Origin of the sequence: Cupriavidus phytohabitans, assembly GCF_017815025.1 — a bacterium.
In the GTDB taxonomy this organism is placed as follows: Bacteria; Pseudomonadota; Gammaproteobacteria; order Burkholderiales; family Burkholderiaceae; genus Cupriavidus.
Window position 1 is genome coordinate 1 of record NZ_JAGIQB010000037.1, and the last position, 56976, is coordinate 56976.

Consider the following 56976-nt stretch of genomic DNA (forward strand, 5'->3'; position numbering starts at 1 on the left):
CGCTCACTCTCAGAAAACTGACTGACCAGATCCGAAGATCCAGTCACGTTTTGCTGTGCGAGCACTGTATAACTTGTGAAGCAACACTGTCCGAAGACAGCGGCGTCCGCTACCCAGCGCCCACACTTATCGGTTGTTTGTTTGTTAAAGAACTTCGCTCACCGGCTTTGCCGTTCAGCGCGCTGCGTTGTCTGCAGCAGAGAAACGAAATTATGCAGAGCTTTCTTCGTTTCGTCAACCGTTTCAGCAATCTTTTTTTGCTGCAGTCAGCGCGCCAACTTCGCCGCGCCAACCCTCCCGGTCGACCCCGCAACCCTTGCTGCGTCTGCCTTTGCAGCGCCGCGTTGTGTTGCGAGGGGGCGAATATTAAGGGAGTGTGACAGGGTTGGCAAGCACTTTTTCGGAAAACCCTGAAAACGCTGAAAAAGTGCCGCCGCCACTGCTTTCAATGGTTTGTAGGGCCCTGTATAGAATGACTGCTCCGGCCCGCCGGGCCGCTTACTTATCAGATAGGGACGATCGATGACTATCCAAGCGACCTGGCAGCCTAGCCAGGGCAACACCATCTGCCACCTGAGCAATGGCACCGCCAAATGGCAGGCCGACCTGGATGCCTCGGCGGGCGGCGATACCAGCTACCCCAGCCCTCACGACTTGCTCGATTCCGCGCTGGCCGCTTGCACGACCTTGACGCTGCAGCTCTATGCCAGGCGCAAAGGCTACGCCATCGCCAGTATCGGCGTGACGGTCGGCCATGAAGAGGCCAACGGCACCTATACGCTGAAGCGCGAGGTCAAGGTCAGTGGTGAGTTGACGCCCCAGATCCTGGACGACCTGCTGCGTGTCGCCAATCGTTGCCCGGTACACAAGACGTTGTCCGGACAGATTGCTATCGACACGTCAATCGCCTGAGAACCGATGGGCTCCTGTTGCCGCCGCAAATGATAATTGTTACCATTTGTATTCTCGGGCTCAGACACGACCTGAGTCAGCAAATGGGTTACCGGACACGCTTCGTGTCCGGTTTTTTTTCCGCTCGCGCCTCGATCACTGACCCGCAGCCACGCATTGCCGTGTCATCGTCCTGACGCCAGCCCCAGGCTACCGTGCGGATAACGGCCGCCAGGCCTCACCCGGTCGGGGGGTGCGGCGGCCAATGTGTTGGCTGTCCAACGAAGGTTGCGTCGTATTCAGGCTAATCCGGCACCGCGTGCTTTGTCTGCGATTCAGCGCCGGCTTACCATGATCGAAAAGCAGAACAAGAAGAAAAACGCATCCAGAAGCGTCGTGAGCGGGGGAGTCCTTGACCAACTTTATTGAAGCGTATTGCTCTCAGGTACGGCTTGCGGGCGCCACCGGCGTCATTGCCAGACCGGTCCTGGTCGCGCAAGACGGTACGTATGCCATGCACTACGTACCGTGCGAATACCTGAACGCGCAGGCGCAGCTGGTGCTCGTCAGCACCACGCCGGGCCATGCCCATGTGCGGCTGGCAGCGTCCGTGACCGAGGAGCTGATGCGCAGCCACGCGCCGGGCCGCGTGATCCAGCGCGAGAACAAGCGGCGGGTGGAACTTGGCGGCAAGCTGGTTCGCCCGAACCTGATCCGCATGCTCGACCACTTCCGCGTACCCGAGCTGGTCGGCCTGCCGCATGCCGCGGCGCTGTGGAACGAAGGCTTCGAACGACTGCAGCCGCTGGCCTTGCTGCCGCATGCGACCACCCGGCGCGGGCTCGCCTTCGACGGCCCCTTCGAAGATTTGATGGCGGCACCCATGCTGCGCGAAGTCTTCGAAAGCCAGTTTCTCGACTCCGTCCGGCAGATCCGCACCGACGCTCTCTATATCGCGCTGGGCCGAACCGCCTGGGCGGGGCTCCGGCATGCCGTCAGCCGGCGGCTGATCGCGCGCAACCAGTTGCTGGGCATGATGCCGGTACCCGCGCGAGCCGGCAGCATGGTGCGCTATTTCCTGCGCGAACTATCCGTCAGCGACCTGTCGCCGAAGGATCCGGTGCGCCATCGCGTGGGATGGCTGGACGCCGCCCATGCCGAGCTGGAAGGCAACGTCCGCAAGATCAAGGCGGCGGCAGAACCGGATCCGCATGGCACCTACCTGATCGCGTAGCGATCGCTCGCCCGGCAGACTGTGATGCATACGCCCCACCAAAGTAGGGTCTTGCGAGGCCGTTTCGTGTCGATAACGTTTCCTGAGGAAACTGATCTCCTCGCATTCCCGATTGGCGGCCCCACGTGGGCCGCAATTTTTTGCGCGCTCCGTCAGCTGGCTAGGCCGGTGGCGGCGTCTGCGCGGCGCTATGCCACAGTGCGTCCGATACCTGCGCCATCAGCTCCGCATCATCCGCGACGGCATGTCCCTGCGCCACCAGCGCTTCGCGCACGCTGACCACCTTGCCGGGATCATAGCGGCGGCCACTGTCGATCGCCGCCTCGAACGCATTCGCGCGTGCGTTGATCTGGGCCGGATCGGCGCTCACCAGCAGCACCGCATGCGCCAGCACCAGATGGCGCTGGCCATCGCCGGACTGCATTGCCGCAGGTGCCCGCCGCCAGTACTGCGCGGTGCCGGCGATCTTGCGCGCCGCCTCCGGCGGCCCCCATGCCAGGTTGAAGCGGCCGTCGCAGAAGGAACCGGCCACCGCCTGCCAATGCGTCGGCACGCCAAGCGCCAGCAGCCCCCTGCCGATCACCTCGCACAGGTGCAGATAGACCGCATCGCTGAGCGCACCGGGCGGCTGGCCAACGCCATAGGCCAAGCTCAGGTTGAGGATGCCCGGGCCTTGCGGCACCAGTCCCCCGCCCGACATGCGCAGGAACACCGGGCAGCCTTGCCGAGCGAACTCGCTACGCGCGGCCTCGAAGCCGGCATGCCGCTGGTAGGTGCGCGGTACCACCAGCGACAGCGGCGCTTCCCACAGTTGCGCGACCTGTCTGGCCTCCGCGGCGAGTTCGAGCAGCGCCAGTTCATCCTGCAACGGATCCACATGCGGCTTGCCGGCAGGCGCGGGCTCGACGAACTCAAAAGGCATGGCACGGCAGCGGTCGGGGGGGCCGGTCGGGTAGCGATAGGCCGAGTCTAGCAAGGCTAGCCGTTGAGTGCATCGAAATAGGCCAGCGCCTTCGCCGCGTACATCGCACCCGGGCCGCCGCCCATCTCGATATTGAGCGCCAGCACTTCGGCCACTTGCTCGCGCGTGGCGCCGTGGCGCAGCGCCTGCGCCGTGTGGAACAGCACGCAGTCGTCGCAGCCCTTCTGCACGGCCAGCGCGACCGCGACCAGCTCCTTGACCGCGGCGGGCAGGCTGCCTTCCTGCGTGGCGGCCTTCATCAGGCCCTGGAATGCGCTCATAGCCGCGGGCTGGGCTTGCGCGAGCGCGGCGAACTGCTTGTTGATCTGGGCGAGGCGGGTCTTGAGGTCTGTGCTCATGAAAACTGTCGTCGTGATTCGGTGGATGGAAGACAAACGCGGGCAGCAGCGCATGCCGCCGCCCGCGCCGCGGCATCAGCCGCCGAGGTGCTGCCTGAGCAGCGCGTTGAAGTCGTTGGCCTTTTCCATCTGGCTCATGTGGCCGGCATCGGCAAAGACCTTGACCGTGGCATCGGGCGGCGCCGCCTCGGCATGCTCGGCCGGGATGATGCGGTCCTGTCCGCCCCACACCACCAGCACGCGCTTGCCGGTGCCGGCCAGCCGCTGGCCGGGCTGCTCCTTCTGCCTGCCGCCGGCGAACAGGTCCTGGCCCAGCGAGGTCAGCGCTTCGGTCACGCCATCCAGCCGCTTGTAGCGCAGCAAGTCGTCGAGCATCTGCCGGCTGACCAGCCCGGCATCCGCGAACAGCAACTCGATCACCGGCTTCAGGTCCCGCCGCGACTGCGCATTGACGAAGCCCTCGGTATAGCCGCTGTTGACCGCTTCGCCGAAGCCCACCGGCGACACCAGCGCCACCGACAGCACCCGCTGCGGCGCGTCCACGGCGAGTTGCGCCGCCACGCCGCCGCCCATCGAATGGCCGACCAGGTGCGCCGCGCCGATGCCGGTCTCGTCCATGAAGCGCGCTACAAAGCCGGCCATCTGCGCCAGCGTCGTGCCCGCGAGCCGCGGCGACGACTGTCCATGGCCGGGCAGGTCCAGTGCCACGACCGTGTACGTGTCGGCAAGGGGATCGAGGTTGAACAGCCAGTTGTCCAGGTCACCGCCAAAGCCGTGGATGAAGAGCACGGTCTCGGCGCCGTCGCCCTTGCGGGCGTAGCGGACGCGGACGCCGTCGACGTCGGCGAACTGGTACGCGGCGGCGGCGTCTTCCTCGTCGCCCTCGTCCGCGGGCGCTTCATAAGCCGATACATACGCGTCGATATCCGCATCGCTCACCTCCGCCGGGGCCAGCACGCCAAGCAGCGCTTTCACCGGCAGCACGTCGCCGGCCTGCGCCACCTTGCGGCGCAGCGTGCCGGCGTCCGGCGCCTCCACCGCATTGGCGATCTTGTCGGTTTCCACATCGAGGATCGGCATGCCCACGCTGATCTCGGCGCCTTCGTCGACGAGCCAGGCATTGACCGTGCCTTCCTTCATCGACAGGCCCCACTTGGGCATCACGATCGGGGTAATTGCTGCCGTTGCCATCAGTGCTTGCCTCCCTTCACGGTCTTGCGCGCGGCGGCAACGATCTGCGCCGCGCTGGGGATATACAGGTCTTCCAGCGTGGGCGAGAACGGCACCGGCGTATGCGGCGGGCACACCATCTCGATGGCGGCCTTGAGCGCGCCGAATGCCTGTTGCACGACCTGCGCGGAGATATCGGTGGCGATATTGCAGCGCGGGCTGGCTTCATCCACCACCACCAGGCGGCCGGTGTTCTCGACCGACTCCAGCACCGTGTCCATGTCCAGCGGCGACAGCGTGCGCAGGTCGATGACCTCGGCCTCGATGCCCTCCTTGGCAAGTGTGGCCGCCGCTTCCAGCGCGCGGTGCACCATCAGCCCGTAGGTGACGATCGACACGTCCTTGCCGTCGCGCACGATATTGGCCTCGCCGAACGGGATCGCATACGCGCCCTCCGGTACTTCGCCTTCCAGCCCGTACAGGTTCTTGTGCTCGCAGAAGATCACCGGGTCGTTGTCGCGGATCGCCTGGATCAGCAGGCCCTTGGTGTCGTATGGCGTCGATGGGCACACCACCTTGAGCCCGGGGATATGCGTGAACAGCGGCGTCAGCATCTGGCTGTGCTGCGCGGCGGCACGGAAACCCGCGCCGACCATGGCGCGGATCACCACAGGGGTTTCGGCCTTGCCGCCGAACATGTAGCGGAACTTGGCCGCCTGGTTGAAGATCTGGTCGAAGCACACGCCCATGAAGTCGATAAACATCAGTTCGGCGATCGGGCGCATGCCGCACGCCGCGGCGCCGATGGCCGCGCCCACATAGGCTGACTCCGACAGCGGCGTATCCAGCAGCCGGTCGCCATGCTTGGCATACAGGCCCTTGGTCACGCCCAGCACGCCGCCCCAGGCGTCCTTCTCGCCGTCCGCGCCCGCGCCGCCGACGATGTCTTCGCCCAGCATGATGACGCTGGGGTCGCGGGTCATTTCCTGGTCGATCGCCTCGTTGATCGCCAGCTTGATGCTCAGTTTGCGAGCCATGTTTGTCTCCTGATAAATCGGTTAGCCGTCTTGTTAGCGAGAGGCGGATCAGTAGCTGACGTAAACGTCGGTGAGCAGGTCTTCCGGCCCCGGCAGAGGCGCGGCCTTGGCTTCCTGCACGGCGTGCTCGATCAGCGCGGCGACTTCGCGGTCGATGGTGTCGAGTTCCTCGCGCGCGATCACGCCGGCCTGCGTCACGGTGCGGGCAAACAGCTTCAGGCAGTCCTTGTTGGCGCGGATGTCGTCGAGTTCGCCGGCGGCGCGATAGGTCTGCGCATCGCCCTCGAAATGGCCGTAGAAGCGAACCATCTTGCATTCGAGCAGCGACGGGCCGCCACCTTCGCGCGCGCGGCGGATGACTTCGCCGGCGGCCTCGTGCACGGCAAAGAAGTCGGTGCCGTCGACAGTCACGCCCGGGATGCCAAAGCCGGCGGCGCGGTCGACATAGCTGTCCACCGCCGTGCCATAGTCGCGCGAGGTCGACTCGGCATAGCCGTTGTTCTCGATCACGAAGATCACCGGCAGGTTCCACACCGCGGCCAGGTTCAGGCTTTCCAGGAAGGTGCCCTGGTTGGAAGCGCCGTCGCCGCAGAAGGTGATGCCGACCTCGCCCTTGCCGCGGAACTTGGCCGCCAGCGCTGCGCCGCAGACCAGCGGCGCGCCCGCGCCCAGGATGCCGTTGGCGCCCATCATGCCCTTGGACAGGTCGGCGATATGCATCGAGCCGCCCTTGCCGTTGCACGAGCCGCCCTTCTTGCCATAAATCTCCATCATCATCGCCACCGGGTCCACCCCCTTGGCAATGCAGTGGCCGTGGCCGCGGTGCGTGCTGGCGATGCGGTCGCCATCGTGCAGGTGGTGCAGGATGCCGACGCCCGCGGCCTCCTCGCCCGCATACAGGTGGACAAAGCCCGGGATGTCGCCACGCGCGAAGTCCACGTGCAGGCGCTCCTCGAAATCGCGGATGGTGCGCATTTTCCGGTACACCGTCAGCAGCGTCTCCTTGTCGAGCGGCAGCGCGGCGCGATGTTGCGCAGGATCTTGCGAAGCTCTGGCTGTCATGTCTGTCTCCTTCGTTCTATCAAGGTTTGCACTTCAGGAAAAGCAGGTAAGCAACGGGTTGCTGCTGCGCATCAGCCGATGCTGCGCGGCATAGCGCATGCAGCCCGCCACGTCGATGCTGCGAAAAGCGTGTTCATGCAGGGTCACGGTGACTTCGTCGTCGGGCCCGAAGGCCAGCTCGCGTTCGCCGTCGAGCGCGACGATGCCGCTGCGCTGGCGCACGCGGTGCGGGCGGCCGTGTTCGAGGCGCTCCCAGCCGGCCACCGGCACCGTGCACAGCAGTCCCGGCGCGATCGGTGCGCGCAGGTCGAATTCACCCTCGCCCGGCGCGGCCAGTTCGATCGCCAGGCCGCCGGGATCGCGCCGGCCCAGCGGTTCGAGCAGGCCGGCGATGGCGGACAGGCCGATGGCCTGCGGATCGGCAAACGACACATAGACCGCGGCAAGGGTGTCGGTCTTCCACAAGGCGCGCGCGCCGATGAAGTGCTCGTGCGAGATCACCGCATCCACCAGCGCAATGTCGCGGCGAAAGCCGCCGTCGCCATCGCGGATGACGATGTCGAGCCGCTTGTTGGAGGCCAGCGCTTGCTTGTCGGGAACGCGCCCGGTGGCATAGAGCCCGGTGGCGATGCCGGTGATGGTGGGCTCGCGCATCTCGGGGTAGGCATTGTTGGTGCCGGTCGACAGGCCGGCGATGGGAACGCCACCGCATTCGCGCACCACCGCGCGGTGGGTGCCGTCGCCGCCGAGCACGATGATCGCGGCCACGCCGGCGTCTGCCATGCAGCGCGCGGCGTGCAGCGTGTCATCGACACGCGCGGTCACGGGCATGTCGAGGTATTCGACGGCAGGCAGGCCGGAGTCGGGACCTTGCCGGCGCGCCAGGTGCCGCGACAGCATGACGCGCAGCCCTTCGCGGTCCGGCATCATCAACACGCGGCCCACGCCGCATGCCGCCAGCGCGGACAACAGGCGCAGCACGATATTGACGCGATCGGCCAGCTGCAGGCTGTTGGCGTTGGCGATCACGCGGCGGATATCGCGCGCGGAAATCGGGTTGGCGATGATGCCGACCAGTGGCGTGCCGGCGACGGCTGCGTGCCCCATTGCCTGTCTCCTGTTGTGGTTGTGGTGACAGGCAAATTGCAATGGCTGTGCCAGTGCGCGGTAGCCGCCGCGAGATCGGAAAACGACCCTCCGGCGGCGTTCGATTTAAGGGATAACCCGCACGATTTGCCATGCTCCGCGCGGCAAACAGCCCAGCGCGGCTATCACGGCGAGACAGGTGTCACAGTGCAGTTGTACAGACTGGACAACCGTATCGCGCAGCGGCGGCCGCGGGTGCGGCCGATTACTTCCGGGAATACCTCGATGTGCAATATTCAGTGGTTGGTGACGGCTTCCTGCGCCAGACTCTCCTCCTCAAACAACGACCTGCTTCGCCATCCCGCCGCGAAGCTAATGAGGAGACAGAATGGACACGCGCTGGATCGCAGTGCTGGTGGAGAAGTTCGGCCACAGCTTCAGCGGCTATGACCTGGAAAGCGGTGCGCGCCGCTTCAGCGTGCCGCTGCCGGACTACCCACATGAGTTCGTGGTCGACCGCGCACGGCTGCGCGGCTATGTCGGCCACTACGGGGTACAGACCTTTGCGCATGCCGGAAATGGCGGCGCCGCCGTGTGCTGCGTCGATATCGCCGGCGGAGAGCGTGAAGGCGACCTGGACTGCGCGCCTTATCACCGCATCCATGGGCTGCAGATTGACGCGCTAGGCCGCGTCTATGCCCTGAGCGAGCGCGACAACATGCTGCTGGTGTTCGAAGCCCCGTGGGAGAGCTGCACGCCTGCGCGCGCGGTGCCGTCCGGCGGCGTCAAAAGCCACCTGTTCGTACTGACGGGCGACGGGCAACGCGCCTACGTGACCAACCTGCTGTCACACACGGTAACGCTGGTCCACCCCTACGATGCGAGCCGGCCGCCGCGCGCAGCCCACGCCGGCCGGCGGCCTGAAGGCTGCTGCCTGAGTCCTGACGAATCCCTGCTCTACGTCTCCAGCCGCGACGACCATACCATCGCGCGGCTCGACGCCCACACGCTGGAAGTGCTCGGCACGGCCGCCACGGGCGAGGATCCCACCCGACTGTACTGGTCGCCTTGCGACCGCTTGTTCGCGCTCAACTATGGCGAGCGCAGCCTGCGCATCTTCGACCCGCACACGCTGGTCGAGCTGGCACGGGTCGATACCGGCGCCAAGCCGATCGCACTGGCATTCCATCCAGCCGACCCTGGCCGCGCCTGGCTTGCGCTCAACGACCACAGCGTCAGCGAACTGGACCTTCGCACGCTGGCGTTGCGCCATGCCTTTGCCACCGGCAAGGAGCCGGACGGCCTCGCCATCCTGGCGCTGCCGTCCCGCTAAGCGCGAGGTTCCACAGGCCCGTCGCCGCAACCGTCGGCCGGCACTCATACCATTTCGTCGCAGCACAGACCCAGACGCTAAAGCAGCCGCCGAAGCAGCCGCTGAAGGCGCCCATGAAGGAGACCTATGAACATCCCGCAGCAAGCGCGAGCCGACAACGCCGTCGCCCTTGATTCTCCTGCCGGCGCGACGCCCGGCACCGCCTCGGCCACCGCCCGGATTCCCGCGCAGCGCTGGTGGCGCATCATCCCGCCCATCCTGATGGTGTGCATCGTCTCATATATGGACCGGGTCAATATCGCCTTTGCCATGCCGGGTGGCATGAACGAGGCGCTTGGCATCGGTGCCGGCATGGCGGGCCTGGCCGGCGGCATCTTCTTCGCCGGCTACCTGTTGCTGCAGGTTCCGGGCGGCAAGCTGGCCGTACGCGGCAGCGGACGCAAGTTCATCGGCTGGTCGATGCTGGCGTGGGCCGTGATCTCCGTGCTGACCGGCCTCGTGCGCAACGAGACCGAGTTGCTGGTCCTGCGCTTCGCACTCGGCGTGGCCGAGGGCGGCATGCTGCCGGTGGTGCTGACGATCGTCGGCAACTGGTTTCCAGACCACGAGCGCGGCCGGGCCAATGCGCTGGTGATCCTGTTCGTGCCGATTGCCGGCATGATTACCGCGCCGCTCTCGGGACTCGTCATCGCCGCGCTGGACTGGCGCTGGCTGTTTATCATCGAAGGCGGCATCTCGGCGCTCTGCCTCGGCGTCTGGTTGGCATTGGCCTGCGACCGGCCTCAGGAGGCCCGCTGGATTTCCACGGCGGAGCGCGATTACGTCCTGACGCAACTGCGCGCCGAGCAGCAACGAGCGGCGCCAGCGGCCTCTGCGTCAACGAACCATGCGGCTACGCGCACAGTGATCTTGCGGCTGCTGTCGGATACCGTGATCCGTCGCCTGATCGGCCTGAATTTCCTTTACCAGGCTGGCATCTACGGCTATACGTTGTGGCTGCCAACCATCCTCAAGGACCTGACCCACGGCGGCATGGGCCAGGTCGGCTTGCTGGCGATGGTACCGTATGTGGGAACCATGGCCGGCATCCTCGTGGTGTCTGCCTGGTCGGACCGCAGCGGGAAACGCCGCGCTTTCGTGATGTGGCCCTTGCTGGGCTTTGCCGCCTGCCTGGCCGGATCGGTATGGTTCCATGCCAATACCTGGCTGGCCTACGGTCTGCTGGTCGGCTGCGGCGTGTTCCTGCAAGCCGCCGCGGGCGTGTTCTGGACCCTGCCCCCGCGCCTGCTGGCCGCAGACGATGCGGGCGTGGCGCGCGGCCTGATCAACGCACTTGGCAATCTTGGCGGGTTCTGCGGGCCGTATGCAGTTGGGCTGCTGATCCAGTATTTCGACGCCGGCGTGGGCGTCTACATGCTGGCTTGCGCGCTCGTGCTGGCTACCGTGCTGACCGCCACCCTGCCGGAGTCCTGCCGATGACGTGCAACGTCTTGCCTGCCGGCGAGCGACTGGCGATCGTCGATGCCCACCACCATCTGTGGCAGCTCGATTGCGGGCACTACCCGTGGCTGCAGGAGGGGTACCAGCCGGCAACATTCTTTCTGGGCGACTACCAGGCCTTGCGCCATGACTATCTGGCGGCTGAGTACCGGCGCGATACGGCTGGCGTATCGGTGCTGGCAACCGTCCACATCGAGGCCGAGCGGGACCGGGGTGAAGCCATCGCCGAGACGGCGTGGCTGCATGAGCCCCGCTGGCCCCGGGGCATGGCCGCCTCCGTGGTCGCTTACGCCCCGCTCGGCACCGCAAACTGCGCCGCGCTGCTTGCGCGCCAGGCGAGTTTTGCACGGGTGCGCGGCATCCGCTGCAAACCGCTGACGGCATCCGCTCCGGGCGAGTCGGTTGCGGGCAGGGCAGGATCGATGCAGGATCCCGGCTGGCTGGAAGACCTGGCGCGGCTGCCGCACCACGGACTGTCGTGGGACCTGCGCGTGCCGTTCTGGCATCTGCAAGAGGCGGCGCAGGTGGCCGCCGCCCTGCCCGAGCTGGCGATCGCACTGAATCATGCCGGCTTGCCGCTGGACCGGTCGGAAGCCGGGCTGGCTCACTGGCGGCGCGGCATGGAAGCGCTGGCCGCCTGCCCGAACGTGATGGTCAAGTTGTCCGAGTTCGGACTGCAGGGCGGCCGCTGGGATGCGGCTGAGAATCGCCGCATTGTGCGCGAGACGCTGGCCATCTTCGGACACGAGCGCGCCATGTTCGGCAGCAACCTGCCGGTTTCGTCGTTGAGCGCCGCGTTCGGCACGGTGCTGCGCATGGTGACCGACGCGCTGCCGGACCCCCTCGCCAGGCAACGGGTATTGGCCGGCAATGCTGTGCGCTTCTACCGTATTGGCGCCAGGCACATGTCCTCGGCACCAGCCCAAGACCGCGCAATGTGTTGATTCCGGTCGCAGTGTGGTCCGCCATGCGTGCTATAAAACCGGCGTCCACCGTACACTGCCATGCCCGAATCCCTGACCCAGCTCAGCAACGCCGCCACGCTGCGCAAGCGCCTGCAGATGCGCCATCTTCGCCTGGCGCTGGCACTCGCCGAACACGGCTCGCTGCGTGGCGCCGCCAGCGAGATGGCCCTGACCCAGCCTGCGGCGACCAAGGCACTGCACGAGCTGGAAGACACCGTCGGAACGCTGCTGTTCACGCGCCACGCCCGCGGCATCACGCCGACCGTGTTCGGCGAGGCCCTGATCCGCTATGCGCGCGTGGCGCTGTCCGATCTCGATGCCTTGCACGACGAGCTTGCCGCCATCGCCGCAGGCGAGATCGGCAAGGTGCGTATCGGCGCGATCCTGGCACCGGTGCCGGACCTGCTGGCCGGCGCCATCAACGGGCTCAAGGCACGCCACCCGCAGCTGCACATCGCACTCCAGGTGGATACCAGCGACGTGCTGGTGCAGGCCCTGCGGCAGGATGCACTGGACGTGGTGGTCGGCCGTATCCCGGCGGGCTCGCTTGCCGAGGACCTGGCGTTCGAGCCCCTGTGCGAGGAGATCCTGTCGATCGTGGCGCGCCCCGCGCATCCGCAGGCAGGCAAGCGCAGCGTACGGCTGGCGGGCCTGTCGGGCTATCCATGGATCATCCAGCCCGCCGCCAGCCCGATGCGCCAGATCATTGACCAGACCTTTCGCGATGCGCGCGTGCCCTTGCCGGAGGATGTCATCGAAACCTCTTCCATCATGGCGACGCTGCCGCTGCTGGCGGGCAGCGACCGCATCGCCGTGGTACCCAGCGCGATCGCCGGCTATTTCGCCGCGATGGGCGCGCTGGCAATCCTGCCGGTGGCAATGCGCGGCCGGCTGGTGCCCTACGGCATCGTGTCGCGCAAGCGCCGTACCGCCACGCCCGGCGTGCGCTTGCTGATCGATGCCCTGCGCGCGGCATGCGCGGCGGGCGTCTCGCCGCCGGCTGCCACCGCAGTCACCCCAGTCACCCCAGTCACCGCGACCCCCAGGACCGGGCGTCGGCGCGGCTAGCTGCCCGCGTCGCCGTCGCGCCGGTTCGGCGACTGGATGCCATAACGCTCCATGCGCCGGTACAGCGTCATGCGGCTGATGCCGATCTGGCGCGCGACCGCGCTCAGGTTCCAGCCGGAAGCGCGCAGGTACTGCATCAGCAGCATGCCTTCGGGTGGCAGCTGGTGCGGGTCGCATGCAGCGGCGTCGCTGTCGCCGGCAACCGGCGCAGCTTGCGGCGGTGCCGCGGGGATGGCTGTCGTCCCGAGGCCGTCAGGCAGGTCGTGCTCATCGACATAGCCGCCGGTGCAGACGGCGCGCGCGTATTCCAGCACGTTGCGCAGCTCGCGCAGGTTGCCCGGCCAGCGATGGCGATGCAGCCGCTCGCGGGCCGCCGGCGACAGCGTCACGGGCGCGGCCGCGCCTTCCTGCAGCAGCTTGGCCATCAGCCAGTCAAGGTCGTTGCGCGCGCGCAGTGGCGGCAGCTCGAAACGGGCGCCGTTCAAACGGTAGAAAAGGTCTTCGCGGAAGCGTCCTTCGGCGACCAGTTGCTCCAGGCCGTGGTGCGTCGCGGAAATGACGCGCAGCCGCACCGGCACGGGCCGCGCGGCGCCGACCGGCAGCACCTCGCCCTCGGCCAGCACGCGCAGCAGCCGCGACTGCAGCTCGCGCGGCATGTCGCCGATCTCGTCCAGGAACAGCGTGCCGCCGTCGGCTTCCTGGATCAGCCCGCGCTTGCCGCGCGGGCCGGCGCCGGAGAAGCTGTTGGGCAGGTGGCCGAATAACTCGCTCTCGATCAGCGTTTCGGGGATCGCCGCGCAGTTCACCGCGATGAACGGGCCGCCGCGGCGCGCGCTGGCCTGGTGCAGGGCCTTGGCGAAGAACTCCTTGCCGCTGCCGGTCTCGCCATGGATCAGGAGATTGATCGGTGAATCGACCAGGCGCGCGGCGCGCTGCAATTGCTGCTGCAGCGCGGCGTCGCCGCCGGTCAGCGCGGCCAGCGCAGGGGGCATGGCCACCGGCGCTTCCTTCGCCGGTGCCTGCCAGCGCAGCGCGGGCGGCATCACGCTCAGGTACAGCAGCCCGCCGCTGCGGTTCAGCGCCACCAGCCGCTGCTCGCTGGGCCGCGAGTAGACATAGTTGCCAAGGTCTTCCAGCCGGGCGCCGAACAGTGCCTCGAAGCGCTGGCCGAGCACGGTGGCGCCGGCCGCGCCACCCAGTTCGCCCTCCAGCATCAGCCTGGCGCGGTGGTTGTGGCCGACGATGCGGCCGGCCTCATCCAGCGCCAGCAGGTACTCGGGGTTGACGTCGACGAACTCGGGCGCCACGTTCAGCTTCAGGATCCAGTCGCGCCGGTGCGCGCGCAGGAAGTTGGCGTTCTCGATATGGGCGGCATAGATGCGCACCAGCTGCAACGCCAGTCCCTGGCTGTCCTTGGCGTGCGGCGAGGTCAGCGCGGAGATGTCGAGGATGGCGTGCAGGTTGCCGTGCGTGTCGAACAGCGGCGCGGCGGTGCAGGTCAGCGGGATATGGGTCGCATCGAAATGGTCGGCCTGGTGCACCGTCAACGCCTGGCCAGTGACCAGCGCCGTTCCCACCGCGCAGGTGCCAGCGCCACTCTCGCTCCATTCCGCGCCAAGGTAGAGGCCGGCGTGCCGCAACGCGGCGTCGGTGCGCGCATCGCCGATGTAATCAACCGTCACGCCCTGCGCATCGGTCAGCAGCACCACGTACCCCAGCGCCGCCACCTGGCCGTACAGGCTTTGCAGCCCGTGGCGCGCGATGCGCGCGAAATCGTCGATGCGTTCCTGGTGTTCGCGCAGCCGCGGCTGCGGCAGGATGCGCGCTTCCTGCATGCGCGAGGGATCGAGCCCGTACTGGTGCACGCAGCGCCGCCATGAGTTCTGGATGATGGCGTCGTGCGCGATCCGGTCCGCCAGCACGGCGGGCGGGGCTAGGTATGTGGTGGCCTGGACCACCGTCTCGATGTGCTCGCGTTGCCGCAGGTCCATCGCTGTCTCCTGGTCGTCGCTGCCGTCGGCCCCGGGAGCCTGCTGAGGGGGCGGTGGATCGGGCGGACTGTGCGGGTGCGTGCCTGGGCGGCCGCGCCTCTGTCTGGTGTCGGCCTTCTAATGTATCCGAGCGCATCGGCGCGATGCAATCCAGAATGCAGGCAGGAATCTCGAGACAGCGGCGAGCGCACGCCGCAAGTGCGGCGTGCGTCATACCGGATGGTTCAGAGCGCGGCGTTGGCCTTGAGGCTGCGCGCCACGCCGGCGGCGATCTCGAAGGAGCGCAGCCGCGCCTGGTGGTCGTAGATCTGGCCGGTCAGCATCAGCTCGTCCGGCTGCAGGTCGTCGACAAAGCGCTGCATGCCCGCGCGCACCGTCTCCGGATCGCCCACCACCGAACACGCCAGCGAGCGGCGGATATGGTCGGCCTCGCTCTCTGTCCACAGCGACTCGATGTCGTCCACCGGCGGGCGCAACTGCCCCGGCGTGCCGCGCACCAGTGCCAGGAACTGCTGCTGCAGCGAACTGAACAGGCGGCGCGCCTCGTCTGCGCTGTCTGCGGCAAAGACATTGAAGCCGAGCATCACGTACGGGCGATCCAGCGTTTCCGAGGGCCGGAAGGTGCGGCGGTAAAGGTCGAGCGCCTGGCGCATGAAGCCCGGCGCAAAGTGCGAGGCAAACGCGAACGGCAGGCCCATCGCCGCGGCCAGCTGCGCGCTGAACAGGCTCGAGCCCAGCAGCCAGATCGGCACCTTCAGGCCTGCACCGGGGACGGCGCGCAGGCGCTGGCCGGGGCGCACGTCATCGAAGTACGCCTGCAGCTCTTCCACGTCCTGCGGGAAGGTATCGGCGCTGTCGCTGGCCAGATGGCGGCGCAATGCGCGCGCGGTAGCCTGGTCGGTGCCTGGCGCGCGGCCCAGCCCCAGGTCGATGCGGCCCGGGTACAGCGAGGCCAGCGTGCCGAACTGCTCGGCAATCACCAGCGGCGAATGGTTGGGCAGCATCACGCCGCCGGAGCCCACGCGGATGGTCTGCGTGCCGTTGGCGACATAGCCGATCAGCACCGCGGTGGCGGCGCTGGCGATGCCGGGCATGTTGTGGTGCTCGGCCAGCCAGTAGCGGTGGTAGCCCAGCCGTTCGGCATGGCGCGCCAGGTCGAGCGAGTTGCGCATGGCCTGGCCGGCGTCGCTGCCCTGCGGGATAGGCGCCAGGTCGAGCACCGAATAAGCGATGCCGTTGCCGGCGGGGAGAGAGTCGCGGTTCATGTCGTGGTCTGGCGGGCGGCGTACGCCACACGTGCGCCGCCCGCTGCAATGCGGATGGTTCGCTATGTTAGTGAGCCCGCGCGGATCGTGCTGGCAACGGATTTGCGGCCCTGCAGGCGGCGTGGGTATCCGCAAACGCCGGCAAATGTCGGCCAACTTCGGCAAATGCGCGGCACCCGGGCGCAAGGATTGAGCCGCGCGCCGCTTGCCCTTACCATTCAGCCCGATGCGAAGGAACGATCGATGACTCTCAAGACACTGGACGGCGCGCTGGCCCTGCTGACCCACTTTACCGTGCGCCAGCCCACCTGGGGCGTGCGCGAGCTGGCCAAGCACAGCGGCGTGCATTACGCCGTGGTGCACCGCGTGCTGGCGACCTTTGCCGCCAACGGCTTCCTGGTGCAGGACGCGGCCACCGGCAAGTATTCGCTGGGGCTGCGGCTGTTCGAGCTGGGGCAGGTGGTGCGCAAGAGCTTCTCGCCGGACGAGATCGTGCGCCCGGTTCTGGAAAAGCTGGCCGCGCAAAGCGGCGAGACCGTGTTCCTGTCGTGGCTCGACGGCCATGAAGGCCTGTGCGTGGGGCTGGTGCAGAGCCAGCACCAGCTGCGTTTCTCGATCGAGCTGGGCGAGCGCTTTGCGCTGTACGCGGGCGCGCATGCCAAGGCGATGCTCGCCTTCCAGGACGATGCCTTCCGCGACGAAGTCTACCGCCAGGGCATGGCGCGCATGGGGCCGCACACCGCGCTGGACCGCGAGCGCATCGAGCAGCAGCTTGCCGAGGTGCGCGAACGCGGCTGGGCCCATACGCGCGAGGAAGCCGCGGCCAGCGTGGCCGGGCTGGCGCTGCCGCTGTGGTCGCGCGACCGCAGCGCGGTGGTGGGCTCGGTGGCCATTGCCGGGCCGCAGCAGCGCCTGGATGAGGCCGCCGTGCCGCGGCTGCTGGAGGCCTTGCGCGACGCCAGCGGCCGGTTGGAGGACGTGATCGGCTTTGTTCGCTAACCTTCGTGTGCTAACGGCGACGTTCAGGCCACCCGATCACGCCAGCAGCGCCCTGCCCACCTCGCCGCCCAGCACGCGCTGGCCGATCGCATGGCCCAGCGCCCGATAGCTTTCCCATTGCGCTTCATCGAAGAACTGGTCGCCGGTGCCTTCCTGCGGGAAGGCCGGGTGCGTGGCGCCATAGTGCCGCACGTCGGCCGGCGCCCATGACACCAGCCGCGGCTTGAGCAGCACGATGCGGCAGACCCGCGCGCGCGGCGCCGCGCAGGCCGGGTCGGTGCGGTACACGTTGAGCAGCACCGCGCATTTGTCGGCGGCAGGGCCGCCGGCCGCCACGCCCGGCAGGAAATCGTCCGGCACACCGAAGACCTGGCTCAGCACCGGGTGCGTGGTGGCGGCCTCCGTATCCACGACGATCTCCAGGCCGTGGTCGATGCGCGCGAGGCGGATCAGGTTGGCGAGGTCGCCAAAGCGATAGTCCCGGTCGCCGCCACAGTCACACAGCACGATCAACGCGACGTCCCGGCCCGGACGCAGCAGTTCGTAGACGCCGGTATTGTCGAAATGCCCGCCGTCCGACAGGTACTGCCAGCCGCGCCGCGTGCCATGGAAGCGGGCGCTCAGCTCGCACCCCAGATAGTATTGCGTGCGGAACATGCCGGCGGCCAGCCATGGATGCGTGGCGCGTTCGGGATGGCGCCACTGCTCGCCCTCGCGCCCGCCCTGGCGCGCGTACCTGGCCGGATACGACGGCCACCACGTGCCCAGCCGCAGGTTGGCCAGGCCCAGCAGCAGCGAGGTCCCGAGCGTGGTGGCACGGCCCAGCCCTGTCGACACCACCGCGCCAGAGATTGCGATCCAGTCCCCCACCGTGAGCGATTGCGCCAGCTTGCCCGATGAAGGCCATGACGCGTCCGGGCAGCACCGCCAGCCGTCGATGGTGAAGCGCACATAGGCATCCGGCGCAATGGTGGTCGCGGCGCCCGGCTGGGCCACACCGGCGCCGGGTGCCAGGCACAGCGGCTTGCCCTTGCGGTCACGCTGGACCAGTTGCTCGGCCGGATCGACGGTCAGGTTCAACGTCACGTTGATCAGGTGCAGCGGCGCCAGCACGCGCGGATCGTAGTAGGCGTTCAGGCTGAGCTGGTCGCCGGGCACCGGCTCTGCCACGCTGAAGCGCGCGCGCCGGCGGCGGTCCGCGACCGGATCGGGATCGGGCGCGGCAAAGCGCTCGCCGTTGGACGCGCCAAGATAGGCGCGCGTGAGGCGCGCCGCATAGAAGGGCTGCAGCGTCGAGAGGTTCAGGAAGCCGGTAAAGCGGCCGGCGACCAGCGCCAGCACCAGCGCCACTACTGTCAGCGTGGCCAGCGCCGGACCGGTGTAGGCCGTGCCATACACCAGCCAGTCGACCGGCTCGCGGCCATCCCAGCGCACCCACAGCACCAGCCACGACCACAACACGAACAGCAGCAGCGCCAGCACCGCCGCGGCCGCGCCGGCCAGCAGCGAGACCGGCAAGCGTGTCCACAGTGCGCGCCAGGCAGTCTCGGCACTGCCCTTGCGGCCTTCGTCGAACCAGCGCGCGCCATAGCGCACCAGCCAAACCAGCACGCCCAGCACGCTCGCGGGCAGCGCCGCGCCCCACGGATGGCCGGCGGCATGGGCATACAGATAGGTGGTTCGTGCGGCGGTATCGGCCAGGCCCAATGCCGCCAGCCACAGCGTCAGCGTGACCGCCGTGCGCAGCGCGCGCGTGGCCCGCACGCGATAGCCGGACACGGTGCGCGGCTCGCCCTGCAGCATCACCAGGCAACTCAGCACACCCAGCCACGTCAGCACGCCCATCGCGGCAAAGAGCTGCGCCGAGACCAGCTCCGCGCCAAGCCATTCCGACCAGCGCGCGGCGGCAAGCAACAGCAGCCCCAACAGCAGGGCCACCATCGGCGCGGGGCTGAAAAAACGCCCCGGTGCCTGCGAATCGCTGGCGCGCGGATAGACCAGCCAGTAGGCCAGGCCGGGCGGCACCGCGCCGATCACGGCGGTGGCGAGCGGCAGCCACAGCCAGGGGCTCCACCAGATCGCGCATTCGCCCTGGTTGAAGGCCTGCCGCGCATCGTGCAGCAAGTCCATCTCATAGCGTCCGAACCCGTACCACGCTCCCGCCGCGCCGTGCAGCAACAGCGCTAGCAGGGACAGCAATACCAGCAGCGCGCTGCCGATCACATAATGCACGGCCAGCCAGTTGCGCACCACCAGCGCGGCGGCATAAAGGCTGTCGCCCGCGCCGGTAGGCGACAGGTAGCGGCCGTTCTCGCGCAGCCACGCGACCGCGCCGCGGCCGGGATCGGCGGCATAGGAGACCGAGGTGTGGATGCGCCCGGGCGGCTCGCATTGCAGCGTGTGGTAGGCGTCGGCCGCGGCCTGGACCGGGCCGGCGCCGCGCCGCAGGCGCCCCGGCACGAACAGGCTGACAAAGAAGGCTCCAAGGTAACCGCCGCCGCTGACGGTGGACAGGTAGTCGAACTGGGCTAGCAGAGAGGCCAGCCCGGGCACGGCCTGCGCCGAGGCGGCAGTACTTGCTGCGGGCGTCGGAGGAGCCTCGGTGTCCCCGGTGGTGGCCAGGGTGGTGGCTGGCATGGCGGTGCCTGCCATCGCCTGCGTCACGCCCAGGCAGAACGTGGCGCTGCGGATGCCGCCGCCGGATAGCGCCAGCGCCCAGTTGCGCTGGCCCTCATGCGTGCGCGGCGCGATGCCGAGCTGGCCGCGGCGATGCGCGATGCGGGCCGCTTCGTCGCCGAAACCGTGGTCTTCCGCAGCCATGGGCGCCTCCCCAGTAGCAGTCGGTCTGCGCCAAGTATAGGCAACGGCGCATGGTCGATATTCGCCCGGGCGCTGGCTGGGACTGCGTGTTAACCCTGATTGTTGGCTGTTGGAGCGAGGCCTAGCATTTCTCTGTATCAGAGACGTTGTCTCTTATATAGAGACACAAAGCAGTCAGTCATGCTCAAGACCCTCGACGGCGCCCTTGCGCTGCTCACCCATTTCACCGCTCGCCAGCCCAGCTGGGGCGTGCGCGAACTGGCGCGCGAAAGCGGCGTGCACCACGCCGTCGTGCATCGCGCACTGGCCACGTTTGCCGCCAATGGCTTCCTGACGCAGGACAGCGTCGGCCGCTATGGGCTGGGGCTGCGCTGGTTCGAGCTGGGGCAAGTGATGCGCAAGTCGTTTTCGCCGGCAGAGGTGGTCCAGCCCGCGCTGGAGGCGCTGGCGCAGGAAAGCGGCGAAACGGTTTTCCTGTCCTGGCTGGACGGTCACGAAGGCCTGTGCACGGACATTGCCCAGAGCCAGCACCAGCTGCGCTTTTCGATCGAGGTGGGCCAGCGCTTCGCGCTGGACGCCGGCGCGCATGCCAAGGCGATCCTGGCCTTCCAGCCGGAAGCGTTCCGGCGGCAGGTCATCGGCGATGCGCCCGACTTGGCCGCGCAACTGGCCCAGGTCCGCGCCGACGGCTTTGCCTATACCTGCGAGGAATCCGCGGCCACGGTGGCCGGGCTGGCATTGCCGCTGCACCACCGTGACACGCGGGCGGTGGTGGGATCCCTCGCCATCGCCGGCCCGCTGCAGCGGCTGACGCGCGACGCCGTGCCCCGGCTGCTGGAAGCGCTGCGCGCGGCGCGCAAGACGATTGGCCCGGTGGCGGGCTTTATGCGATAGCGGCGCGCCTACGCAACGCGCGCGCACGACACACAAAACCAGACAACACTACGGGGAGCGGTAGAAGACATGACCATGCCAACACAACTGAACGCGCCGGTGGCGGCGCAGCCCGCGACACGGTCGCGCTTTATGGAGCCATTGCTGCTGCTGGTGTCGGTGGCGCTGTCGGTATTCGGCGCCATGATCGGCATGCAGCTGATCGTATCGCTGGGGATCTCGGCCAATACCTCGATCATCGGCGCGCTGATCGCGATCGTGTTCTCGCGCATCCCGCTGGAGATCACGCGGCGCTTCCGCGTGCTGGAGCGGCAGAACCTGGTGCAGACCGCGATCTCGTCCGCCACCTTCGGCGCCGCCAACTCGCTGATGATCCCGATCGGCGTGCCGTATGCGATGGGCATGCCCGAACTGGCCACGCCGATGCTGATCGGCGCGGTGATCGCCATGTTCGTCGACGGCGCAATGTTGTACTTCCTGTTCGGCAGCAAGATCTTCCCCGCCACCGGCACCTGGCCGGCGGGCATCGCCACCGCCGAGGCAATCTGGGCCGGCGACCGCGGCGGCCGCAAGGCGGCGTTCCTGGGCCTGGGCATTGCCGTTGGCGTCGGCGGCGCATGGCTGGGCGTGCCGATGTCGGCGTTCGGCGCGGCGTTCCTGGGCAACCTGGCGGCGCTGACCATGTTCGGCATCGGCCTACTGGTACGCGGCTATTCGGTGGCGGTGACCGGCATCGATATCGCCAAGGCTTACATTCCGCATGGCCTGATGATCGGCGCGGGCATCGTCGCGCTGTTCCAGGTGGCCACGGAAATCCGCCGTGCGCGCAACGCCCCGGCGGCCGATGCGCGCAGCATCGAAGTTCCGGCCTCGCGCGCCAGCCGCATCCTGTCGGGCGGCTTTGTCATCTACCTGGCGATCGCGCTGCTGATCTCGCTGCTGGCCGGGCATGTGTCGGACATGTCGCTCGGCATGCTGGTCGTGTTCGTGCTGTACGCCGCGTTTGCCGCCTATGTGCACGAGCTGATCGTCGGCATCGCGGCGATGCACTCGGGCTGGTTCCCGGCCTTCGCGGTGGCGCTGATCACGCTGACCATCGGCATCCTGATCGGCTTCCCGCCGACGGCGCTGGCGGTGCTGGTGGGCTTCTCGGCAGCCACCGGCCCGGCCTTTGCCGACATGGGCTACGACCTGAAGACCGGCTACCTGCTGCGCGGCGAGGGCCGCGACATGGAAGCCGAGATCGCAGGCCGCAAGCAGCAGTTCCTGGCAGCGATGGTCGGCTTCGGCGTGGCCGCCGTGGTGGTGATCGTGTTCCACGGCACCTTCTTCTCGCAGGGCCTGATCCCGCCGGTGGACCGTGTCTATGCGGCATCGATCAAGGCCGGCTCGTCGGCCGAGATCGCGCGCAACCTGGTGATCTGGGCGATCCCCGGCGCGCTGCTGCAATGGCTCGGTGGCTCCAAGCGCCAGCTCGGCATCCTGCTCTCCACCGGCATGCTGATCGCCTCGCCGCTGGCCGGCTGGGCGGTGCTGGCGGGCCTGCTGATCCGCTTCGTGGTACAGCGCCTGCGCGGCGACAAGCACCTGGCCGAGATGAGCGCCTTTGCCGGCGGCGTGATCGCCGGCGATGCCCTCTTCAGCTTCTTCGGCTCCGTCACCAAGCTGAAGAAGTAAGCCCTGCAGCAAGCCATCCCGGGGCGCATGCGCTGCGTCCCGCCTGTCATTACCCGAGACGTTCCATGGATATCCAAGCAATCCGCGCCGACACTCCGCTGACGGCTTCCACCATCTATCTCGACACGGCCGCGGCCTCGATTCCGCCCGACGCCGTGCTCGACACCGTGCGCAGCTACCTGCTCGATACCGGCCATGTCGGCATCTACCTGCCGGCGTTCCGCAAGGAGACCTATGCACGCGTGGAAGCCGTGCGCGGCAAGCTGGCCGGACTGCTCAACTGCGCGGCCGACGAGATCGCCTTCACCAAGAACGCCACCGAAAGCATTGCCATCGCCGCGCGCGGCATCGCCTGGCAAGCGGGCGATGAAGTGCTGGTGGCCGACACCGAGATGCTGAGCAACCTGCTGCCGTGGCGCCGGCTGGAGCAGTCGCATGGCATCGTGGTGAAGATGGTCGCGGCCAATGCCGAAGGGCTGCTGAGCGCAGAGGCATTCGAGACCGCAATCACCCCGCGCACGCGCCTGCTGACGTTCTCGCACCTCCCCAACTCAACTGGCGCCGTGCAGCCCGCCGCGCAGATCTGCGCGGTCGCGCGCAAGCATGGCGTGCTGTCGCTGGTCAATGCCGCGCAGAGCGTGGGCATGCTGCGTTCCGACGTGGCGCAGCTGGACTGCGACTTCCTCGCCGGCTGCGGGCGCAAGGCGCTGCGCGCGACCGAGGGCTCGGGCTTCGTGTACGTGCGCCGCGCGCTGATCGGGCAGGTCGAGCCAATGCTGGTGGGCTGGTGGAACGGCGCGTACGACCGCAACACCGGCGCGCTGTCGCTGGTGGCGGGCGCGAAGCGCTTCGAAGCCGGCTGCCCGATCGTGCCGGCCATCCTCGGCATGGGCACCGCCATCGACTACGCGACCGCCATCGGCATCGATGCCATCGAGGCGCGCGTGCGCGACCTGACCGAGTACGCGGTGGCGAAGCTTGCCGGGATCCCCGGCTTCGAACTGTACGGCCCGGCCGACGTGACGCACCGCATCGGCATCGTGCCGTTCAACGTGCGTGGCGTGGATCCGACGCACATCGTGGCCGCGCTGGAAGCGCAGCAATGCATCATCGAAGCGGGCAATTTCATGGCCGATTCGATCCTGGCGCGCTACGGCGTGTCCACCATGGCGCGCGTGTCGCTGCACTACTTCAACACGCACGAAGAGATCGACCGCGTCGCCGCACTGATCCGCGCCGCCATCGCCTGATCCCAACACCGAACAGACGGAATCCAAGACATGACCCAACGCATCCTCCTGATGAGCAGCTCGCGCAAGGACAACCTCGGCTACCTGGAGCACGCCGGCGAGCAGATCCACACGCTGCTGCAGCGCGAGCCGCGCAAGGTGCTGTTCGTGCCGTTCGCGGGCGTGAGCTTCAGCTTCGATACCTATGAAGGCATGGTCAAGCCGGTGTTCGAGAAGCTCGGCTACGCGCTCGAGTCGATCCACCACAGCGCCGATCCGCTGCGCGCGGTGCAGGAAGCCGAGGCCATCGCCGTGGGCGGCGGCAATACCTTCGCGCTGCTCAAGCGCATGTATGACGCCGGCATCGTCGACGGGATCCGCGCGAAGGTGCGCGCGGGCACGCCGTACGTGGGCTGGAGCGCCGGCAGCAATGTGGCCTGCCCGACCATCCGCACCACCAACGACATGCCGATCGTGCAGCCGCCCTCGCTGCGAGCGCTGGGGCTGGTGCCGTTCCAGATCAACCCGCATTTCATCAGCGGCAAGGCCGCGGGGCACAACGGCGAAAGCCGCGAGGAGCGCCTGGCCGAGTTCCTGAACATCAATGCGCCGGAACAGGTGTTCGCGCTGCCGGAGGGCTCGGCGCTGTACTCGGATGGCATCAACGGCACCGTGCTGGGCGAACGCAATGCGCTGTGGTTCCCGGCCGAAGGCAAGGTCGAAACCCTCCGCGAAGGCGAGCCGTTCCCGCTGTCGCAGATCACCGGGCCTGCCGGGATGGAGGACTGGCCGGGTTTTGCGGCTTGAGTGTTTTCTCCCCTCTCCCATTTATGGGAGAGGGGCGGGGGTGAGGGCGGGAGTCTCCACGAAGTGAGACCCTGCGATGCTTGGCAAGCGCCGGCCCTCACCCCCGGCCCCTCTCCCGCAAGCGGAAGAGGGGAGCAAAACAGCAACACGGGCGCTCGATCAGCAGCTAGCCATCCCAGGCCGGTCACGGCCACGACAAACAACAAAACCTCGCCCGCGAGCCGCCCAGCGCCGCCCGCGTGGCCCCTTTTTTGCCTTTGGAGGAGAAAACACAATGAGCCAAACCCTTCGCCACGCCGTGCGCATGGCATTGCCGCTGCTGCTCGGCCTGCCAGCCGCCGCGATCGCACAGTCGGGCGTGACGCTCTACGGCGTCATCGACACCGCGCTGACCTACCAGACCCATTCCAACCCCGCCGGCGATGCGCAGGTCGGCATGCAGCAAAGCGGCGAAGGCTTCCTGTCGGGCAGCCGCTTCGGCCTGAAGGGCATCGAAGACCTCGGCGGCGGGGTAAAGGCCGGCTTCGTGCTGGAGAACGGGTTCCTCGGGGACACCGGCAAGTTCGACCAGCAGGGCCAGCTGTTCGGCCGCCAGGCGTACGTGAAGATCGGCAACCAGTGGGGCGAGCTGGCGCTGGGCCGGCAGTACACCACGGCCAACACCATGCTTTACTACGTCGATCCGCTCGGCGTGGGCGCGGCGCCGTCGAACTCGTGGATGGTGTACCTGACCGGCCAGCGCTACGACAACGCCGTCAGCTACACCGGCAACTTCGGCCCGGTGTCGCTGATCGCCGAATACGCGCTGGGCGAGACCGCGGGCAACACCCGCGCCACGTCGTCCATGTCGTTCGGCCTGAAGTACGCGGCCGGCCCGATCACCGCGATCGGAGACTTCCAGCAGACCCGCGACAGCCAGAGCCGTACCGCGAACATCTACCTTGCGGGCCTGAAAGCCGCGGTCGGCCGCGCCAGCCTGTTCGCCAACTACATCCACAGCGACCGCGAAGCGGGCTTCGACTCGTCCAAGGGCGGCACGGACACGGCCACCATCACCAGCATGTCGACCGCCGCCACGCCGACCAACCGCGCGGCGATCAACTCGGTGTTCGGCAGCAGCCGCCACGACGACTTCTTCACGCTGGGCGCGAGCTATGCCGTGACAGGCAACGTGACGCTGACCGGCAGCGTGATGCACAACCGCACCCGCGCCGACAGCTTCAGCGGCAACCGCACCACCGCGTATGCCGTGGCCGACTACGCCTTCAGCAAGCGCACCGACACCTACCTGGCGCTGGCCTTTGACCGCGTCCACGGCGACTGGTCGGGCCTGTTCGGCAACAACACCACCAGCTGGACCGGCGGCAGCGGCACGCCGCTGGACGGGCGCGACAGCCAAGCCACGGTGATGGTCGGCCTGCGCCACCAGTTCTAACGATTCAACCGACACCCGGCCCGCGCCATGCGGGCCGGGCACATCATCTGGAGAAAGCCATGGCCCTGCAGCAGACGCTGGTCATTCACGAAGCCCTGGACAGCCCGCACGCCAACGGTGCGGTCGTCAGCGAACTGTTCGCGCCCTACGCCGGCGCCGGCGTGACCGTGCAAGTCACCACGGTCAATAACGCGCCGCCCGAGAACACGGCCAATACCACCGACTTCATCACCATCGTGATCCCCGGCACCGCCGGCAAGCGCGGCGGCGGCAAGGCACCGACGCTGGGCGTGATCGGCCGCAACGGCGCCATCGGCGCGCGTCCGGAACTGGTGGGCCTGGTGTCCGATGCAGACGGCCCGATCGGCTGCCTGGCGGTGGCGCTGAAGCTCGCGCAGATGAAGGCGCGCGGCGACCACCTCGCCGGCGACGTGATCGTGACCACGCACCTGTCGACCGATGTCTCGATGCAGCCGCACGACCCGGTGCCGTTCATGGGCATGCCGGTGTCCTCCGACACCATGAACGATTACCAGGTGCTGCCGGAAATGGAAGCGATCCTGTCGATCGACGCATCCAAGGGCAACAGCATCATCAAGCACCGGGGCTTCGCCATCTCGCCGACGGCGATGCAGGGTTACATCCTGCGCGTGGCGCCGGACCTGGTGGCGACGATGGAATCGACCACCGGCTGCCCGGCGGTGACCTTCCCGATCTCGCTGCAGGACATCACGCCGTACCACAACGGGCTGTACCACTTCAACAGCATCATGCAGCCGCACGTTGCCACGGCGGCGCCCGTGGTTGGCGTGGCAGTGACCGCGCAGTCAGTGGTATCGGGCAGCGCCACCTCGGCCAACCACGAGATCGACATCGCCGAGGCGGTGCGCTTCTGCGTGGAGGTGGCCAAACGCTTCGGCGTCGGCAAGTGCCAGTTCTTCAATGCTGCCGAGTGGGAAAAGATCCGCGCGATCTATCCCGACCTGTCGGTATTCCAGACCGCCGGCAAGCGCTGAGGCTTGCGGCTCAGCGCGCCGCCACCTTGCCCGGATCCGGATGCGTGACGACAGGCGGCACGGTCTCGCCGTGCCGCCGCTTCCACTCGTCGAAGCCGCCGGCGAGCGCCCAGGTTTTTGGATAACCGGCAACACGCAGGCGTTCGGCCAGCAGCGCCGCGGACATCTCGTTCGGGCAGGCGCAATAGACCACGATGTCGGCCTCGGCAGGCGGCACGCCCAGCGCGTCGAGGCTGTCGAGCGCGCCCTGCATGTCGAGCACCATCGAGCCGGGGATGCGCTCCATCGGCATGTCGCCATGGGCCCGCACGTCGATCACGACGGGCAGCGTGCCGGCCAGGCGGCGCGATTCCAGTTCATCCACGCTCATGCGCGGCACGCGCTTCGTGATGCGCAGCAGCCGGAAGCGGCGCCACGAGCGCCACGCCAGGAACACCAGGAACGCCACCACCACCGCCACCAGCGCCATATGGCCGTAGGTGCTGAAGCCCTCCAGGATGGCGTCGATAAAGTCGCTGAACACCACGCCGATCAGCAGGCCGCTGCCGGCCCACACCAGCGCGCCGATCGCGTCATAGAACAGGAACACCGGCAGCGGCGTGCCGGTCATGCCGGCCATCGCGGTTGACAGCGCGCCGGCACCGGGCAGCAGCTTCGCGACCACCAGCGAGCGCGGCCCCACGCGCAGGTACAGCGACTGGGTCTGGCGGATGCAGGAATCGGGCGAGATCGATACCTTGCAGATGGTGCGCAGCATCGGCTGCCCAAGCCGGCGGCCGGCGAAGTACCACCCGGTATCGGCAATCAGGCAGGCGACGATCACCGCGGCCAGCACCGCGCCGATCGACGGACCGGTTTCCTGCATGCCGAGCGCGCCAGCGACGAATAGCATCGGGTACGCCGGCACCGGCAGCCCCGCCTGTTCGACCAGCACGTTCAGGAATACCAGCATCAGCCCGTGGTTTTCCAGCAAGGCCTGTAACTCTCCCACCGTGTGCTCTCCCTTGGTTCAGGATGCCAGTGTGCCAGCCGGCTGCGGCCAATGCACGGGGTGGCTTTGCATGGACGCATCAAAATTATTGACTACCCAGCACCTACGTTGTCCTACAACCAGATGTCAATCAATTGTTATGGCACCGAGTCATGCCTGCCTTCTTCCAATGCACTGCCCTACGCCCGCCGCGCGCCATCTCTTCCTCCCGGTAAACCCCCGGGCCGGTCCTACCCTATTGCCTTTGCCGAGCCGTTGTCGTACGATGACTGATAACTCGGATGACCTGCCGCCCGGCAAGCCTCCGCCGTCACCACCCTGGGCCGCCGGCCCGATCAGGATTTCGCAATGCTCGCACCTAACGAACTCAAGCAGATCGTCTCCGAAGGCCTGCTGTCCTTTCCCATTACCGACTTCGACGCCAAGGGCGACTTCAACGCGAAGTCCTATGCCGCCCGCCTGGAATGGCTGGCCCCGTATGGCGCCACCGCGCTGTTCGCCGCCGGTGGCACCGGCGAGTTCTTCTCGCTGACCCCCGCCGACTACACCGCCGTGGTCGATACCGCGGTCAAGACCTGCGCAGGCAAGGTGCCTATCCTGGCCGGCGCCGGCGGCCCGACCCGCACCGCCATCGCCTACGCGCAGGAAGCCCAGCGCCTGGGCGCGGCCGGCGTGCTGCTGCTGCCGCACTACCTGACCGAAGCCAGCCAGGACGGCATCGCCGCCCACGTGGAAGAGGTCTGCAAGTCGGTCGACATCGGCGTGATCGTCTACAACCGCGCCAACTCCAGGCTGAACGCCGACCAACTGGCCCGCCTGGCCGACCGTTGCCCCAACCTGATCGGCTTCAAGGATGGCGTGGGCGACATCGAGTCCATGGTCAGCATCCGCCGCAAGCTGGGCGACCGCTTCTCTTACCTGGGCGGCCTGCCCACGGCGGAGGTCTACGCCGCCGCCTACAAGGCGCTGGGCGTGCCGGTGTACTCGTCGGCGGTGTTCAACTTCATCCCGAAGACAGCGATGGACTTCTACCGGGCCATCGCCGCGGACGACCAGGAGACCGTCGGCCGCCTGATCGACAACTTCTTCCTCCCGTACCTGGCCATCCGCAACCGCAAGGCCGGCTACGCCGTCAGCATCGTCAAGGCCGGTGCCCGCATCGTCGGCCGCGACGGCGGCCCGGTGCGCGCGCCGTTGACCGACCTGACCGGCGAAGAAATGGAAATGCTGGGCACGCTGATCAACAAGCTCGGCCCGCAGTAATCCTTTCTGCCATTACACGGCGACAGGCCGGCCGCGGGGCGCTTTGCCCTCCGGCCGGCTTGTCCACTTTTGCCACCCTCTGCCACACTCAAACGCTGACAAGGAAACCTCCCATGCAAATCACCGGCGACATGCTGATCGGCGCGCAAGCCGTGCGCGGCACCGAATCGACGCTGCAGGCCATCAACCCGGCCACGGGCGAGACCCTGGGCCCCGACTTCCACGGCGGCGGCCAGGCCGACGTCGAGCGCGCCTGCGCGCTGGCCGAAGCGGCCTTCGACACCTATCGCAATACCTCGTCCGAGCAGCGCGCGGCCTTCCTGGAAGCGATCGCCGCCGGCATCGAGGCACTGGGCGACACGCTGATCGAGCGTGCCCACCAGGAAAGCGGCCTGCCGGTCGCGCGCCTGCAGGGCGAGCGCGGCCGCACCGCCGGCCAGTTGCGCCTGTTCGCGACCGTGCTGCGCGAAGGCCGCTGGCAAGAGGCCACCTTCGACGCCGCGCTGCCCGAGCGCACCCCGCCGCGCCCCGACCTGCGCATGCAACGCATCGCCATTGGCCCGGTGGCGGTGTTCGGCGCCAGCAACTTCCCGCTGGCCTTCTCGGTTGCCGGCGGCGACACGGCCTCGGCGCTGGCAGCCGGTTGCCCGGTGGTGGTCAAGGCGCATTCGGCGCACCTGGGCACGTCCGAGCTGGTCGGCCGCGTGATCCAGAAAGCCGTGCAGGATGCCGGCCTGCCGGAAGGCGTGTTTTCGCTGCTGGTGGGCGCGGGCAATGTCGTGGGCACGGCGCTGGTGTCGCATCCCGCGATCCAGGCGGTCGGCTTCACCGGTTCGCGTTCGGGCGGCATGGCGCTGATGCAGGCAGCCAACGCGCGGCCGCAGCCGATTCCCGTGTACGCCGAGATGAGCAGCATCAACCCGGTGTTCCTGCTGCCCGCTGCGCTGCAGGCGCGCGGCGCCGAGATTGGACGCCAGCTGGTCGATTCGCTGGTGCTGGGCGTCGGCCAGTTCTGTACCAACCCCGGCCTGGTCATCGGCATCGAAGGCCCGGCGCTGGACCAGTTCCGCGCCGCGGCGCTCGACGCGCTGGGTGGCAAGCCGGCGGCGACCATGCTGACGCCGGGCATCCATGCCGCCTATGAAAAGGGCGTGGCGCAGCTGTCGTCGCTGGATGGCCTGCAGCGCATCGGCGACGGGGTTGCCGCCACGGGTGTCAACCAGGCCCGTCCGGTGATGTTCGAAACCACCGCCGCGCAATTCCTCGCCGATCACCGCATGCAGGCCGAAGTGTTCGGCCCGTCGACGGTGCTGGTGGTGTGCCGCGACCTGGAAGAGATGCTCGCGCTGGCACGCCAGCTGGAGGGCCAGCTCACCGCCACCATGCAGCTCGACGACGCCGACCATGAGGCCGCGCGCCAACTGCTGCCGGTGCTGGAGCGCAAGGCCGGGCGCGTGCTGTGCAACGGCTATCCGACCGGGGTGGAAGTGGCTTATGCGATGGTGCATGGCGGGCCGTTCCCGGCCACGTCGGACGTGCGCTCGACCTCGGTCGGCGCCACGGCGATCGATCGTTTCCTGCGCCCGGTCTGCTACCAGAACCTGCCGCAGGGATTGCTGCCGGCGGCGCTGCAGGGATAAGCGCAGCGCCTGCAGTGACTGGCCCCGCCTTGTGCGGGGCTTTTTGTTTTGAATCGCCGGCGCAAGAATCGCCGGCGCAAGGACAAACGGCCCGCGTTCAACACGCGGGCCGTTATGGCATCGCAGCGCCCCTGCGGGGCGTCGGAGCAAATATCCCTGCGTATCAAGCCTCCAGCTTGATCCCCGCCTGCTTCACCACCCCCGCCCAGCGCGCCTGCTCGGCAACAAAGAACTTGCCGGTTTCTGCCGGCGTCATCGTGACCACTTCAGCACCCTGCTGGACCAGTTGCGAACGCAGTTCTGGAGCGCGGATGATCTTGATCAGCTCGGCGTTGATCCGCGTCACCAGCGCATCCGGCATGCTGGCCGGCGCCATCACGCCCTGCCACGTGCCCGATTCAAAATTGGGCACGCCCTGCTCGGCAATGGTCGGCACGTTCTGCAGCAGCGGCATGCGCGTGCGCTTGGACTGGGCGATCAGCTTGAGCTTGCCCGACTGCACATGCGGCAGCGTGGCCAGCATGCCGTTCATCAGCACCTGCGCGCTGCCGCCGACGGTATCGGCGATCGCCTGCGAGCCGCCCTTGTACGGCACGTATTGCCACTTGGCGCCGGTGGCCTGCTCCACCGCCACGCCGGCCAGGTGGGGCGCGCTGCCGATCGCGGTCACGGCAAAGTTCAGCTGGCTGCGCTTGGACAGCTCGACCAGTTCTTTCAGGTTGCTGACCTGCACCGACGGATGCACCACCAGCAGGTGCGGCGAGTACGCCAGCATCGTCACCGGCTTCAGGTCCTTGGCGATATTGAAGGTCAGCTTGGTATAGACCGAGGGGCTGATCGCCAGCGCGCCGATGTCGCACAGCATCAGCGTGTGGTTGTCGGTGGCCTGCGCGACCAGTGCCGCGCCGACGTTGCCGTTGGCGCCGGGCTTGTTGTCGACCACCACGGACTGGCCCAGCGCTTCGCCCAGCTGCTTGCTGATCAGGCGCGCGATGATGTCTGACGAACCGCCGGCGGTGTACGGCACCACGAGGCGGATCGGGCGCGTCGGCCACGCCTGCTGCGCGGCATGGGCAACGTTAGTGCCGGTGGCCAGGCCGGCCAGCGGGCCGGCGGCGATGCCCGCGGCCAGCGCGGAAGTCTGCTTGAGGAAGATGCGGCGTCCCTGGGTCATGCTATGTCTCCATTGTTGTTGCAAGTGCGCCGGCGCGGCACGGTGGTCGTGCGGCGGCCGGCGCTGTCGGTGTGTTAGTCAGGTGCGGTTGCTGCCTGTTGCTGCCTGTTGCTGCCTGTTGCGCTCAGTCGAGCACGATGCGGCCCTTCTCGATCACGGTCTTCCAGCGCTGCAGTTCCTGCGCTTCAAACTGGCTGAACTGCTCGGGCGTGTTCGCGACCACCTCGAAGCCGTTCTCCGACAGCTTCTGGCGCATCCTGGGGTCGTTCAACGCGCCGACCAGCGCGCCATGCAGGCGCGTCTTCACGTCGGCGGGCAGTCCCCGCGGCGCGGCGACGCCCTGCCACGAATAGACCTCGACCTCCTTGACGCCGGCTTCCGCCATGGTCGGCACGTTGGGCAGCACGGCGGAGCGCTTGTCCGCCGTCACCGCCAGCGCCTTGAGCTTGCCGGTACGGATGTGCTGCAGCACCGCGTTGATGTTCTGGAACGACACGTCCACCTGGCCGGCGAGCAGGTCGGAGATGGCCGGCGCACCGCCCTTGTATGGCACGTGCAGGCCGTCGGTGCCGGTCTTCTGCCAGAACAGCGCCGCGGTCAGGTGGTCGGACGACCCCGCGCCGGACGAGGCAAAGCTGACCTTGCCCGGGTTCTTCTTCATGTGCGCCACCAGTTCCTGCACGTTCTTCGCCGGGAACTGCGGATTGACCACCAGCACGTTAGGCGCGCGTACCGCCACCGTCAGCAGGTCGAAGTCCTTGACCGGGTCGTAGCCAAGGTTCTTCTGCAGGAACGGGTTGACGGCAAAGACGCCGATCGACGCCACCAGCATGGTGTAGCCGTCCGCCGGCGCGCGCTTGACGAAAGTCGCGCCGATGGCTCCGGTCGCGCCGGGCTTGTTGTCGACCACGAAGGGCTGGCCCAGCTTCTCGTTGAGCGGCGCCGTCAGCATGCGCGCGATGGTGTCGGTGGAGCCGCCCGCGGGGAACGGCACCACCACCGAGACCGGGCGCTGCGGCCAGTCTTGCGCGGCCCGGGCGCTGCCCGCCGTCAACGCGGCCAGCGCGGCGACGGTCAGCACCGAGCCGACGGCAACCACGCGCAGCCAGGCTTGCAGGCGCAGCGCGCCCGTGCGTTGGAAGGGATACATCATCGTCTCCTGCTAAATCTTGTCGATGCCGGACTGCCGTCCGGGTCAGCGCACCATGCAGGGCGCCTTGTTGTTGAACTGCCAGCCGGGGATCAGGAACTGCATGGCGATGGCATCGTCGCGAGCGCCCAGGCCCTTGCTCTGGTACAGCGCGTGGGCGCGGCCCAGCGCGTCCATGTCGAGTTCCACGCCAAGGCCCGGCGTCTTCGGCACCTCCACCAGGCCGTTCTCGATCTTCAGCGGCGCCTTGGTCAGGTTCTCGCCGTCCTGCCAGATCCAGTGCGTGTCGATGGCGGTGACGCGGCCCGGCGCGGCGGCGGCCACGTGGGTGAACATCGCCAGCGAGATATCGAAGTGGTTGTTCGAGTGCGAGCCCCAGGTCAGGCCCCATTCGGCGCACATCTGCGCCACGCGCACCGAACCCTGCAAGGTCCAGAAATGCGGGTCGGCCAGCGGGATGTCGACCGACTGCAGGCGCACCGCATGGCCCATCTGGCGCCAGTCGGTGGCGATCATGTTGGTCGCCGTGGGCAGGCCGGTGGCGGTACGGAACTCGGCCATCACTTCGCGGCCCGAATAGCCGTCTTCGGCACCGCACGGGTCTTCGGCGTAGGCGAGCACGCCGCGCTTGTCACGGCACAGGCGCACGGCCTCGGCCAGCGACCAGGCGCCGTTGGGGTCGAGCGTGATGCGCGCCTTCGGGAAGCGCTCGGCCAGCGCCAGGATCGCCTGCATCTCTTCGTCGCCGCGCAGCACGCCGCCCTTGAGCTTGAAGTCGTTGAAGCCGTAGCGTTCGTACGCGGCCTCGGCCAGGCGGACGACCGCCTCGGGCGTCATCGCCACTTCATTGCGCAGGCGGAACCAGGCGTTGTCGGCATCGGGCTCGGTGCGGTAGTCCAGCGTGGTGCGCTGGCGGTCGCCGATATAGAACAGGTAGCCCAGCATCTCGACGGCGTCGCGCTGCTGGCCTTCGCCCAGCAGTGCCGCCACCGGCACCTCCAGGTGCTGGCCAAGCAGGTCGAGCAGCGCCGCTTCCAGCGCGGTGACGGCATGGATAGTGATGCGCAGGTCGAAGGTCTGCAGGCCGCGGCCGCCGGCATCGCGGCTGGCGAAGGTGGCACGCACGCGGTTCAGGATGGCCTGGTATTGGCCGATGGGCTGCCCGACCAGCAGCGGCCGGGCGTCTTCCAGCGTCTGGCGGATGCCTTCGCCGCCCGGCACTTCGCCCACGCCGGTGTGGCCGGCGCTGTCGCGCAGGATCACGATATTGCGCGTGAAGTACGGGCCATGCGCGCCGGACAGGTTCATCAGCATGCTGTCGTGCCCGGCAACGGGCACCACGGTGAGTTCGGTCACCACGGGAGTCTGGCCGGCACCGGCGTGCGTGGCGGGGGCGGCGGAAGTGGCGGGATGGGTCATTCGGGTCTGGTCTCCGGCATTGCTATGTTATCTGTCATCGTATGACTGATAACCCAGTATAATAAGGCCATCTCGAACCGGTCAAGTCCGGGAAACCCCGCCCGTAACCGCCATGCCTACCGCACGCAATCCTGCCCTGCCCGACCCGTCCGCCGCTGCCACCAGCGCGCCCAACGCCGCCGCGGCCTTGCCGCTGCGCCGCCGCGGCCGCACGCTGGCCGAGGAAGTGGTACAGGCGCTATCCGAGGAGATCCGCCAGGGCCAGCTCAAGCCCGGCGACAAGCTGCCGACCGAATCGGAAATCATGGCGACGCAGGGCGTAAGCCGCACGGTGGTGCGCGAGGCCTTGTCGCGGCTGCAGGCCAGCGGACTGGTCGAGACCCGCCACGGCATCGGCACGTTCGTGCTGGCGCGCGCGGCGGAAGCGCCCTCGCCGTTCCGCATCGGGCCGGATACGCTTGGAACTGCCATCGATGTGATGGCGATGCTGGAATTCCGCGTCAGCCTGGAGGCAGAGGCTGCCGGACTGGCCGCCGCGCGCCGCAGCGACGCCCAGCTGGCCGCCATGCGCCAGGCGCTTGACGAACTCAAGCGCAACACCGGGGCTGGCAGCGACGCGGTGGACAGCGATTTTGCCTTCCACCTGGCCATCGCGCGCGCCACCGGCAACCGCTACTTCACCGACATCATGGGCCACCTGGGCACCATGCTGATCCCGCGCAGCCGTCTGCAGGTCAATACGCCGGAGCGCGAACAGTACTTGGAGCGCGTCCAGTTCGAGCACGAGAACATCTACGACGCAATCGAGCGCCGCGACCCGGACGCGGCCAAGGCGGCGATGCGCATGCACCTGACCAACAGCCGCGAGCGGCTGCGCAAGGCCTCGGGCTCCGGCAGCGCGCAGGCCTGACGCCCGGAGTCCCGGACGCCCCACAGGGCGTGCCTGTGGCCCAAAGTCATACGATGTCCGAACAATTGCCAGCGACTGGCATTTACAAGGCGAGGCGGCAGCGGCGCGCGAAGTCGACCAGTTCAACCAGCGACGACACCTGCAGCTTGGCCATGATGCGCGCCTTGTAGCTGCTGACGGTCTTGTTGCTGATAAAGAGGCTGGCGCTGATGGCCTTGTACGACATGCCGCGCGCCAGCATCTGCAGAACCACCAGTTCCTTGTCGGAAAGGCGGCGCAGCATCTCATCGTCGGCGGAAACGGCATGGCGCGAGCCGCCATCCCGTCCCATCGCGGGGAACACCGTGTAGCCGGCCAGCACCGACTCGACCGCGCGCAGGATTTCCTTCAGGTCCTGTGTCTTGCTGACAAAGCCCTGCGCGCCGACCTGCCACGCGCGGCTGACGAACACCGCCGGGTCGAGCGCCGTCACCACCAGCAGGCGCACCTGCGGATGGATCGCCCGCAGGCGCGGCGCCACGTCGAGGCCGCTCGAGCGCGGTATGTCGAGATCGAGCAGCACGAGGTCGGGCATGCGCGCGCGCACCAGGTCGAGCGCGCTTTGCCCGTTGTCGGCCTCGAGCACTTCATCGACGCCGAGGAGCTGCAGCAAATGGGTCTTGAGAATCAGCCGCATCGCCGGGTGGTCGTCAACGATCAGGATGGTGGTCATGCGTCGGTTCGCGTGAATGGGTATGTCGGGGCATCGGCCGGCGCGATGCAGGCCCAGTATAGGGAGGCACGACGGCGCGTAGGATGGGAGGATTCCGCAAGGTATTGCAGCTCGCCCCTAGGCTCGCCTCAGACGCCGCGCACCATTGCATGCACGACCACGCGCCGCACGCGTGCGTTCCCCTGCGTGTGGCAGGGGCAACGGCAAAGGCCCAGTGGTGCTACTCTATTCGGAGGTGTTACCCAGGAGAACACTGTGTCCCGCAAGACCCCCATCGAGCGCTACCGCAACATCGGCATCAGCGCGCATATTGACGCCGGCAAGACCACGACGACCGAACGCATCCTGTTCTACACGGGCGTCAACCACAAGCTGGGCGAAGTGCACGATGGCGCTGCCACCATGGACTGGATGGAGCAGGAGCAGGAGCGCGGCATCACCATCACGTCGGCTGCCACCACCGCCTTCTGGAAAGGCATGGCCGGCAATTACCCCGAACACCGTATCAACATCATCGATACGCCGGGACACGTCGACTTCACCATCGAAGTCGAGCGCTCGATGCGCGTGCTCGACGGCGCCTGCATGGTCTACGACGCGGTCGGCGGCGTGCAGCCGCAATCCGAGACGGTCTGGCGCCAGGCCAACAAGTACGCGGTACCGCGCATTGCCTTCGTCAACAAGATGGACCGCGTCGGCGCGGACTTCTTCCGCGTGCAGGCGCAGATCGCCGACCGCCTCAAGGGGCGCGCCGTGCCGATCCAGATCCCGCTCGGCGAGGAGGACCATTTCCTGGGCGTGATCGACCTGGTCAAGATGAAGGCCATCGTCTGGGACGATGCCAGCCAGGGCGTCCGCTTCGAGTACCAGGAGATCCCGGCCGAGCTGCTGGCGACCGCGCAAGCCTGGCGCGACAAGATGGTAGAAGCCGCGGCCGAGGCCGACGAGGCCCTGCTCGAGCGCTACCTGTCGGGTGAAGCGCTGACCGAAGAGCAGATCAAGCGCGGCCTGCGCAAGCGCACCATCGCCAACGAGATCGTGCCGATGCTGTGCGGCAGCGCCTTCAAGAACAAGGGCGTGCAGAGCATGCTCGATGCTGTCATCGACTACCTGCCCTCGCCCGCCGACGTGCCGGCCATCCTCGGCCACACCGAGGACGACCGCCAGGCCGAGCGCCATCCGAGCGACGACGAGCCGTTCTCGGCGCTGGCGTTCAAGATCATGACCGATCCCTTCGTCGGCCAGCTGATCTTTTTCCGCGTGTATTCGGGCGTGGTCAATTCCGGCGATACCGTCTACAACCCGCTCAAGTCCAAGCGCGAGCGGCTTGGCCGAATCCTGCAGATGCATGCCAACGTGCGCCAGGAGATCAAGGAAGTACGCGCCGGCGACATTGCCGCGGCAGTCGGGCTGAAGGAGGCGACCACCGGCGATACGCTGTGCGACCCGGACAAGGTCATCATCCTGGAACGCATGAGCTTCCCCGAGCCCGTGATCTCGCAGGCGGTGGAGCCCAGGACCAAGGCCGACCAGGAAAAGATGGGCATTGCGCTGAACCGCCTGGCGCAGGAGGACCCGTCGTTCCGCGTGAACACCGACGAGGAATCCGGCCAGACCATCATCTCGGGCATGGGCGAGCTGCACCTGGAAATCCTGGTCGAGCGCATGCGCCGCGAATTCAATGTGGAAGCGTCGGTGGGCAAGCCGCAGGTGGCTTACCGCGAGACCATCCGCCAGCCGGTCAAGGACGTGGAAGGCAAGTTCATCAAGCAGTCCGGCGGCCGCGGCCAGTACGGCCACGTGGTGCTGAACCTCGAGCCGATGCCGCACGGCGCCGGGTACGAATTCGTCGACGCGATCAAGGGCGGCGTGGTGCCGCGCGAGTTTATCCCCGCGGTTGACAAGGGCATCCGCGAAACCTTGCAGTCGGGCGTGCTGGCAGGCTATCCGGTGGTGGACATCAAGGCCACGCTGGTGTTCGGCTCGTACCACGACGTGGACTCGAACGAGAATGCCTTCCGCATGGCGGGCTCGATGGCGTTCAAGGAAGGCATGCGCCGGGCCCGGCCGGCGCTGCTGGAGCCGATGATGGCGGTCGAGGTGGAAACGCCGGAGGAGTTCACCGGCAACGTGATGGGCGACCTGTCGTCACGCCGCGGCATGGTGCACGGCATGGAAGACATTGCCGGTGGCGGCGGCAAGATCGTGCGCGCCGAAGTGCCGCTGGCGACGATGTTCGGCTACTCGACCACGCTGCGCTCGCTGACGCAGGGTCGCGCGACGTTCACCATGGAGTTCAAGCACTATGCCGAGGCGCCGGCCAACGTGGCCGAAGCGGTGATTTCGGCGAAGAAGCTTGGATAGGCGCGTGGCTTCTCTCTCTCCCTGAACGGGAGAGAGAGAACATCATCTGCGGCTCAGCACGCCGCCGCGGTCATCCTGAAAATCCCCTGCGCATTGCCCGCGTCAAACCCAAGGTCATAACGCTGTGGCGCAGCTTCCGCTTCGGCAAAGCGCTCGCGCGTGATGAACTCATAGAAGGACCCCGGCACCTCGCGCTCGACGGCCTCGCCCTGCGCACCGATGAACGTGCGGCGCACGGTATCGGCGCGGAACGCCGTCTGCTTGACGCGTCCGCTTCCGGACACCTCCACCTTGTCCTTCATCGGCCGGCCCAGCCGCTTCTGCTGCTCGGCCAGCGCGAACACGTCGTCGACGCGGTCGGTGGCGTGGTTGAAGGCATTGCCTTCTGTCGCGATCCACGCCATTTCGGCCGATTCGCGCAGCAGCGCTTCATAGTCAGCCAGCCGCGGCGCGGTGTGCTGGCGCTCGAAGCACGGCACAAGCAGGCCGACCAGTTCGGCGCCGTCGGCCACGGGCAGCGCGCCGTCGCGCTCCAGTTGCCACAGCAGCGTCTGCGCGCGCGGCGTCAGCGGATCGACGGAGCGGCCGGTCACGCGGCTGACGGCGGCGCGGAAGTCTTCGCTGAAGCGCTCCGGATGCAATTCGCTGACGAAGAACTGGGCGATGTCCTCGGATGCGTCCGCGTGCGCGTACGAGCGCCCGGTCATGCCGATGCGGTCGAGCGGATACGTGCCGTTGAGCACGTAGCCCAGCGGCCGCAGGATGCGGGTAAAGGCGGCCTCGCCTTCGGGCAGCGCGCCGTTGTCGCGCCACTTGACCGTGCGCAGCGCGCCGTGGTCGAAGGTGACCTTGCCGCCGGCGGCGGCCACGTCGTCGGTGTAAGCGCGGCCGGTCGGCACGCGCTCCAGGATGCCGCCGAACAGCACCATGTTCAGCGCCTGGGCGATCTCGGCCCGGGTGGCGCGGCCTTGTGGGTCCTGTGGGTCCTGTGGGTCCTGTGGGTCCTGTGGGTCCTGGAGCAGGCTGGCCGGCAGCGTGACCAGCGACATCAGTTGCGCGGCGCGGGTGGCGCCGACGTTGGCGGTAAGGAGCGTGGAGATATTGGATGACATGGGCGCTTGGATGTGGGCGTCGCGGACCGGCTTGCACCCCGGCGGGCGAGGCGGGCAGGGCCACGATCTGCGGGGCAGGATAGTGCCCCGCGCAGCCCGCGCACAAGCGCGCATTGCGCACAACGTTGTGCGCGCGGCGCACGACCTCCGGTATCGCGCCGCTGTTTATACTGTCGGACTTCCTTTCCCGCCCTCCCATGAGAAACGACATCCCCAACCTGGGCGCGCTGCAGGCCTTCGAGGCCTCGGCACGGCTGGGCAGCTTTACCCGCGCCGCGGCCGAGCTGGCGCTGACGCACAGCGCGGTGGGGCGGCAGGTGGCGCAGCTCGAACAACGCCTGGGCGTGGCGCTGTTCACGCGCGTGCGGCGTCGCCTGGAACTGACCGAGACCGGGCGCGAATACGCCGCGCGCATCCGCCGGCACCTGGACCACCTGCAGCGCGACACGCTGGAAATCAGCACCGGCCGCGCCATGGGCTACACGCTGGAACTCGCGGTGGTGCCCACCTTCGCCACGCAGTGGCTGATCCCGCGGCTGCCGGACTTTGCGCGGCGCCATCCCAACGTCACCGTCAACCTGTCGGCGCGCTCGCAGCCGTTTTCCTTCCAGGAGTGCGCCTACGACGCCGCCATCTATTTCGGCGACCAGTTCTGGCCCGGCACGCGCGGCGGCGTGATCTTCCGCGAAGGCGGCATGGTGCCGGTGTGCAGCCCGGCCTTTCTCGCCGCCCATCCCGTCACCGATGCCGCCAGCCTGGCACGCTGCCGCCACCTGCACCTGAGCACGCGCGCCAACGCCTGGCGCGACTGGTACTTGGCGCAGGGCTGGGACTTCAGCCTCGCGTCGTCGCGCGGGCCGCGCTATGAGCTGTTCACGATGATGACGGCCGCCGCCGCCGCGGGGCTCGGCATCGGACTGGCGCCACGGCTGCTGATCGAACGCGAGCTGCAGACCGGCCAGCTGGTGATCCCGCTGGCCGGCATGCTGGACGAGCACCAGGGCTACCAGGCTTACTATTTCGCCTATCCCGAGGGCCGGCCGGAATCGGAAGCGCTGGCGATGTTCCGCGGGTGGATCCTGGGCCTGTCGCGCGACATGCCGGCCGACGGCTCCGAAGGCTGACCAAACTCGTTCACACCGCCCGAAACAGTACTTTTTCAGTGCTGCCTGCGCGGACATCTTTTTCCACGTCTGCCGGGATGCGCCACCAGTTCTGAACGCAGGCCGTCCGGCGGGCATTTTTGCAAACGCGGCGGCCGATGGTCAGCACCGGTGAAAATTTCTCTTGAAATGAGATCGATTCCCATTTACTATTCGATCACTGCCTGACGCACGGTACTTCACCAGCCAGGCAGCCCGGCCAGCACCGAGGCCGCCGCAGCATGCGGCAGTGCCCCGAATCCTGGCAGGCACAGATTTTCCGGACGCCGCGACGTGGTCATCCCCCGCGGCATCCGACACCGACTTTTGTGGGGACCGCTCCGTCACGCGGAGCGTTTGGCAGTAGCCAGTCTTCGGAAGATCGGGAAAGCAACCAGACCCCGCTTTCCCGATCGCGTCTTCCGCAGGCAAGCCAGGCCGCCTTTTTATTCAGCGCGTCGTGCAGGCACGGCGCGCCGTCAGGGACGCCAGCGCTGCGCGCGGCCGGCCCTGGCGCTCCAGCCTGAATATCCCGCCAAGCCATCGACGCCGCCCCAGCGCGGCGACTGGCACGGTGCCGCCCTGCCCGAAGCGGGGCAACAGCAGGATCCCAATGCCATCCGCCATGTCATCCGAACGGTCCAATCCGATCCACCTCAAGCGCGCCGGCCTGAAAGCCACGTCGCCGCGGATGCGGATCCTTGAAGTGTTCCGCACCAGCGCACGGCGCCATCTCAGTGCGGAGGATGTCTATCGCATCCTGCTGACCCAGGACGAAGATGCGGGCCTGTCCACGGTGTACCGGGTGCTTAACCAGCTGGTGCAGGCCGACATCCTGCTGCGCCACACCTTCGAGTCCGACCATGCCGTGTTCGAACTCAACGAAGGCGGGCACCATGACCATCTGATCTGTGTTGCCTGCGGCCGCGTGGAAGAATTCCGCGACGAAAGCATCGAGCAGCGCCAGCGCCAGGTAGCCGCCGACAACGCCTTTATCTTGCGCGAGCACATGCTGGTGCTGTATGGCGTCTGTCCCGAGTGCCGTGCCAGTGAACCGGACGAAACACACATGTCCGCGGCGCTGCCCACGCAAGCCTGAGCACGCCCGAGGTCCGCTGCTGACAGTTCAGCGCTTCGCGGCCCCCCGCAACGCCGCGGCTGTCGGCACGTCGGCCGCCGCTGGCCGCAACACCAGCCACACCGCCAGGCCGATCAGCGCGCCGCCCACCGCGTGGGCCCACGACAGCGCTTCGCCCAGGAACAGCGCGCCCCAGACGATGCCGAATGGCGGAATCAAGAAAGTCACGGTCAGCGAGCGCACCGGGCCAAGGTCGGCAATCAGCCGGTAATAGAGGATGTAGGCCAGCGCCGTGCAGAGCACGCCCAGGCCCGCCATGGCGGACCACACACCGACGCCGGCATCGGGCAGCGTGTTGTGGCGCCACAGCGCAACCACGCAAAACGGCAGCAGGAACAGTGTCGCGCCGACCATGCTGCCGGCCGCGACCAGGCGGCTGTCCAGGCCGCCGCGCTCGGTGATCCAGCGTCGCGCCAGGAAGCCGGACAGGCCATAGCAGGCGGTCGCTACCAGGCAAGCCAGCGCGCCAAGCAGCACTTCGGTGGAGAACGCGACCGGGCCGGTGCGCGTCAGCACCGCCACGCCGGCCACGCCCAGCATCACGCCCACCGCCTTGGCGCGCGTCAGCCGCTCGGAAAAGGCCAGCGCGCCAATCACGACGCCCATCAGCGGCGTCATGGCATTGAACACCGCCGAATAGCCCGCCGGCAGCCACAGCGCCGCCACCGCGTACATGGCGAACGGAATGCCGGAGTTGATCACGCCCAGTGCGAGCACCGCCGGCCATTTGGCACGCATGTCCCAGCGCAGCCCCAGCATCGGCAGGCACACGGCGAGCGTGATGGCGGCAACGAGCACGCGCACGAATGCGGCCGGCATCGGACCGAGCACGGGCGCGCCGATGCGGATAAACAGGAAGCTGGCGCCCCAGAGGGCAGCCAAGGCAAGCAGGCGTGCGAGATCGGTGGGTTTCATGGAAGGCGGTGGCATGCCGCAGGACCACGGCGGGATGGAGGTGTCGCGATTTGACGCCGGTGCCGGCACGGGCGCAAGCCGGATCCGGACATCTGCATCCGTTACATGCGATTCATGCCGCACATGCGACGTCGCTTTTTCGCAGCAGTTGATGGATCTACCTCACATTAACGCGCCTTTTTGGGCACAATGGGAACAACTGCTGGGCGTTTTTCGTTCGAACCGCCTTCACCCATACCCCTCCCTGGGAGGGGTGCCGAAACAGACAGGTGACAATCCGTATTCAATTAAATTAAACTCTGGTCTGCGCCAGAGTTAATTGACCCCTCCGACGCATTCCCGACAAGCCGCCAGGAACCCTGGCGGCTTCTTTTTTGCCTGCGCTGTTTAAAGTTACTTATCAGTCACACTCAGCACGGTAAAATCCCGCCAACTGGCAGCGTTTCCGCTTTTGCCGGTACAAGGTCTGCAAACCCAAACATCCAGGATGCCGCCCGCGTCAACCACCGGGTCGGCTGCCGCGTTGCCAGATTTCATGAAACGACAGTTCCTGGGCCTGCTTGCCCGCGTCTACGTCCTGCAATTTGCCCTCGAAGTCCCCGCCACGGTGGCCATGCTCGCCGACATGCTGCTGGAGTATGGCTTCCAGGTCGACATCGGCACCGTGCGTCCCTTGCTGCGGGCCCTGCAGATGGAGGGCTACCTCGAAAGCGTGTTGCGTGACGGCATCGGCCGCGTCTACCAGCTGACCGAGCGCGGCCGCGAGGAACTGGCGGCCAGCCGCCAGCGCATCGACGAGCTGTACCGCCGCCTGCACGCCGACCTTACCACCCCCGACACGCCGCGCAAAGCCTGACCGGTCCGCGCGTTCCCCACGCCCCCGACCGAGACCGGGCGTACCCGTTTCTGCGAGATTGCCGTCCGGTGCGGGCGGCCTATTGCCGCAGTGAGGCCGGGTCGGCCAGCGCCGTTTCCAGGCCTGTCTCCAGCAACTGGCGCAACGCATGCGGCGGCACCGCCTGGCAGAACAGGAATCCCTGCACGCCGTCGCAGCCCTGCGACCGCAGGAACTCGAACTGCGCCGCGGTTTCGACACCCTCGGCAACCACCTTCAGGTGCAACTGGTGCCCGAGCGCGATGATCGCGGCAGCGACCGCCTGATCGTGGCCGGGCGTGGCCACGTCGTCGACGAAGGACTTGTCGATCTTGAGCCGGTCGATCGGCAGCCGGGTCAGGTAGTTCAGGCCCGAATAGCCAGTGCCGAAATCGTCGATCGACAGTGCCACGCCAAGCGCGCGCAGCCGGCGGAAGGTTTCGATGGTGGTCTCGCCGCCGTCGACGAGGATGCCTTCGGTAACCTCGATCACCAGTTGCCACGGCGGCAGGCCGGCCTGCTCGAGGCAGCGCGCCACGGTGTCCGGGAAGCCGGCCTGGCGCAGCTGCAGTGGCGAGATATTGACCGCCACCTCGATGTCGCGGCCCAGCGCCTGGCGCAGCGCCTGGATCTCGCGGCAGGCGGTGGCCAGCGTCCATTCGCCAAGCGGCGCGACCAGGCCGCTCTGCTCGGCGATGGGGATGAACTCGCACGGCTGCATCGGGCCGCGCTCGGGTGTTTCCCAGGCGATCAGCGCCTCGACGCCGGTAATCGCTTTCGTGGCGGTATCGACGATGGGCTGGTAGCGCAGCCGGAATTCGTTGCCGGCCAGCGCCCGGCGCAGCAGGCCCTCTATGGTGAAGCGCGCCAGCGAGGCCTCGGCCATTGACGCGGCAAAGCGGCACAGCTGCGCGCGGCCGCCCTGCTTGGCGGCATAGACCGCGGCATCGGCGGACTTCATCAGCTCGGTCAGCGAATCGCCGTCGTCGGGGAAGACCGCCATGCCGACCGACGGGGTCACGCGCAGGCGCTGCCCGCCGGCCAGCAGTTCTTCGTTGACGCGCGCCTGGATCTTGGCGGCAATCAGCTCGGCCTCGCTGTCGTCGCGCAGGCCGCCCAGCACCGCTCCAAATTCGTCGCCGCCCATGCGCGCCACCAGGTCGCCCTGGCGCACGGCGCCCTTGAGGCGGTCGGCCATGGTGCGCAGCACGTCGTCGCCGACCGGGTGGCCGAGCGAATCGTTGATGTGCTTGAAGTGGTCCAGGTCCAGCAGCAGCAGTGCCACGCGTTCGCCATGACGGCGCGCATGCAGCAGCACGGGTTGCGCGCGCTCGTTGAGTTCGGCGCGGTTGGGCAGGCCGGTCAGCGGGTCATGCAACGCCAGGTGGCGGATGTATTCGTCGACGCGGCGGCGCTCGGTCAGGTCGTAGGCGATGGCCTGGTAGCCTGCCGGGGGCCCGTCCGGCGGCGCGGCCAGCAATGCCACGGATACCTGCACTGGCAGGCGCGAGCCGCCCTTGCGCACCCACGTCCACTCGCGTTCGTCGCTCAGGCCGAGCCGCGCCTTGGCGACCAGCGCGGGCATTCCGGCGGGCACCGGTTCGCCCAGCTCCTGGCTGAGCGCGCGCGCGTGCGCGGCCAGATCGTCGGCAAGATGCAGGCCGGTGACCGGCATGCGGCCGACCAGCTCGGCGGCGGCGTACCACAGCATGCGGGTGCCCGCGGCATTGACGCTGGTGACCACGCCGTCGTCGCCGAAGGTGATGACGGCGAAGTTGGCATGGTCGACCAGGCCGGCATAGAGCGCAGCCTGGTGCGCGGCGGCCTGGTGCGCGCGGTGCTGCGGCTCCAGATCCGTGATGGCCCACAGCCGGTGGGCGCCGCCGTCGGCGCCGGGCAGGTGCGCGGCGCTGGCGCGCAGCGGGAAACGGCTGCCGTCGCTGCGCACGCCGTTCAGCTCGCGCTGCGCAGCGCCGCCGGCCAGGCCAGCACCAGCGTCGCCATCCGCAACAACGATGGCACCGGGGGCGAGCGTATCGAGGTTACGACCGACGAGGTCGGCCGGCGCGATGCCGAACAGCTTGCCGGCGCGCTCGCTGGCACGCACGACCACGCCGTTGGCATCGGTAAGGACAAAGCCATCGGCGGATTGCGCCATGCAGGCCTGCAGCGTGGCATTGCCGTCCTCCCAGGCGCGGACTGCCTGGGCCTCGCGTTGCCCGGCTCTGCGGCGCTGGAGTGCCAGCGCACAGGTCATGCCGGCCAGCGCCAGCGTGGCCAGCGCACCCGCGGCCAGCACGGCATACCCCTGGCGCGGGCCATATGCCGCTGCGAAGGCGGGACGCGTGGCTGCACGCAGCAGCCACGTGGCGCCACCATAGCGGAACTGGCGCTCGCCGTGCAGCAGCAGGGCGTTACCGTCGTCGCGCTGCGCGGCGGCGGCCGTGTCCGACAGCAGCGGCCCGGGCACGGCGGGCGTGCCCTCGTGCAACGACAGCTCAAGGTCCGCCAGTGCCGGCGCGCCGACCCCGCGCATCAGGTCGCCCAGGCGCAGCGATACAAAGACATAGCCGACCACCGCCTCGCGCCGCTGCGCCGGCGTGCTGGCGGCCACGCCGCCACCGTAGACCGGCAGGAACAGCAGCGCGCCGCGCTGGCGCTGCGCCGCCTCGGACTCGCGCACCAGCTCCAGCCCGCGCGTCAGACGGGGCTCGCCGCTGTCGCGCGCCGCTTCCATCGCGGCGCGACGGGACGGCTCGGACAGCAGGTCGAAGCCAACGGCGCGGGCGTTGCGCCCGGCCAGCGGCTCCACATAGAGGATGGGCGCGTAGAGGCTGCGCGGGCTGCCGGCGGGATGAATCCCGTAACCGGCAAGGCCATCGGCGCGCGCGGCCGCGACCAGGGATTCGACCTGCCGCGGTGCCGCCAGCGGTGCGTAGCCGATCGATTGCGTGCCGGGCGGCAGCTCGTCGAGCTGGGCGGTATAGAGATAGTTGCGCCATTGCGCGCGCGAAGTTGCCGGATTGGCCGTCATCAGGCCCGCCACGCCGCGCAGCAGCCTTTCGTTCTCGAGCATGCGTTCGCGCAGTGCGCTGTCGGCCTGGTTCAGCAGCGCATCGAAATGCTGTTGAGCCACCCGCAGCTCGAATTGCTGTACCTGGCGCCACGCCCCCGCAGTCAGCAGCGCCCCGCTTGCCGCGACCAGCAGCGCTAGCAAGGCAGGGGAAAGCGCAGTCAGTCTCATGGTCTTCGGTAACGGTCTGGCGCCGGCGACGCGCCTGCCACGGAACCCCGGCAGGCTGGCCAGCGCCCGGGAAATGGACTGCGTGCCTTGCGATAACGCGGCACTATACCGTGCCGGATGCACAAGGCCGCGCCGGATGCACAAGGGCTGTACCGCGCCAGGGGCGCCGGGCGCGGACGCTAGGAAACCGGTCCGCCCGAACTGGCCGGCGAGCTCAGCCCCCAGCAGGCGCGTGCGGAGCAGTTGCCAAGGCTGCCGGCCGCGAGGGCCGGCAGCCCGTCAATGCAGCGTGCCGCCGGGCTTGCCGGGCACGGCACCGGCAGTTTCCGCAGCGCTGCCCTCCGGCTCGAACGGGACATGGCGCCCGTCGCTGGACTGGTAGCCAAGCTGGGCGTCGGCGCCCAGCATTTTTTCCCAGGCGATCATGGCCTGCGCCACGGCTTCCGGCGCGCCCTTGAAGACCACCACGTCGTTGCCGCAGCTGGGGCATTCTCCGCCGAATACGGCGTCGATGCCGGGCAGGCCCGGCACGTTGAGGGTGTCGAACTGCTTGAACGCAGTCTTGCAGTGCCCGCAGACCAGCTGCGCGGGGCGCAAGGCCTCGACCTTCGCGCGCGCCTGTGCCGCACGCTCTTCGGGGGTGCCCCGTCTCTTTGCCTCGCCCATGATGTCCTTCCTTCCCGTGCTGCCGGTGTGCTTGCCCCGCCGCGGCCACGGTGGCCGCGCGGTGCGGTGTGTTGTTGGGTGGCCGTCTGGCGGCCTGTCGCATGCCCGGCCGGAGCCTGGGCGTGCTCCATGCTGTCTGTGCTGTCTGCGGTTTCCTGTTAGATGCGGTTCAGGGGGCGGTGGTGCCCGACGGCCGCACCGGGTGCCGGGCACGATACCCGCGCCCCCTCATCCGGAACGCCTGGCGCAGGCGGCATTGTAACCACCACGGCGCTGCAAGTACCGGGCCCGCAGGATCGACTTTCGCCTGCTATTGTGGATAACGATGCCCCGTGACAGCGCCTTTGCGGCGCCCGCATCACCGCGGGCATGCCATGGGACCGCGCTTGCCGCCGACAGTGGCGGCGAGGTGTGAGTCCGCGCCCGCCGGTTCCCACGCCGGCATTCACGGTTCCATCCACTACCCCGAAGGAGGACGCTCGATGATCCGACCCACCGTGCAGGAAAACGCCGCCCGCTACGCCGACTGCATCGCCGCGTGCAACGCCTGTGCCGCCGCCGCGCTGAAATGCGCTGCGGCCTGCCTGGAAGAGCAGGACGTGCACAGGATGGCGCGCTGCATTGCGCTGGACATGGATGTCGCCGGCATCGCGCAGCTGGCCGCCTCCTACATGCTGCGCAACAGCGAGTTCGCGCCGCTGGTCTGCGAGGACTGCGCCGAAGTCTGCAAGTGGTGCAAGGAGGAATGCGAGCGCCATGACGCCGAGCATTGCCAGGAGTGCGCGCGGGCCTGCACGGTTTGCATGGAGCAGTGCCTCAAGATGACGGCGTAGCGCGCCCCGGCCCGCCGCGTCGGCCGCATGTGGGTTAACCCGGCGGGCAGCATGGACTTGAACGCACGCAGCGCGCCTGCGGGTAGTCTGGTGGACTGCACACACACGGCCGGGGCGCGGCCTGGCTTTCGACGGCATGACTCGCCGGCACCCGCCTTGCGCCGCGTTCCTTCCATTCGGCAATTCCGGCGCCCGCAGCGGCGTCCCTTGCCTTGCCAAGGAGTCTGTCCATGTCCAAGCCTGCCGCCAGCAACACCCGCATCGAGAAAGACAGCCTGGGCGATGTGCCGGTGCCCGCCGACCGCCTCTGGGGTGCGCAAACCGAACGCTCGCGCCAGAACTTCCGCATCGGCGACGAGAAGATGCCGCCCGCGCTGGTCGAGGCCTTCGCCATCCTGAAGCTGTGTGCGGCCCGCGCCAACCGTGAACTGGGCGTGCTCCAGCCCGAGCTGGCGCACGCCATCGAGCAGGCGGCCACGGAAGTGATCGAAGGCCGTTGGCCGCAGGAGTTTCCGCTGTCGGTCTGGCAGACCGGATCGGGCACGCAGACCAACATGAACCTCAACGAGGTCATCGCCAACCGCGCGATCCAGCTGCTCGGCGGCGAAGTCGGCAGCAAGCAGCCGGTGCATCCGAACGACCATGTCAATGCCAGCCAGTCGAGCAACGACAGCTTCCCGACCGCGATGCACATCGCCGCGACGCGTGCGATCCAGCAACAGCTGCTGCCGGCGCTGGAGCAGCTGCAGCAGACTTTCGCGCGCAAGGTGGAAGCCTTTGCCGATATCGTCAAGGTGGGCCGCACGCACCTGCAGGACGCGGTCCCGCTGACGCTGGGCCAAGAGTTCTCTGGCTACATGACGCAGGTCGCGGATGCGCAATCGCGGCTGCAGCAGGCCATGCTGCGCGCCATGCCAGTCGCGCAGGGCGGCACCGCGGTCGGCACCGGGCTGAACGCGCCGCACGGCTTTGCCGCGGCCTTTGCGCGCGCCCTGGCCGACTACACCGGCCTGCCGTTCGAGCCCGCGCCCAACCGCTACGCGCTGCAGGCCTCGCATGATGCGCTGGCGGACCTGTCGGGCGCGCTCAACACCACCGCTTCGTCATTCCTGAAGATCGCGCGTGATTTCATGCTGCTGGGCTCGGGGCCGCGCGCAGGCTTCGCCGAGCTGATCCTGCCGGCCAACGAGCCAGGCTCGTCGATCATGCCGGGCAAGGTCAATCCGACCCAGGCGGAGGCGCTGGCCATGGTGTGCTGCCGCGTGATCGGCAACCACACCACGGTGACGCTGGCCAACGGCCTGGGCACGCTCGAGCTGAATGCGTACAAGCCGGTGATCATCTACAGCCTGCTGCAGTCGGTCAGCCTGCTGGCGGGGGCGGCGTCGAGCTTTGCCGAGCATATGGTCGAGGGCGTCGAGGCCGACCGCGGGCGCATTGCAGAACTGCTGGAACGCTCGCTGATGCCGGTCACGGCGCTCAACCCGCATATCGGCTACGACAAGGCCGCCGAGATCGCCAAGCTGGCGGTGCAGCGCAACCTGTCGCTACGGGAAGCCGCGATCGCGTCCGGACATGTGACCGAGGAGCAGTTCCGCAAGTGGATCGACCTGGCCGGCATGACGCGGGAAGCGTGAGCCGTGCCGGCGCGGCGGCTCGTCGAGGGCAGCCGCGTGGCTCAGCCAGGCGCACCGGCCGGCGCAAGGCAGCGCTGGCGCGCCAGCGATTCCCGCGAATAGCCATGACGTACGCGCAACTGGTGTTCGACCGCGTCCGCCTGGTCCAGGCAAGCGAACATCAGGTCATCCTTGAAGCGCTGCGATACGCCTTTGAGGCGTGGCGCTTCGTAGGCAACCTGGCGCGCGCGGCAGCGCAGGAACAGCAGCGTTTCCTGGGTGGCGGCAATCAGCTGGTCATGCTCGATCCGCTTGCATTCGACCAGGTCCTGGGCAGAGGCGCTGGCGCCGGCAATGATCAAAGGCAGGCACAGCCAGCGGCGCATCAAGCGGTGCATGGCAAACGGGGGCGCGTCGGGCCGGTTGACGGTGTGGCTCGAATCATTGCCCAGAGCCGCGTTCAGTGCAAGCGATGCGCGGCCTGGAAAGCCGTCTGGGGCGGCTGAAACGCGGGACACACTGTCCTGCCGGCTGGACAATCTCCAGCAAGCCCCGATGACACCGAGCCTGACTTCGCCATATGCTGCACGGCAGCGCCGAGGTGCGCGCGCCAGCATGGCAATATACGGGGCCGGCGCCCGCCACGCGGCTGGCCGGGCCTTTTTTGTTTCCTTCTAGCCATGGACCTCAACGCCTTGCGCCTGTTCGTCGACATCGTCGACGCCGGCAACCTGAGCGCAGCCGCGCGCAAGCTCAAGATGACGCGCGCCAATGTCAGCTACCGCCTGAAGGCGCTGGAGGAAGAGCTGGGCGTGCAGCTGCTGCGGCGGACCACCCGCCATGTCGAGCCCACCCCGGTGGGTGCCGGGCTGTACGAGCACGGGCGCAATATCCTCGGCGAGGTGGCGGCGGCAAATGCGCTGATCAGCAACATGGGCAAGAGCCTGCGGGGCCATGTGCGGCTTTCGGTCCCTACCGGCCTCGGCCATACGCTGCTGTCGCCGCTGCTGGTGCAGTTCAAGCAGCGCTATCCCGACATCACGCTCGATGTCGTCTTCGACAACCGCGTGCACAACCTGGTGTCCGAGGATGTGGACGTGGCGCTGCGCATCATTTCCACGCCGCCCGATTCAGTCGTCGCCACCGAGATCGGCGCGGTGGACTGGGTCATCTGCGCCTCGCCCGCTTACCTGGCAAACCATCGCCTGCCCCAGGCGCTCGCCGACCTGCAGGGGCAGGCGATCGTATGCGCCTCGCCGGTGGGCCAAAAGCTGAAGGTCGCGGGAACGCGGCCCGGCAGCGAAGCGCAGGAAACCCGCGAACAGGTCGTGCTGGAGCCGACGCTCAGTTCTGACAACTTCGGCTTCCTGAAGGAAGCGGTGGTAGCCGGCCTGGGCATCGGCATCACGCCGATCTACGCGATCGGCGAGGAACTGGCGAGCGGCGGGCTGGTGCAGCTGCTGCCGGATTACCGCATCAGCGTGTTCGGCAGCCGGCTGTACATGCTGACCATGCCAAACCGCTACCAGACACTGGCCACGCGCTACCTGCTGAACTTCCTGAAAACGGAGCTGCAGGCGGTGTGGCCGCGGCTGCACCGCTAGGGGTGCAAAGCGGATCGGGAGCCGTTGGGCACGGCGCCAGGCACTATATTAGGAGCACAAGGATAACCGTAGGCGTATCCCTGTCCTGAGGAGCAACCATGGCCCTGTCTAGCACGCTCGCAAACTGCCTGAGTAGCAAGAATACCCAGTACGACATTATCCGCCACCCCTACACCCTCAGCAGCATGGCCACTGCCGAGGCGGCGCACATTCCCGGAGACCGTCTGGCCAAGACCCTGTTGCTCGAAGACGAGCGCGGCTATGTCGCCGCCGTGATCCCTTCGAGCCATCACCTGCAGATGGCTGCAATCTGCGAACAGACCGGCCGCGACCTGGTGCTCGCGCATGAGGATGAAATCCGTGAGATCTTCAAGGATTGCGACCTTGGTGCGATCCCGCCGGTCGCCATGGCGTATGGCATGCAAACCTATGTCGACGACAGCCTGATGCAGCAGCCCGAAGTGTATTTCGAGGGCGGCGACCACCAGGAACTGGTGCACATGACACGGGACCAGTTCATGGACCTGATGTCAGATGCCACGCCCGGGCACTTCTCACGCCGCATGATGTAGCGCGGCTACGTTGCGCTGCGGCCACCGCGGATTCATCCACGGTGGCCGTTTTTCATGGGTGGTCCTGCAACGGAGTTGCCTGCGGCGTCGCTCCGGCCAATGCGTGCTCGCTGTCGTCCTTCAGATCCACGCCCGAGCGCCCGATTGCCACGGCGCCACGCAGCAGGAACACCAGCCGTTGCGCGGCCTGCGCATAGGACAGTCCTTCGGGCCGCACATTGGAGATGCAGTTGCGCTCGGCATCGGTACGGCCGGGTTGCGGCGCATAGGTCAGGTAGATGCCGAGGCTGTCGGGCGAACTCAGCCCGGGCCGTTCGCCGATCAGCATCACCACCTGACGCGCGCCCAGCACGGCGCCGATATCGTCGCCGAGCGCGACACGCGACTGTTCCGCCACCACCACGGGTCCGATCCGCCATGCCTGCGGCAAGCGCTGGCGCGTCGCTTCCAGCACCGCCACCGCGTGCGTTTGCGCGGCCAGGGCCGAAAGTCCGTCGGCGATCACGAACACGACATCGGGCGCCTGCTGCGGTCGCGCCGCGGCCAGGCGCTCCCTGCTCTCGTCATCCAGGCCCCGGCCGAGGTCCGGGCGCCGCAGGTAATGGGTGCGGTCGGGCGCAGCGCTGTGGGCAAGCACGTGGTCGAGCCCGGCCTGCCGCAGTGCGTCGGCGATGGCCTCGGCGTCCAGCGGCAAGTGCACGGCATCGCGAGCCTGCGCATGGGCCAGGCCGAACGCCAGCACGGCGTCTGTGGTCTGGCTGTGGCCGGTGCGGCCCAATGCGATGCGCGCGCGCGTGAACTGGCGCAGGCGCTGCCATGGATCGGCGTCCGGCGTAGCGGCGGTATTGGCAGGGGGGGCAGGGGGCGAAGGAAGCTCAGGCATGGCGTGTCGTGAAGAGTGGCTCGGGGGCGGCCTTACAGGCTGTGCGCCATCTGCAGCAGCGGCAGGCGCCCGGACGGCTCCAGCAGTCGGCCGGCGCCATCGGCGATTCCCATGCGCTGCAGCCATTGCTCGAACTCCGGTGCGGGGCGCAGGCCCAGCACTTCGCGCAGGTACAGCGCATCGTGGAACGAAGTGCTCTGGTAGTTCAGCATGATGTCGTCGGCGCCCGGCACGCCCATGATGAAGTTGATGCCGGCCACGCCGAACAGCGTCAATAGCGTGTCCATGTCGTCCTGGTCGGCCTCGGCATGATTGGTGTAGCAAACGTCGCAGCCCATCGGCACGCCCATCAGCTTGCCGCAGAAGTGGTCCTCGAGCCCGGCGCGGATGATCTGCTTGCCGTCGTACAGGTATTCCGGCCCGATAAAGCCCACCACGGTATTGACCAGCAGCGGGGAGAACGCACGCGCCACGGCGTAGGCGCGCGCCTCCATGGTCTGCTGGTCGACGCCATGGTGGGCGTTGGCCGACAGCGCGCTGCCCTGCCCCGTTTCGAAATACATGACGTTGTCGCCGACCGTGCCACGCGCGAGGCCCCGCGCGGCGTCGTGGGCTTCGGCCAGCAGCGCCAGGCTGATGCCGAAGGCCGTATTGGCGCGTTCACTGCCCGCCACCGACTGGAACACCAGGTCCACCGGCGCGCGCTGCGCGATCGCGCGCAGCGTGTTGGTGACGTGGGTCAGCACGCACGTCTGCGTCGGGATATCGAAGCGGCTGCGCAGCGCATCGAGCATATGCAGCAGCGAGACAATGGCGCCCAGGTTGTCCGAGGCCGGATTGACGCCGATGGTGGCGTCGCCGCAGCCATACAGCAGGCCATCGATAACGGAAGCGGCGATGCCCTTGGGATCGTCGGTAGGATGGTTCGGCTGCAGCCGCACCGCCAGCCGCCCCGGCAGGCCGACGGTATCGCGAAAGCGCGTCACCACCTGACATTTGCGCGCCACCGCCACCAAATCCTGGTTGCGCATCAGCTTGCTGACCGCGGCCGCGATTTCGGGGGTGACACCGGGCGCGACGCGCGCCAGCGTGGCGGTGTCGGTCTCATGCCGCAGCAGCCAGTTGCGCAGGTCGCCGACCGTAGTGGCGGCGATCGCGGCAAACGCAGAGGCATCGTGCCGGTCGACGATCAGGCGCGTGACCTCATCCTCTTCATAGGGCACCAGCGCCTCGGCGAGGAACCGGTCCAGGGGCACGTCGGCCAGCGCCAGGCGCGCGGCCATCCGTTCCTGCTCGCTGGCGGCGGCGATGCCGGCCAGGGCATCGCCGGAGCGCGCCGGGCTGGCCTTGGCCAGCAGCGTGCGCAGGTCGCCGAAGACATGGCGCTGGCTGCCAATGGTGTGGGTATATGCCATGGGGAATGCCGTTCCGATATCGAAGCCGATGCCCCTAATATAGTCACCGTTGGAGCACCTGGCTGGCGCGTCCCAGTGCTTGCCTAACCCCGCCCCCGCCCCGACAATCGAGCGCTAGCTGATCCGCCCCGCAACCGCCGCGCGCGTATCGTGGCCCCCAACGCCGGAGACCATAAATGAAAGACCCCGACCCGACCAACGCCCCGCGCCTTCTGCCGGCCGCGTGGTACAGCGTCGGTGCCGTCGCCTATGTCCTGACTGCCCTGGCGCTCTGGACCGTGCTCCAGGCGAACCTGGTGGCAGCCTTGCTGTCCGGGCTGCTGCTGTATTCCCTGGTCGATGTGCTGGCGCCGCGGCTGAAGCGGCTGAACCAGCGGCACGATGCGCTGGCGGTGGCGATCCTGTCGGCGCTGATCCTGCTCGGGCTGTCGCTGGCCGGCTGGTTGCTGGTGCGCTTTGTCAGTGGCGAGGGCAATACGCTGGACGGACTGCTGAACCATGTCGCCGACATTATCGACCAGTCGCGCGGGCAGTTGCCGTCGTGGCTCAGCGACGCGCTGCCTAACGGGGTGGACGAGCTGGCCACGGCGCTGATCGAAGCGCTGCGCGCGCATGCGGCCATGGCGCAGAAGCTGGGGGCGGAGGTCCTGCGCACGCTGGTGCATATCCTGATCGGACTGGTGATCGGCGCGATGGTGGCGCTTTACCGGGCAGTGTCGCGGCCGAACCGCCGGCCGCTGGCGGCTGCGCTGGTGGCGCGGGCGCGTACGCTGCAGCAGGCGTTTTCGCAGTTCATCTTTGCGCAGATCCAGATCTCGACGATCAATACCTTGCTGACGGCGCTTTACCTGCTGCTGGTGCTGCCGCTGTTCGGCGTGCACCTGCCCCTGTCGAAGACGCTGGTGGTCATCACCTTCGTGGCCGGCTTGCTCCCGGTGCTGGGCAACCTGATTTCCAATACGGCCATCGTGGTGGCGTCGTTGTCAGTGTCGCTGCCGATCGCGGTGGCGTCGCTGGTGTTCCTGGTGGTGATCCACAAGCTGGAGTATTTCCTGAACGCCCGCATCATCGGCGCGCGTATCCAGGCGGCGGCGTGGGAGCTGCTGGTCGTGATGCTGCTGATGGAGACGCTGTTCGGGATCCCCGGCGTGATTGCAGGGCCGATCTTCTATGCCTACCTGAAGCGGGAACTGGCCGGGGCCGGCCTGATATGACCACGGCGCCCTGGCCATTGCTGGCCTTGGAGAGGTTTTCAATGCCAGCGCCGTAGCGCCCGCTGGTCCGACCAATTGCAACTGTGCGCATTCAGCGCCCGTCCTGTTCGTCCTGTTCGACCCGGCTGCGCACGAAGTCGATATGCGTCTGCATGGCCGTGCGCGCTTCTTCCGGCCGGCGCGCGCAGATCGCATCACATAGCGTGCGGTGCTGCAGCAGCAACAGTTCCGAGGCGCTGTCGTCCTGCTCGCGCAGTCCGGTGCCATTGATGGTGATGTGTTCGCGCAGCATGCCGATCACGCTGGTATGCAGGTGCAGGAACATGGTGTTGTGCGAGGCCAGCGCGATGGCGTCATGCAGGCGCGCATCGGCATCGGCCTCGGCTTGCTTGTCGTCGCCGGCGCGGGCGCGTTCGAGTTCGTCCATCAGGGAGCGGATGCGCTTGACGTCGGCGGTGTCGGCGCGCAGCGCGGCGAAGTAGGCGGTGGCACCTTCCAGCACGCGGCGGAACTCCAGGATGTCGTCGCGCAGCGCGGGATGGTCGGCCACCAGCTGGCCCCATGGGGAAGCAATGCCGGCGCGCAGCTGGTCGGTGGCATAGACACCCGCGCCGCGCCGGCTTTGCAGCAGCCCGCGCGCGGCCAGGCGCTGGATCGCCTCGCGCACGGTGTTGCGCGCCACCGCGTACTGCTCGGCCAGCACGCGCTCGGCCGGCAGCCGCGTGCCTGGCGGCCAGGTGCCGTCGAGCAGCGCGGTTTCCATCTGGCGCATGACCACCTCCACGCGCCCGCGGGTGCGCCCGCTTCTTTGTGCCGCCACCGTCATGCCGTCCGCCCTCGCTCCTCAGCCGCCCCGCCGACTGGTCCAACCAATTTGAACTGCCGCTCGGAAGCGGGAATTATGCGCCCAAATGTGCGACCCAGCAGCGCAACCCCAGCACATCCGGAGCGAGACATGAAGGATCGTCAGTACCCCAGCGGCCCTGCCCCGACGCAGGCCTACCTCTTTGCCACCTGCCTGGTCGACCTGTTCGTGCCGCAGGCCGGGCTCGACGCCGTGCGGCTGCTCGAGCGCGAAGGCCTCACCGTACACTTTCCGCGTGCGCAGAGCTGCTGTGGCCAGCCGGCATACAGCAGCGGCAACCCCGACGCCGCGCGTGCGGTAGCCCGCGCGCAACTGGACCTGTTCAGCCAGCCATGGCCGGTGGTCGTGCCGTCCGGGTCATGCGCGGGCATGATGCGCCACCACTGGCCGCAATTGTTCGCCGACGATCCCGTGGCAGGCCCGAAGGCACGCGCTCTGGCCGAGCGCATCTACGAGCTGGG

The 56976-nt window shown here is 67.9% G+C and carries 49 protein-coding genes (1 of these 49 only partly in view); 27 read left to right on the top strand and 22 right to left on the bottom strand.

Annotated features, from left to right (window positions below):
* From J8I34_RS23145 to J8I34_RS23155, 3 genes are all read left to right on the top strand, one after another.
* The coding region (locus J8I34_RS23145; RefSeq protein ID WP_209807095.1) for a hypothetical protein at positions 1–380 on the top strand (380 nt) is incomplete at its 5' end.
* Positions 381–522: 142 nt separating this feature from the next.
* Entirely contained in the window at positions 523–912 is a 390-nt protein-coding gene (locus J8I34_RS23150) for an OsmC family protein (protein WP_209807096.1), read from the top strand.
* A gap of 391 nt (positions 913–1303) precedes the next feature.
* Entirely contained in the window at positions 1304–2125 is an 822-nt protein-coding gene (locus J8I34_RS23155; protein ID WP_029045023.1) for a hypothetical protein, read from the top strand.
* A 160-nt stretch (positions 2126–2285) separates the two neighbouring features.
* Here J8I34_RS23155 and J8I34_RS23160 read toward each other — a convergent pair whose 3' ends face one another.
* From J8I34_RS23160 to J8I34_RS23185, 6 genes are all read right to left on the bottom strand, one after another.
* Positions 2286–3047, bottom strand: coding sequence for a lipoyl protein ligase domain-containing protein (locus J8I34_RS23160; protein ID WP_209807097.1), 762 nt, complete (start codon positions 3045–3047; stop codon positions 2286–2288).
* Between the two features lie 56 nt (positions 3048–3103).
* Positions 3104–3445, bottom strand: coding sequence for a carboxymuconolactone decarboxylase family protein (locus J8I34_RS23165; protein ID WP_209772529.1), 342 nt, complete (start codon positions 3443–3445; stop codon positions 3104–3106).
* 75 nt (positions 3446–3520) lie between these two features.
* Positions 3521–4636 (bottom strand): acetoin dehydrogenase dihydrolipoyllysine-residue acetyltransferase subunit, encoded by a 1116-nt coding sequence (locus J8I34_RS23170; RefSeq protein WP_209807098.1) that lies wholly within the window; start codon positions 4634–4636, stop codon positions 3521–3523.
* A complete protein-coding gene (locus J8I34_RS23175; RefSeq protein ID WP_209807099.1) occupies positions 4636–5652 on the bottom strand; it encodes an alpha-ketoacid dehydrogenase subunit beta in 1017 nt (338 codons plus the stop codon). The genes J8I34_RS23170 and J8I34_RS23175 overlap by 1 nt, the downstream gene beginning before the upstream one ends.
* Positions 5653–5700: 48 nt before the next feature.
* On the bottom strand, positions 5701–6714 hold the full coding sequence (locus tag J8I34_RS23180; protein WP_029045028.1) for a thiamine pyrophosphate-dependent dehydrogenase E1 component subunit alpha: 1014 nt from the start codon (positions 6712–6714) through the stop codon (positions 5701–5703).
* 33 nt (positions 6715–6747) lie between these two features.
* Positions 6748–7821 (bottom strand): ATP-NAD kinase family protein, encoded by a 1074-nt coding sequence (locus J8I34_RS23185; protein WP_209807100.1) that lies wholly within the window; start codon positions 7819–7821, stop codon positions 6748–6750.
* Between the two features lie 367 nt (positions 7822–8188).
* Between J8I34_RS23185 and J8I34_RS23190 the strand changes: the two genes are divergently transcribed.
* From J8I34_RS23190 to J8I34_RS23205, 4 genes are all read left to right on the top strand, one after another.
* Positions 8189–9133 carry a YncE family protein gene (locus J8I34_RS23190; RefSeq protein WP_209807101.1) on the top strand — a complete coding sequence of 315 codons (945 nt, stop codon included), beginning with the start codon at positions 8189–8191 and terminating at the stop codon, positions 9131–9133.
* A 126-nt stretch (positions 9134–9259) separates the two neighbouring features.
* The gene (locus J8I34_RS23195; protein WP_209807102.1) at positions 9260–10612 is read left to right on the top strand and encodes an MFS transporter; all 1353 of its coding nucleotides are present in this window, start codon (positions 9260–9262) and stop codon (positions 10610–10612) included.
* The gene (locus tag J8I34_RS23200) at positions 10609–11577 is read left to right on the top strand and encodes an amidohydrolase family protein (RefSeq protein WP_209807103.1); all 969 of its coding nucleotides are present in this window, start codon (positions 10609–10611) and stop codon (positions 11575–11577) included. The genes J8I34_RS23195 and J8I34_RS23200 overlap by 4 nt, the downstream gene beginning before the upstream one ends.
* A 60-nt stretch (positions 11578–11637) precedes the next feature.
* Positions 11638–12666, top strand: a complete 1029-nt coding sequence (locus J8I34_RS23205) for a LysR family transcriptional regulator (protein WP_035876688.1) — start codon at positions 11638–11640, stop codon at positions 12664–12666.
* Here J8I34_RS23205 and J8I34_RS23210 read toward each other — a convergent pair.
* On the bottom strand, positions 12663–14657 hold the full coding sequence (locus tag J8I34_RS23210; RefSeq protein ID WP_209807104.1) for a sigma-54-dependent Fis family transcriptional regulator: 1995 nt from the start codon (positions 14655–14657) through the stop codon (positions 12663–12665). The two genes, J8I34_RS23205 and J8I34_RS23210, sit on opposite strands and share 4 nt — an antisense overlap.
* 224 nt (positions 14658–14881) lie before the next feature.
* Positions 14882–15922 carry an LLM class flavin-dependent oxidoreductase gene (locus J8I34_RS23215; protein ID WP_029045033.1) on the bottom strand — a complete coding sequence of 347 codons (1041 nt, stop codon included), beginning with the start codon at positions 15920–15922 and terminating at the stop codon, positions 14882–14884.
* Positions 15923–16165: 243 nt separating this feature from the next.
* Between J8I34_RS23215 and J8I34_RS23220 the strand changes: the two genes are divergently transcribed.
* Complete coding sequence (locus J8I34_RS23220; protein ID WP_209772565.1) at positions 16166–16921, top strand: IclR family transcriptional regulator; 756 nt, start codon at positions 16166–16168, stop codon at positions 16919–16921.
* A gap of 36 nt (positions 16922–16957) precedes the next feature.
* Here J8I34_RS23220 and J8I34_RS23225 read toward each other — a convergent pair whose 3' ends face one another.
* Complete coding sequence (locus J8I34_RS23225; protein WP_209807105.1) at positions 16958–19741, bottom strand: hypothetical protein; 2784 nt, start codon at positions 19739–19741, stop codon at positions 16958–16960.
* Between the two features lie 180 nt (positions 19742–19921).
* Here J8I34_RS23225 and J8I34_RS23230 point away from each other — a divergent pair, with 180 nt between their 5' ends.
* The 6 genes from J8I34_RS23230 (at position 19922) to J8I34_RS23255 (ending at position 26799) form a co-directional block, all read left to right on the top strand.
* Positions 19922–20635 carry an IclR family transcriptional regulator gene (locus J8I34_RS23230; protein WP_209772568.1) on the top strand — a complete coding sequence of 238 codons (714 nt, stop codon included), beginning with the start codon at positions 19922–19924 and terminating at the stop codon, positions 20633–20635.
* Positions 20636–20704: 69 nt separating this feature from the next.
* Positions 20705–22312, top strand: a complete 1608-nt coding sequence (locus J8I34_RS23235; protein ID WP_029045037.1) for an OPT/YSL family transporter — start codon at positions 20705–20707, stop codon at positions 22310–22312.
* Between the two features lie 65 nt (positions 22313–22377).
* Positions 22378–23562 (top strand): aminotransferase class V-fold PLP-dependent enzyme, encoded by a 1185-nt coding sequence (locus tag J8I34_RS23240; protein ID WP_209807106.1) that lies wholly within the window; start codon positions 22378–22380, stop codon positions 23560–23562.
* 30 nt (positions 23563–23592) lie between these two features.
* A complete protein-coding gene (pepE, locus tag J8I34_RS23245; protein ID WP_029045039.1) occupies positions 23593–24348 on the top strand; it encodes a dipeptidase PepE in 756 nt (251 codons plus the stop codon).
* A gap of 274 nt (positions 24349–24622) precedes the next feature.
* Positions 24623–25783, top strand: a complete 1161-nt coding sequence (locus J8I34_RS23250; RefSeq protein ID WP_209807107.1) for a porin — start codon at positions 24623–24625, stop codon at positions 25781–25783.
* Positions 25784–25842: 59 nt separating this feature from the next.
* Positions 25843–26799, top strand: a complete 957-nt coding sequence (locus tag J8I34_RS23255) for a DUF1177 domain-containing protein (protein ID WP_209772590.1) — start codon at positions 25843–25845, stop codon at positions 26797–26799.
* 10 nt (positions 26800–26809) lie between these two features.
* On the opposite strand, the gene J8I34_RS23260 is transcribed toward J8I34_RS23255, so the two are convergent.
* Positions 26810–27790, bottom strand: coding sequence for a DedA family protein/thiosulfate sulfurtransferase GlpE (locus tag J8I34_RS23260; RefSeq protein ID WP_029045042.1), 981 nt, complete (start codon positions 27788–27790; stop codon positions 26810–26812).
* Between the two features lie 348 nt (positions 27791–28138).
* On the opposite strand from J8I34_RS23260, the gene kdgD reads away from it, so the two are divergent.
* Positions 28139–29053, top strand: a complete 915-nt coding sequence (gene kdgD / locus J8I34_RS23265) for a 5-dehydro-4-deoxyglucarate dehydratase (RefSeq protein WP_029045043.1) — start codon at positions 28139–28141, stop codon at positions 29051–29053.
* Between the two features lie 113 nt (positions 29054–29166).
* Complete coding sequence (locus J8I34_RS23270; protein WP_029045044.1) at positions 29167–30693, top strand: aldehyde dehydrogenase (NADP(+)); 1527 nt, start codon at positions 29167–29169, stop codon at positions 30691–30693.
* A gap of 163 nt (positions 30694–30856) precedes the next feature.
* Here J8I34_RS23270 and J8I34_RS23275 read toward each other — a convergent pair whose 3' ends face one another.
* The 3 genes from J8I34_RS23275 to gudD form a co-directional block, all read right to left on the bottom strand.
* Positions 30857–31867: a Bug family tripartite tricarboxylate transporter substrate binding protein gene (locus J8I34_RS23275; protein ID WP_209807108.1), complete on the bottom strand. Its 1011-nt coding sequence runs from the start codon at positions 31865–31867 to the stop codon at positions 30857–30859.
* A 124-nt stretch (positions 31868–31991) separates the two neighbouring features.
* A complete protein-coding gene (locus J8I34_RS23280; RefSeq protein ID WP_029045046.1) occupies positions 31992–33017 on the bottom strand; it encodes a Bug family tripartite tricarboxylate transporter substrate binding protein in 1026 nt (341 codons plus the stop codon).
* A gap of 45 nt (positions 33018–33062) precedes the next feature.
* The gene (gudD, locus tag J8I34_RS23285; protein WP_029045047.1) at positions 33063–34436 is read right to left on the bottom strand and encodes a glucarate dehydratase; all 1374 of its coding nucleotides are present in this window, start codon (positions 34434–34436) and stop codon (positions 33063–33065) included.
* 112 nt (positions 34437–34548) lie between these two features.
* On the opposite strand from gudD, the gene J8I34_RS23290 reads away from it, so the two are divergent.
* Positions 34549–35346 carry a FadR/GntR family transcriptional regulator gene (locus J8I34_RS23290; RefSeq protein WP_051320311.1) on the top strand — a complete coding sequence of 266 codons (798 nt, stop codon included), beginning with the start codon at positions 34549–34551 and terminating at the stop codon, positions 35344–35346.
* 82 nt (positions 35347–35428) lie between these two features.
* Here the strand turns inward: J8I34_RS23290 and J8I34_RS23295 are convergent, their stop codons facing one another.
* Positions 35429–36058, bottom strand: a complete 630-nt coding sequence (locus tag J8I34_RS23295) for a response regulator transcription factor (protein WP_029045049.1) — start codon at positions 36056–36058, stop codon at positions 35429–35431.
* Between the two features lie 255 nt (positions 36059–36313).
* Between J8I34_RS23295 and fusA the strand changes: the two genes are divergently transcribed.
* Positions 36314–38422 (top strand): elongation factor G, encoded by a 2109-nt coding sequence (gene fusA, locus J8I34_RS23300; RefSeq protein ID WP_209772595.1) that lies wholly within the window; start codon positions 36314–36316, stop codon positions 38420–38422.
* 53 nt (positions 38423–38475) lie between these two features.
* Here the strand turns inward: fusA and J8I34_RS23305 are convergent, their stop codons facing one another.
* Complete coding sequence (locus tag J8I34_RS23305; protein ID WP_209807109.1) at positions 38476–39534, bottom strand: DUF1338 domain-containing protein; 1059 nt, start codon at positions 39532–39534, stop codon at positions 38476–38478.
* A gap of 197 nt (positions 39535–39731) precedes the next feature.
* On the opposite strand from J8I34_RS23305, the gene J8I34_RS23310 reads away from it, so the two are divergent.
* Both J8I34_RS23310 and fur read left to right on the top strand, forming a co-directional pair.
* Positions 39732–40658 carry a LysR substrate-binding domain-containing protein gene (locus J8I34_RS23310; RefSeq protein ID WP_029045052.1) on the top strand — a complete coding sequence of 309 codons (927 nt, stop codon included), beginning with the start codon at positions 39732–39734 and terminating at the stop codon, positions 40656–40658.
* 643 nt (positions 40659–41301) lie between these two features.
* The gene (gene fur, locus J8I34_RS23315; protein WP_035876691.1) at positions 41302–41775 is read left to right on the top strand and encodes a ferric iron uptake transcriptional regulator; all 474 of its coding nucleotides are present in this window, start codon (positions 41302–41304) and stop codon (positions 41773–41775) included.
* Positions 41776–41802: 27 nt separating this feature from the next.
* Here fur and J8I34_RS23320 read toward each other — a convergent pair whose 3' ends face one another.
* Entirely contained in the window at positions 41803–42729 is a 927-nt protein-coding gene (locus J8I34_RS23320) for a DMT family transporter (RefSeq protein WP_209807110.1), read from the bottom strand.
* A 535-nt stretch (positions 42730–43264) separates the two neighbouring features.
* On the opposite strand from J8I34_RS23320, the gene J8I34_RS23325 reads away from it, so the two are divergent.
* Complete coding sequence (locus J8I34_RS23325) at positions 43265–43585, top strand: PadR family transcriptional regulator (protein WP_209807111.1); 321 nt, start codon at positions 43265–43267, stop codon at positions 43583–43585.
* Positions 43586–43664: 79 nt separating this feature from the next.
* Here the strand turns inward: J8I34_RS23325 and J8I34_RS23330 are convergent, their stop codons facing one another.
* Positions 43665–46847 (bottom strand): bifunctional diguanylate cyclase/phosphodiesterase, encoded by a 3183-nt coding sequence (locus J8I34_RS23330; protein ID WP_209807112.1) that lies wholly within the window; start codon positions 46845–46847, stop codon positions 43665–43667.
* Between the two features lie 279 nt (positions 46848–47126).
* A complete protein-coding gene (locus tag J8I34_RS23335) occupies positions 47127–47513 on the bottom strand; it encodes a hypothetical protein (RefSeq protein ID WP_029045055.1) in 387 nt (128 codons plus the stop codon).
* Between the two features lie 482 nt (positions 47514–47995).
* Between J8I34_RS23335 and J8I34_RS23340 the strand changes: the two genes are divergently transcribed.
* Positions 47996–48346, top strand: coding sequence for a four-helix bundle copper-binding protein (locus J8I34_RS23340; RefSeq protein WP_029045056.1), 351 nt, complete (start codon positions 47996–47998; stop codon positions 48344–48346).
* 230 nt (positions 48347–48576) lie between these two features.
* A complete protein-coding gene (fumC, locus tag J8I34_RS23345) occupies positions 48577–49983 on the top strand; it encodes a class II fumarate hydratase (protein WP_209807113.1) in 1407 nt (468 codons plus the stop codon).
* 41 nt (positions 49984–50024) lie between these two features.
* Here the strand turns inward: fumC and J8I34_RS23350 are convergent, their stop codons facing one another.
* Complete coding sequence (locus J8I34_RS23350) at positions 50025–50480, bottom strand: hypothetical protein (protein WP_232232304.1); 456 nt, start codon at positions 50478–50480, stop codon at positions 50025–50027.
* Between the two features lie 162 nt (positions 50481–50642).
* Here J8I34_RS23350 and J8I34_RS23355 point away from each other — a divergent pair, with 162 nt between their 5' ends.
* Both J8I34_RS23355 and J8I34_RS23360 read left to right on the top strand, forming a co-directional pair.
* A complete protein-coding gene (locus tag J8I34_RS23355) occupies positions 50643–51566 on the top strand; it encodes a LysR family transcriptional regulator (protein ID WP_029045059.1) in 924 nt (307 codons plus the stop codon).
* 98 nt (positions 51567–51664) lie between these two features.
* Complete coding sequence (locus J8I34_RS23360) at positions 51665–52138, top strand: aminoacyl-tRNA deacylase (protein ID WP_029045060.1); 474 nt, start codon at positions 51665–51667, stop codon at positions 52136–52138.
* A gap of 52 nt (positions 52139–52190) precedes the next feature.
* Here J8I34_RS23360 and eutC read toward each other — a convergent pair whose 3' ends face one another.
* Together eutC and J8I34_RS23370 are read right to left on the bottom strand one after the other, a co-directional pair.
* Positions 52191–53021, bottom strand: coding sequence for an ethanolamine ammonia-lyase subunit EutC (gene eutC / locus J8I34_RS23365; RefSeq protein WP_051320312.1), 831 nt, complete (start codon positions 53019–53021; stop codon positions 52191–52193).
* Positions 53022–53053: 32 nt separating this feature from the next.
* Positions 53054–54436 (bottom strand): ethanolamine ammonia-lyase subunit EutB, encoded by a 1383-nt coding sequence (locus tag J8I34_RS23370; protein WP_209807114.1) that lies wholly within the window; start codon positions 54434–54436, stop codon positions 53054–53056.
* Between the two features lie 176 nt (positions 54437–54612).
* On the opposite strand from J8I34_RS23370, the gene J8I34_RS23375 reads away from it, so the two are divergent.
* Positions 54613–55650 (top strand): AI-2E family transporter, encoded by a 1038-nt coding sequence (locus J8I34_RS23375; RefSeq protein ID WP_209772642.1) that lies wholly within the window; start codon positions 54613–54615, stop codon positions 55648–55650.
* Between the two features lie 91 nt (positions 55651–55741).
* On the opposite strand, the gene J8I34_RS23380 is transcribed toward J8I34_RS23375, so the two are convergent.
* Entirely contained in the window at positions 55742–56422 is a 681-nt protein-coding gene (locus tag J8I34_RS23380) for a FadR/GntR family transcriptional regulator (RefSeq protein WP_209807115.1), read from the bottom strand.
* Positions 56423–56605: 183 nt separating this feature from the next.
* On the opposite strand from J8I34_RS23380, the gene J8I34_RS23385 reads away from it, so the two are divergent.
* Positions 56606–56976 carry the beginning of a (Fe-S)-binding protein gene (locus tag J8I34_RS23385; RefSeq protein ID WP_029045063.1) on the top strand. Its footprint extends 412 nt past the window's final position, so the window shows 371 of its 783 coding nt (coding positions 1–371); its start codon is at positions 56606–56608; its stop codon lies beyond the right edge, outside the window.

Excerpts from the sequence above, each read along its gene's own strand:
- J8I34_RS23150 (WP_209807096.1), top strand. The coding sequence starts at position 523 with ATGACTATCCAAGCGACCTGGCAGCCTAGCCAGGGCAACACCATCTGC.
- J8I34_RS23160 (WP_209807097.1), bottom strand. The coding sequence starts at position 3,047 with ATGCCTTTTGAGTTCGTCGAGCCCGCGCCTGCCGGCAAGCCGCATGTG.
- J8I34_RS23165 (WP_209772529.1), bottom strand. The coding sequence starts at position 3,445 with ATGAGCACAGACCTCAAGACCCGCCTCGCCCAGATCAACAAGCAGTTC.
- J8I34_RS23170 (WP_209807098.1), bottom strand. The coding sequence starts at position 4,636 with ATGGCAACGGCAGCAATTACCCCGATCGTGATGCCCAAGTGGGGCCTG.
- J8I34_RS23175 (WP_209807099.1), bottom strand. The coding sequence starts at position 5,652 with ATGGCTCGCAAACTGAGCATCAAGCTGGCGATCAACGAGGCGATCGAC.
- J8I34_RS23180 (WP_029045028.1), bottom strand. The coding sequence starts at position 6,714 with ATGACAGCCAGAGCTTCGCAAGATCCTGCGCAACATCGCGCCGCGCTG.
- J8I34_RS23185 (WP_209807100.1), bottom strand. The coding sequence starts at position 7,821 with ATGGGGCACGCAGCCGTCGCCGGCACGCCACTGGTCGGCATCATCGCC.
- J8I34_RS23190 (WP_209807101.1), top strand. The coding sequence starts at position 8,189 with ATGGACACGCGCTGGATCGCAGTGCTGGTGGAGAAGTTCGGCCACAGC.
- J8I34_RS23195 (WP_209807102.1), top strand. The coding sequence starts at position 9,260 with ATGAACATCCCGCAGCAAGCGCGAGCCGACAACGCCGTCGCCCTTGAT.
- J8I34_RS23200 (WP_209807103.1), top strand. The coding sequence starts at position 10,609 with ATGACGTGCAACGTCTTGCCTGCCGGCGAGCGACTGGCGATCGTCGAT.
- J8I34_RS23205 (WP_035876688.1), top strand. The coding sequence starts at position 11,638 with ATGCCCGAATCCCTGACCCAGCTCAGCAACGCCGCCACGCTGCGCAAG.
- J8I34_RS23210 (WP_209807104.1), bottom strand. The coding sequence starts at position 14,657 with ATGGACCTGCGGCAACGCGAGCACATCGAGACGGTGGTCCAGGCCACC.
- J8I34_RS23215 (WP_029045033.1), bottom strand. The coding sequence starts at position 15,922 with ATGAACCGCGACTCTCTCCCCGCCGGCAACGGCATCGCTTATTCGGTG.
- J8I34_RS23220 (WP_209772565.1), top strand. The coding sequence starts at position 16,166 with ATGACTCTCAAGACACTGGACGGCGCGCTGGCCCTGCTGACCCACTTT.
- J8I34_RS23225 (WP_209807105.1), bottom strand. The coding sequence starts at position 19,741 with ATGGCTGCGGAAGACCACGGTTTCGGCGACGAAGCGGCCCGCATCGCG.
- J8I34_RS23230 (WP_209772568.1), top strand. The coding sequence starts at position 19,922 with ATGCTCAAGACCCTCGACGGCGCCCTTGCGCTGCTCACCCATTTCACC.
- J8I34_RS23235 (WP_029045037.1), top strand. The coding sequence starts at position 20,705 with ATGACCATGCCAACACAACTGAACGCGCCGGTGGCGGCGCAGCCCGCG.
- J8I34_RS23240 (WP_209807106.1), top strand. The coding sequence starts at position 22,378 with ATGGATATCCAAGCAATCCGCGCCGACACTCCGCTGACGGCTTCCACC.
- pepE (WP_029045039.1), top strand. The coding sequence starts at position 23,593 with ATGACCCAACGCATCCTCCTGATGAGCAGCTCGCGCAAGGACAACCTC.
- J8I34_RS23250 (WP_209807107.1), top strand. The coding sequence starts at position 24,623 with ATGAGCCAAACCCTTCGCCACGCCGTGCGCATGGCATTGCCGCTGCTG.
- J8I34_RS23255 (WP_209772590.1), top strand. The coding sequence starts at position 25,843 with ATGGCCCTGCAGCAGACGCTGGTCATTCACGAAGCCCTGGACAGCCCG.
- kdgD (WP_029045043.1), top strand. The coding sequence starts at position 28,139 with ATGCTCGCACCTAACGAACTCAAGCAGATCGTCTCCGAAGGCCTGCTG.
- J8I34_RS23270 (WP_029045044.1), top strand. The coding sequence starts at position 29,167 with ATGCAAATCACCGGCGACATGCTGATCGGCGCGCAAGCCGTGCGCGGC.
- J8I34_RS23275 (WP_209807108.1), bottom strand. The coding sequence starts at position 31,867 with ATGACCCAGGGACGCCGCATCTTCCTCAAGCAGACTTCCGCGCTGGCC.
- J8I34_RS23280 (WP_029045046.1), bottom strand. The coding sequence starts at position 33,017 with ATGTATCCCTTCCAACGCACGGGCGCGCTGCGCCTGCAAGCCTGGCTG.
- gudD (WP_029045047.1), bottom strand. The coding sequence starts at position 34,436 with ATGACCCATCCCGCCACTTCCGCCGCCCCCGCCACGCACGCCGGTGCC.
- J8I34_RS23290 (WP_051320311.1), top strand. The coding sequence starts at position 34,549 with ATGCCTACCGCACGCAATCCTGCCCTGCCCGACCCGTCCGCCGCTGCC.
- J8I34_RS23295 (WP_029045049.1), bottom strand. The coding sequence starts at position 36,058 with ATGACCACCATCCTGATCGTTGACGACCACCCGGCGATGCGGCTGATT.
- J8I34_RS23305 (WP_209807109.1), bottom strand. The coding sequence starts at position 39,534 with ATGTCATCCAATATCTCCACGCTCCTTACCGCCAACGTCGGCGCCACC.
- J8I34_RS23310 (WP_029045052.1), top strand. The coding sequence starts at position 39,732 with ATGAGAAACGACATCCCCAACCTGGGCGCGCTGCAGGCCTTCGAGGCC.
- fur (WP_035876691.1), top strand. The coding sequence starts at position 41,302 with ATGTCATCCGAACGGTCCAATCCGATCCACCTCAAGCGCGCCGGCCTG.
- J8I34_RS23320 (WP_209807110.1), bottom strand. The coding sequence starts at position 42,729 with ATGAAACCCACCGATCTCGCACGCCTGCTTGCCTTGGCTGCCCTCTGG.
- J8I34_RS23325 (WP_209807111.1), top strand. The coding sequence starts at position 43,265 with ATGAAACGACAGTTCCTGGGCCTGCTTGCCCGCGTCTACGTCCTGCAA.
- J8I34_RS23330 (WP_209807112.1), bottom strand. The coding sequence starts at position 46,847 with ATGAGACTGACTGCGCTTTCCCCTGCCTTGCTAGCGCTGCTGGTCGCG.
- J8I34_RS23335 (WP_029045055.1), bottom strand. The coding sequence starts at position 47,513 with ATGGGCGAGGCAAAGAGACGGGGCACCCCCGAAGAGCGTGCGGCACAG.
- J8I34_RS23340 (WP_029045056.1), top strand. The coding sequence starts at position 47,996 with ATGATCCGACCCACCGTGCAGGAAAACGCCGCCCGCTACGCCGACTGC.
- fumC (WP_209807113.1), top strand. The coding sequence starts at position 48,577 with ATGTCCAAGCCTGCCGCCAGCAACACCCGCATCGAGAAAGACAGCCTG.
- J8I34_RS23355 (WP_029045059.1), top strand. The coding sequence starts at position 50,643 with ATGGACCTCAACGCCTTGCGCCTGTTCGTCGACATCGTCGACGCCGGC.
- J8I34_RS23360 (WP_029045060.1), top strand. The coding sequence starts at position 51,665 with ATGGCCCTGTCTAGCACGCTCGCAAACTGCCTGAGTAGCAAGAATACC.
- eutC (WP_051320312.1), bottom strand. The coding sequence starts at position 53,021 with ATGCCTGAGCTTCCTTCGCCCCCTGCCCCCCCTGCCAATACCGCCGCT.
- J8I34_RS23370 (WP_209807114.1), bottom strand. The coding sequence starts at position 54,436 with ATGGCATATACCCACACCATTGGCAGCCAGCGCCATGTCTTCGGCGAC.
- J8I34_RS23375 (WP_209772642.1), top strand. The coding sequence starts at position 54,613 with ATGAAAGACCCCGACCCGACCAACGCCCCGCGCCTTCTGCCGGCCGCG.
- J8I34_RS23380 (WP_209807115.1), bottom strand. The coding sequence starts at position 56,422 with ATGCGCCAGATGGAAACCGCGCTGCTCGACGGCACCTGGCCGCCAGGC.